Origin of the sequence: Desulfuromusa kysingii (assembly GCF_900107645.1) — a bacterium.
Classification (GTDB): domain Bacteria; phylum Desulfobacterota; class Desulfuromonadia; order Desulfuromonadales; family Geopsychrobacteraceae; genus Desulfuromusa; species Desulfuromusa kysingii.
Window position 1 is genome coordinate 1 of the sequence record NZ_FNQN01000002.1, and the last position, 57,671, is coordinate 57,671.

At 47.5% G+C, this 57,671-nt stretch carries 52 protein-coding genes (1 of these 52 running past the window's edge); 16 read left to right on the plus strand and 36 right to left on the minus strand.

What is annotated here, in order from left to right:
* Window positions 1–535: 535 nt before the first annotated feature.
* The 9 genes from tyrS to smc form a co-directional block, all read right to left on the minus strand.
* A complete protein-coding gene (gene tyrS / locus BLU87_RS03130; protein ID WP_092344648.1) occupies window positions 536–1,828 on the minus strand; it encodes a tyrosine--tRNA ligase in 1,293 nt (430 codons plus the stop codon).
* Between the two features lie 81 nt (window positions 1,829–1,909).
* Window positions 1,910–2,689: a TIGR00282 family metallophosphoesterase gene (locus BLU87_RS03135; protein WP_092344650.1), complete on the minus strand. Its 780-nt coding sequence runs from the start codon at window positions 2,687–2,689 to the stop codon at window positions 1,910–1,912.
* A gap of 99 nt (window positions 2,690–2,788) precedes the next feature.
* On the minus strand, window positions 2,789–4,354 hold the full coding sequence (gene rny / locus BLU87_RS03140; protein ID WP_092344652.1) for a ribonuclease Y: 1,566 nt from the start codon (window positions 4,352–4,354) through the stop codon (window positions 2,789–2,791).
* A gap of 42 nt (window positions 4,355–4,396) precedes the next feature.
* Window positions 4,397–4,957: a 5-formyltetrahydrofolate cyclo-ligase gene (locus BLU87_RS03145; protein ID WP_092344654.1), complete on the minus strand. Its 561-nt coding sequence runs from the start codon at window positions 4,955–4,957 to the stop codon at window positions 4,397–4,399.
* Window positions 4,958–5,306: 349 nt separating this feature from the next.
* Window positions 5,307–5,600 carry a cell division protein ZapA gene (locus BLU87_RS03150; protein WP_092344656.1) on the minus strand — a complete coding sequence of 98 codons (294 nt, stop codon included), beginning with the start codon at window positions 5,598–5,600 and terminating at the stop codon, window positions 5,307–5,309.
* Window positions 5,597–5,782, minus strand: coding sequence for a hypothetical protein (locus tag BLU87_RS03155; RefSeq protein ID WP_092344658.1), 186 nt, complete (start codon window positions 5,780–5,782; stop codon window positions 5,597–5,599). The genes BLU87_RS03150 and BLU87_RS03155 overlap by 4 nt, the downstream gene beginning before the upstream one ends.
* Before the next feature lie 30 nt (window positions 5,783–5,812).
* The gene (gene ftsY / locus BLU87_RS03160; protein ID WP_092345437.1) at window positions 5,813–7,039 is read right to left on the minus strand and encodes a signal recognition particle-docking protein FtsY; all 1,227 of its coding nucleotides are present in this window, start codon (window positions 7,037–7,039) and stop codon (window positions 5,813–5,815) included.
* Between the two features lie 152 nt (window positions 7,040–7,191).
* Window positions 7,192–7,557: a roadblock/LC7 domain-containing protein gene (locus tag BLU87_RS03165; RefSeq protein ID WP_092344660.1), complete on the minus strand. Its 366-nt coding sequence runs from the start codon at window positions 7,555–7,557 to the stop codon at window positions 7,192–7,194.
* Between the two features lie 32 nt (window positions 7,558–7,589).
* The gene (gene smc / locus BLU87_RS03170; protein WP_175498251.1) at window positions 7,590–11,132 is read right to left on the minus strand and encodes a chromosome segregation protein SMC; all 3,543 of its coding nucleotides are present in this window, start codon (window positions 11,130–11,132) and stop codon (window positions 7,590–7,592) included.
* Between the two features lie 225 nt (window positions 11,133–11,357).
* Between smc and BLU87_RS03175 the strand changes: the two genes are divergently transcribed.
* Window positions 11,358–14,474, plus strand: coding sequence for a YhdP family protein (locus tag BLU87_RS03175; protein ID WP_092344664.1), 3,117 nt, complete (start codon window positions 11,358–11,360; stop codon window positions 14,472–14,474).
* Between the two features lie 20 nt (window positions 14,475–14,494).
* On the opposite strand, the gene ubiE is transcribed toward BLU87_RS03175, so the two are convergent.
* Window positions 14,495–15,205, minus strand: a complete 711-nt coding sequence (gene ubiE, locus BLU87_RS03180; protein ID WP_092344666.1) for a bifunctional demethylmenaquinone methyltransferase/2-methoxy-6-polyprenyl-1,4-benzoquinol methylase UbiE — start codon at window positions 15,203–15,205, stop codon at window positions 14,495–14,497.
* A 148-nt stretch (window positions 15,206–15,353) separates the two neighbouring features.
* Here ubiE and BLU87_RS03185 point away from each other — a divergent pair, with 148 nt between their 5' ends.
* The 10 genes from BLU87_RS03185 (at window position 15,354) to BLU87_RS03230 (ending at window position 29,025) form a co-directional block, all read left to right on the plus strand.
* Window positions 15,354–15,770, plus strand: coding sequence for a (deoxy)nucleoside triphosphate pyrophosphohydrolase (locus tag BLU87_RS03185; protein ID WP_092344668.1), 417 nt, complete (start codon window positions 15,354–15,356; stop codon window positions 15,768–15,770).
* Window positions 15,771–15,792: 22 nt separating this feature from the next.
* Window positions 15,793–16,632 carry an MBL fold metallo-hydrolase gene (locus BLU87_RS03190; RefSeq protein WP_175498252.1) on the plus strand — a complete coding sequence of 280 codons (840 nt, stop codon included), beginning with the start codon at window positions 15,793–15,795 and terminating at the stop codon, window positions 16,630–16,632.
* Between the two features lie 334 nt (window positions 16,633–16,966).
* A complete protein-coding gene (locus tag BLU87_RS03195) occupies window positions 16,967–19,279 on the plus strand; it encodes a heavy metal translocating P-type ATPase (RefSeq protein ID WP_092344672.1) in 2,313 nt (770 codons plus the stop codon).
* 94 nt (window positions 19,280–19,373) lie between these two features.
* Window positions 19,374–19,808 (plus strand): heavy metal-responsive transcriptional regulator, encoded by a 435-nt coding sequence (locus tag BLU87_RS03200; protein WP_092344674.1) that lies wholly within the window; start codon window positions 19,374–19,376, stop codon window positions 19,806–19,808.
* 89 nt (window positions 19,809–19,897) lie between these two features.
* Entirely contained in the window at window positions 19,898–20,992 is a 1,095-nt protein-coding gene (locus BLU87_RS03205) for a sensor histidine kinase (RefSeq protein WP_092344676.1), read from the plus strand.
* Window positions 20,985–22,349 (plus strand): sigma-54-dependent transcriptional regulator, encoded by a 1,365-nt coding sequence (locus BLU87_RS03210; protein ID WP_092344678.1) that lies wholly within the window; start codon window positions 20,985–20,987, stop codon window positions 22,347–22,349. Before BLU87_RS03205 ends, BLU87_RS03210 begins: the two co-directional genes overlap by 8 nt.
* Window positions 22,350–22,572: 223 nt before the next feature.
* Entirely contained in the window at window positions 22,573–23,883 is a 1,311-nt protein-coding gene (locus BLU87_RS03215) for a TolC family protein (RefSeq protein WP_092344680.1), read from the plus strand.
* A complete protein-coding gene (locus BLU87_RS03220; RefSeq protein WP_092344682.1) occupies window positions 23,876–25,228 on the plus strand; it encodes an efflux RND transporter periplasmic adaptor subunit in 1,353 nt (450 codons plus the stop codon). Before BLU87_RS03215 ends, BLU87_RS03220 begins: the two co-directional genes overlap by 8 nt.
* 29 nt (window positions 25,229–25,257) lie before the next feature.
* The gene (locus tag BLU87_RS03225; protein WP_092344684.1) at window positions 25,258–28,533 is read left to right on the plus strand and encodes an efflux RND transporter permease subunit; all 3,276 of its coding nucleotides are present in this window, start codon (window positions 25,258–25,260) and stop codon (window positions 28,531–28,533) included.
* Between the two features lie 72 nt (window positions 28,534–28,605).
* Entirely contained in the window at window positions 28,606–29,025 is a 420-nt protein-coding gene (locus BLU87_RS03230) for a hypothetical protein (protein ID WP_092344686.1), read from the plus strand.
* A 131-nt stretch (window positions 29,026–29,156) separates the two neighbouring features.
* Here BLU87_RS03230 and BLU87_RS03235 read toward each other — a convergent pair whose 3' ends face one another.
* From BLU87_RS03235 to crcB, 6 genes are read right to left on the minus strand one after another with little or no spacing between them, the layout of a single operon-like run.
* Window positions 29,157–29,747, minus strand: a complete 591-nt coding sequence (locus BLU87_RS03235; protein WP_092344688.1) for an MlaC/ttg2D family ABC transporter substrate-binding protein — start codon at window positions 29,745–29,747, stop codon at window positions 29,157–29,159.
* 2 nt (window positions 29,748–29,749) lie between these two features.
* Window positions 29,750–30,559, minus strand: a complete 810-nt coding sequence (locus BLU87_RS03240; protein WP_092344690.1) for an MlaA family lipoprotein — start codon at window positions 30,557–30,559, stop codon at window positions 29,750–29,752.
* Between the two features lie 22 nt (window positions 30,560–30,581).
* On the minus strand, window positions 30,582–31,190 hold the full coding sequence (gene mnmM / locus BLU87_RS03245; protein ID WP_092344692.1) for a tRNA 5-(aminomethyl)-2-thiouridylate-methyltransferase MnmM: 609 nt from the start codon (window positions 31,188–31,190) through the stop codon (window positions 30,582–30,584).
* On the minus strand, window positions 31,187–31,630 hold the full coding sequence (locus tag BLU87_RS03250) for a tellurite resistance TerB family protein (protein ID WP_092344694.1): 444 nt from the start codon (window positions 31,628–31,630) through the stop codon (window positions 31,187–31,189). Before BLU87_RS03250 ends, mnmM begins: the two co-directional genes overlap by 4 nt.
* 11 nt (window positions 31,631–31,641) lie before the next feature.
* Window positions 31,642–31,974: a DUF190 domain-containing protein gene (locus tag BLU87_RS03255; protein ID WP_092344696.1), complete on the minus strand. Its 333-nt coding sequence runs from the start codon at window positions 31,972–31,974 to the stop codon at window positions 31,642–31,644.
* 33 nt (window positions 31,975–32,007) lie between these two features.
* A complete protein-coding gene (gene crcB, locus BLU87_RS03260; RefSeq protein ID WP_092344698.1) occupies window positions 32,008–32,382 on the minus strand; it encodes a fluoride efflux transporter CrcB in 375 nt (124 codons plus the stop codon).
* A 189-nt stretch (window positions 32,383–32,571) separates the two neighbouring features.
* Here crcB and BLU87_RS03270 point away from each other — a divergent pair, with 189 nt between their 5' ends.
* Together BLU87_RS03270 and scpC are read left to right on the plus strand one after the other, a co-directional pair.
* A complete protein-coding gene (locus tag BLU87_RS03270; protein ID WP_175498253.1) occupies window positions 32,572–33,315 on the plus strand; it encodes an outer membrane protein assembly factor BamD in 744 nt (247 codons plus the stop codon).
* Between the two features lie 341 nt (window positions 33,316–33,656).
* Complete coding sequence (scpC, locus tag BLU87_RS03275) at window positions 33,657–35,243, plus strand: succinyl-CoA:acetate CoA-transferase ScpC (RefSeq protein ID WP_092344704.1); 1,587 nt, start codon at window positions 33,657–33,659, stop codon at window positions 35,241–35,243.
* Between the two features lie 184 nt (window positions 35,244–35,427).
* Here the strand turns inward: scpC and BLU87_RS03280 are convergent, their stop codons facing one another.
* The 18 genes from BLU87_RS03280 to xerA form a co-directional block, all read right to left on the minus strand.
* Entirely contained in the window at window positions 35,428–39,084 is a 3,657-nt protein-coding gene (locus BLU87_RS03280) for a DUF6701 domain-containing protein (RefSeq protein WP_092344706.1), read from the minus strand.
* The gene (locus tag BLU87_RS03285; RefSeq protein ID WP_092344708.1) at window positions 39,081–39,479 is read right to left on the minus strand and encodes a pilus assembly protein MshP; all 399 of its coding nucleotides are present in this window, start codon (window positions 39,477–39,479) and stop codon (window positions 39,081–39,083) included. Before BLU87_RS03285 ends, BLU87_RS03280 begins: the two co-directional genes overlap by 4 nt.
* Window positions 39,476–40,288 (minus strand): type II secretion system protein, encoded by an 813-nt coding sequence (locus BLU87_RS03290; RefSeq protein ID WP_092345439.1) that lies wholly within the window; start codon window positions 40,286–40,288, stop codon window positions 39,476–39,478. Before BLU87_RS03290 ends, BLU87_RS03285 begins: the two co-directional genes overlap by 4 nt.
* A 7-nt stretch (window positions 40,289–40,295) precedes the next feature.
* The gene (locus BLU87_RS03295) at window positions 40,296–40,760 is read right to left on the minus strand and encodes a type IV pilus modification PilV family protein (protein WP_092344710.1); all 465 of its coding nucleotides are present in this window, start codon (window positions 40,758–40,760) and stop codon (window positions 40,296–40,298) included.
* Window positions 40,757–41,218 (minus strand): GspH/FimT family pseudopilin, encoded by a 462-nt coding sequence (locus tag BLU87_RS03300; RefSeq protein ID WP_092344712.1) that lies wholly within the window; start codon window positions 41,216–41,218, stop codon window positions 40,757–40,759. The genes BLU87_RS03295 and BLU87_RS03300 overlap by 4 nt, the downstream gene beginning before the upstream one ends.
* Before the next feature lie 114 nt (window positions 41,219–41,332).
* The gene (locus BLU87_RS17755) at window positions 41,333–41,788 is read right to left on the minus strand and encodes a pilus assembly FimT family protein (RefSeq protein ID WP_092344714.1); all 456 of its coding nucleotides are present in this window, start codon (window positions 41,786–41,788) and stop codon (window positions 41,333–41,335) included.
* A 70-nt stretch (window positions 41,789–41,858) separates the two neighbouring features.
* On the minus strand, window positions 41,859–42,407 hold the full coding sequence (locus tag BLU87_RS03310; RefSeq protein WP_092344716.1) for a type II secretion system protein: 549 nt from the start codon (window positions 42,405–42,407) through the stop codon (window positions 41,859–41,861).
* 79 nt (window positions 42,408–42,486) lie between these two features.
* On the minus strand, window positions 42,487–43,710 hold the full coding sequence (locus BLU87_RS03315; protein WP_092344718.1) for a type II secretion system F family protein: 1,224 nt from the start codon (window positions 43,708–43,710) through the stop codon (window positions 42,487–42,489).
* Between the two features lie 11 nt (window positions 43,711–43,721).
* Window positions 43,722–45,521: a GspE/PulE family protein gene (locus BLU87_RS03320; RefSeq protein WP_092344720.1), complete on the minus strand. Its 1,800-nt coding sequence runs from the start codon at window positions 45,519–45,521 to the stop codon at window positions 43,722–43,724.
* A gap of 22 nt (window positions 45,522–45,543) precedes the next feature.
* On the minus strand, window positions 45,544–46,923 hold the full coding sequence (locus BLU87_RS03325) for a tetratricopeptide repeat protein (RefSeq protein WP_092344722.1): 1,380 nt from the start codon (window positions 46,921–46,923) through the stop codon (window positions 45,544–45,546).
* Entirely contained in the window at window positions 46,920–47,831 is a 912-nt protein-coding gene (locus BLU87_RS03330) for an ExeA family protein (RefSeq protein WP_092344724.1), read from the minus strand. The genes BLU87_RS03325 and BLU87_RS03330 overlap by 4 nt, the downstream gene beginning before the upstream one ends.
* A gap of 17 nt (window positions 47,832–47,848) precedes the next feature.
* On the minus strand, window positions 47,849–49,555 hold the full coding sequence (gene mshL, locus BLU87_RS03335; RefSeq protein ID WP_092344726.1) for a pilus (MSHA type) biogenesis protein MshL: 1,707 nt from the start codon (window positions 49,553–49,555) through the stop codon (window positions 47,849–47,851).
* Window positions 49,556–49,557: 2 nt separating this feature from the next.
* The gene (locus BLU87_RS03340) at window positions 49,558–49,944 is read right to left on the minus strand and encodes a hypothetical protein (RefSeq protein WP_092344728.1); all 387 of its coding nucleotides are present in this window, start codon (window positions 49,942–49,944) and stop codon (window positions 49,558–49,560) included.
* A gap of 1 nt (window position 49,945) precedes the next feature.
* Window positions 49,946–50,608 carry a type II secretion system protein GspM gene (gene gspM / locus BLU87_RS03345; protein ID WP_092344730.1) on the minus strand — a complete coding sequence of 221 codons (663 nt, stop codon included), beginning with the start codon at window positions 50,606–50,608 and terminating at the stop codon, window positions 49,946–49,948.
* Window positions 50,605–51,210: a PilN domain-containing protein gene (locus BLU87_RS03350; RefSeq protein ID WP_092344732.1), complete on the minus strand. Its 606-nt coding sequence runs from the start codon at window positions 51,208–51,210 to the stop codon at window positions 50,605–50,607. Before BLU87_RS03350 ends, gspM begins: the two co-directional genes overlap by 4 nt.
* Entirely contained in the window at window positions 51,210–52,040 is an 831-nt protein-coding gene (locus BLU87_RS03355; protein ID WP_092344734.1) for a type IV pilus biogenesis protein PilM, read from the minus strand. The genes BLU87_RS03350 and BLU87_RS03355 overlap by 1 nt, the downstream gene beginning before the upstream one ends.
* 271 nt (window positions 52,041–52,311) lie before the next feature.
* Window positions 52,312–52,914 carry a peroxiredoxin gene (locus tag BLU87_RS03360; protein ID WP_092344736.1) on the minus strand — a complete coding sequence of 201 codons (603 nt, stop codon included), beginning with the start codon at window positions 52,912–52,914 and terminating at the stop codon, window positions 52,312–52,314.
* Window positions 52,915–53,007: 93 nt separating this feature from the next.
* Entirely contained in the window at window positions 53,008–53,964 is a 957-nt protein-coding gene (gene xerA / locus BLU87_RS03365) for a site-specific tyrosine recombinase/integron integrase (RefSeq protein ID WP_342743646.1), read from the minus strand.
* A gap of 97 nt (window positions 53,965–54,061) precedes the next feature.
* On the opposite strand from xerA, the gene BLU87_RS03370 reads away from it, so the two are divergent.
* From BLU87_RS03370 to BLU87_RS03380, 3 genes are read left to right on the plus strand one after another with little or no spacing between them, the layout of a single operon-like run.
* Complete coding sequence (locus BLU87_RS03370) at window positions 54,062–54,919, plus strand: esterase/lipase family protein (RefSeq protein ID WP_092344740.1); 858 nt, start codon at window positions 54,062–54,064, stop codon at window positions 54,917–54,919.
* 24 nt (window positions 54,920–54,943) lie between these two features.
* Window positions 54,944–56,110, plus strand: coding sequence for a DUF362 domain-containing protein (locus BLU87_RS03375; RefSeq protein ID WP_245706357.1), 1,167 nt, complete (start codon window positions 54,944–54,946; stop codon window positions 56,108–56,110).
* A gap of 19 nt (window positions 56,111–56,129) precedes the next feature.
* Window positions 56,130–56,648 carry a YcxB family protein gene (locus BLU87_RS03380; protein ID WP_092344742.1) on the plus strand — a complete coding sequence of 173 codons (519 nt, stop codon included), beginning with the start codon at window positions 56,130–56,132 and terminating at the stop codon, window positions 56,646–56,648.
* 75 nt (window positions 56,649–56,723) lie between these two features.
* Here the strand turns inward: BLU87_RS03380 and BLU87_RS03385 are convergent, their stop codons facing one another.
* Window positions 56,724–56,948 (minus strand): NifU family protein, encoded by a 225-nt coding sequence (locus BLU87_RS03385; protein ID WP_092344744.1) that lies wholly within the window; start codon window positions 56,946–56,948, stop codon window positions 56,724–56,726.
* A gap of 84 nt (window positions 56,949–57,032) precedes the next feature.
* A protein-coding gene (locus tag BLU87_RS03390) for a class I SAM-dependent methyltransferase (RefSeq protein WP_245706358.1) crosses the window boundary here: on the minus strand, window positions 57,033–57,671 show its 3' portion. Its footprint extends 534 nt past the window's final position; 639 of the gene's 1,173 nt are visible here — the last part of the coding sequence; the start codon falls outside the window, past its right edge; its stop codon occupies window positions 57,033–57,035.

A 57,671-nucleotide genomic window follows, 5' to 3' on the forward strand; every position in this document is an offset into this window, starting at 1 on the left:
TTGCATGTGTTAGGCATACCGCCAGCGTTCGTTCTGAGCCAGGATCAAACTCTCCAGTTATATTTCTGAAGTTTTGTATCCATTGTTTGTTCAATTAACTTGAACCCTTACAATCTCTTTTAATCATCTGCTATTTAGTTTTCAAAGACCAGGTTTTCTGCCCCGCCGAAGCGAAGCGACAAGCAAGGAGTCTATCCAAACAACTCCTCTTCGTCAATCTTTTTCTTTTCTTTTTTAGCTTTTTTCGTCGCCCTCTTCTCCGAATTTTATCCGGTGTCCGCGGCAACGGAGCGAAGTTATATCGAATTGTTGGCTATCGCGTCAACTGTTTTTTCAAGTTTTTTACTGTTCTTTTTTATGTACGGACTAAACCCCTAATCTGGCGTTGTTATTTTCTCCACCATTAGAACAAATAATTAATGGGGTATCGACTTATATGGGTTCCACCTCGGATACAATCATTTGAGCACAAAAATATAAAATCTCAAACAACAACGAAGCACCTCAAAATCAGCTATCGAAGCATATGAACAAATTATATCGCCTCAATAATAGTATAATTTTTTTTCCCCTTCTGGATCAACAGATATGCCTCATTGATCAGATCCGCTTCAGTCACCAAATAATCCTGCTCATTCACTTTAGTCTTGTTCAGACTAAGACCATTTCCCTTTATCGTGCGACGCAATTCCCCTTTTGAGGGAAAAGCCGCCGTTTCTGCTGCCAGTAACTCTATGATGGGAACACCAGCAATAAGCTTAGCCCTGTCAATCTCGTAGGTTGGAACCCCCTCAAACACTGATAAAAATGTCTCCCTATCCAGCTTCTCCAAGCTTTCAGTCGTCGCCTTTCCAAAAAGAATCTGCGAGGCCTCTACGGCTTTATCATATTCGTCCTCGCCATGAACCATACTCGTGATCTCTTTAGCCAGACGGTTCTGCAATGGTCGCAGGTGTGGGGCAGCCTCTTGTTCCCTAATGAGCGTTGCCACCTCTTCACTGGTTAAAAGGGTGAATATTTTAATATACTTCTCAGCGTCAATGTCAGAAACATTGAGCCAGAACTGGTAGAACTTATACGGAGTTGTCAATTTTGGATCAAGCCAGACATTACCGCTTTCAGTCTTGCCGAACTTCCCCCCATCAGCTTTGGTGATAAGTGGACAGGTTAACGCGAAAGCATCACCGCTTTCCTTACGGCGGATAAGTTCCGTCCCTGTGGTTATATTGCCCCATTGATCCGAGCCACCCATCTGTAATTTGCAATTTTTATGACGGTACAAGTGTAAAAAATCGGTCCCCTGAACCAACTGATAGGTAAATTCAGTAAAAGATAATCCCGTTTTTGCCTCATCGCTCAGGCGCTTTTTAACGCTGTCTTTGGCCATCATATAATTGACCGTAATATGCTTACCAATATCGCGGATAAATTCCAGAAAACCGAAATCTTTCATCCAGTCGTAATTATTGACGAGTTCAGCAGCATTGGCAGCTGTCGATTCAAAGTCAAGGAACTTAGCCAACTGTTTTTTCAAACAGGCTTCGTTATGACGAAGAGTCTCCTCATCGAGAAGATTACGTTCTGCTGATTTCCCCGATGGATCGCCAATCATCCCGGTCGCTCCACCGACAAGGGCTATCGGCTTGTGACCAGCAATCTGAAAATGCTTGAGCATCATCACACTGACCAAATGTCCGATGTGAAGTGAATCAGCCGTGGGATCAATCCCAACATAGGCTGAAGTCATCTCTTTTTGCAGTTGCTCTTCCGTTCCTGGCGTAATGTCGTGGATCATGCCACGCCATGTTAATTCTTCAATAAAGTTCATCTCAGTATTCTTCTCTTTAATGTTTTATAATCATTTTATTATTATTTCGTGTTGGATTGTTCGGGGACGGACAACCTCCCGTTAAGATCCTTGTTGAATACGTTCAATCGCTTCACAGCGACCGGACTGATCATTAATCGTCAGCAACACGCCACAAAGGAACGGATCCTTCTTGGCAACCTCAAGCCTGACCGGCAATTGTGTCAGAAAACGATCCATAGCGCCTTCTTTCTGGTTGCCGATAATAGCGTCCTGGCTGCCAGTCATCCCAACATCAGTTAAATATCCGGTACCAGCGGACAAAATTCGGTCATCTGCTGTTTGTACATGGGTATGAGTTCCCACAACTGCCGAGACTCGGCCATCTAGATAAAAACCAAGGGCTTGTTTTTCACTGGTGGCCTCGGCATGAAAATCGACAAAAATGATGGGCGTTACCGCCCTCAACTCTGCCACGAGATCGTCAGCTGCACGAAAAGGGCAATCGAGATTCTTCATAAATACCCGCCCTTCGAGATTCAGCACCCCAACCTGAGTGCCAGCAGCAGTTTCATAAACACCACTGCCGCTACCGGGAAGATCTGGTGGATAATTTGCTGGACGCAACAAGCGGGGCTCTTTTTCAAGGATCGGCATAATCTCTTTTTTGTCCCAGATATGGTTTCCAGACGTCACCACATCAGCGCCGGCATCAAATAGCTCACGCAACACGGACGCCGTCAAGCCATATCCGGCGGCAGCATTTTCACCATTAACAACAACCAGATCAACAAAATGTCGATCAATTAAGTGGTCGAGATGGTCGGACAATGCTTTTCTTCCAGCACGCCCAACAATATCGCCAACAAATAACAGCTTCACCAAAAGACTCCTTATATATAATCAGGACCCGAACCACACCCACCCAAAGGGTGAAAACGCGATAAGAGTCCTGCCTTATCCAGTTGACAAAAGTTGCGGTTATTTAGCGTATTCCACCGCTCTGGTTTCACGAATGACATTAACTCGGATTTGCCCAGGATAGGTCATCTCCTGTTCAATCTTATTCGCAATATCTTTTGCCAGAACATGAGAGTAATCATCAGAGACTTGATCGCTGGACACCATAACTCGGATCTCACGACCTGCTTGGATGGCGAAGCAGCCGGTTACACCTTCGAAGGATGTGCCAATCTGCTCGAGCTCACGCAGGCGCTTGACATAGGTTTCTAGAGTCTCTCGACGCGCTCCAGGGCGAGCTCCTGAGAGAGCATCTGAAGCCTGGGTCAAGATAGCCAACACGGTTTCCGGCTTTTCATCTTCATGGTGCGCAGAAATAGCGTGGACGATTTTCGGAGATTCACCGTATTTGCGTGCAAGGTCTCCACCGTTGACAGCATGCGAACCTTCCATCTCGTGACTGACCGCTTTGCCAATATCGTGGAGCAAACCAGCTCTTTTTGCCTGCTTGACATTCACTCCAAGCTCAGCAGCCATCATCCCACAGAGGAAGGCAACCTCGATCGAATGAACCAAGACGTTTTGTCCATACGAGGTCCGATATTTGAGCATGCCAAGCAATTTAATGATTTCGGGATGGATACCATGGACCCCGACATCAAAGGTCGCCTGCTCACCAGCTTGACGAATCTCTTCATCAACCTCCTCTTGAGCTTTTTCGACTAATTCTTCAATCCTCGCCGGATGGATCCGACCGTCCGCAATAAGTCGCTCTAAAGAGATCCGTGCGACCTCTCTGCGGACAGGGTTGAAACCAGAGATCACAACGGCTTCAGGGGTGTCATCGATAATCAAATCGATTCCGGTCGCCGCTTCAATGGCGCGGATATTCCGTCCCTCTCGTCCGATAATTCGCCCCTTCATCTCATCCGATGGTAGCGGAACGACGCTGACAGTCTTTTCTGCGACGAAATCTCCAGCATAACGCTGAATGGCCAACGCCATGATTTTCTGGGCTTTTTTATCAGCGACTTCACGTGCTTCGTCCTCGATCTTCTTAATCCCTTTAGCAGCATCGTGGCGCGCCTCACTCAGCATGGAATCCATCAGCTTCTGCTTCGCCTGCTCACCGCTCATACCGGAAATGTCTTCCAGCTTTTTGCGCTGCTCCGTGTAGATCTGCTCTATTTCGCTGCTTTTCTTTTGTAACTGTTCACTTAGCTTACGATATTGATTTTCTCGTTGGTTTAAATCTTCACCTTTTTTCTCAATGTGATCCTGTTTCCGATCAAGATTTTCTTCTTTTTGCTGAAGGCGGTTCTCTTGAGATTGTATCTCCCGGCGCAATTGCCTCGCCTCTTGTTCCCAATCCGTCTTGGCTTGAAGAATAACATCTTTAGCCTGAATAGAGGCCTCCTTGCGGAGTGTATCAACTTCTTTCTTCGCATCGCTGACCAGCTTCTCAGCTTCAACTTGAGCGTTATTAACTGCTGATTCTGACAATTTCCGCCGCAAAACCATGCCCAGAAAAACTCCCAAGGCCAAAGCAGCGAAAACAAATATAATTGTTAAAATTTCAGTCTGCACGTTTCGTATCCTCTCTTTACAGAGTTATAATGAACCTGCCAGCTAACTTGGGCAGGGAATGAACCTTGTTTCTGTTGCAATAAAATCTAGGGTCTGATCGTGATCCTCCGTTGGCAACAACGTAGCGAGTTGAAGATCAAAGCTTAAACCAACTGAAATCGTTGCCTTGTTTTGTTGTGCTAACTGTCGGTCATAAAAACCGCGCCCATAACCTAACCGATTGCCCCTTAAATCAAATGCGACCCCTGGAACAACAATCAGGTCAAACTGAGAGGCCGAAGCCTTTGCTCCAACGGCTGGTTCAGCGATACCAAAATATCCAGGCAACAACTCGGCAGGGGAAAACACTTCATAAAAGTCAAGATCATCACCATTGACTCGTGGGTAATATGTCCGCTTGCCCTGTTTCCGAGCTTCTGAAAAAATTTGTCCGGTCGCCACTTCATTATTAATAGCACTATAAAGAGCGATTGTGGTTGCCCGGTCAAAACATTCAGAATTCAGCAATTGACTCTGAGCCTGCTGACTTAAACGCAAATAAGTCGGCAAATCAAGCTGCTTGCGCCGTTTTATAAGGTCTTGGCGAATACCTGTTTTACCCATAATAAGTAACCGAAAAAGTGGTCTTTTTACGCAGAAAATACCGATAGAGAGGGGCACAAAAGAAAGAGAGAATAGACAACAACAGGCAATCCAGTTTTGGTGTACCAATAGAACAATTTTTATTCCCGAAGCCTCCACCCGGCTAAACACAACCAAGAAAAATACAACAAGAACAAAAGGTTACAGAAGGATTACAATTCTCCGCTGAAAGCGGGGAGTTAAACACCTGGGTCAGAGGTGTGTGTCTATCTCGTCTATTTTGTGCCGAACCTATATATCTATAAATCCTGACAACTGAAGCAACTTAATTATGCCCCTGATCGTTGACAATACATTGATTTTATCAACTTTAGCAACCAGAATTATCAGCTACGGCATGCTCCAAAACTTCAATGAGTTGGTGCAATCGTTTTTCTTTTTGTTCCCTGTCCTGAATCTCTTGATCAACCAACTGAAGATATTGACCCGCCAGATTAAGCAGAGTCAATACGGTTAAGTCTCGCGTATCAACAGATCGCCCCGAAGCTGTCTCAGCTAGCTTGTCTTCAATAAAAGTAACGACACGCTGGATTTGGGCTTCTGACTCCTGACTGCGTAGCTTATATTCCCGCCCCAGAATAGTGACCTTCACATTAGGACTCACGGCTCCTCCAACTGAATATCGTCAAGACGGGTCAGTATCCGATCAATTTCTTTAAGCATATGGAGACGTTCTTTTTGCCACGTCATTTTTTCAGTTTGGAGCACCCTATTTTCAGACTTAAGATGACAATTCTGTTCCAGCAATGCTTCAACTGCATTCTCTAGCCGCTCTAAGGTTTCCATTTTTGATTTTCCCCAACCATGGCTGCAAAACTATCGATCAAATAGCACCGAGACAAACATTTCAGCATCAAACGGACGCAAATCATCAAGTTGCTCACCAATCCCCACGAATCGCACTGGCACTTGCAGCTCCGCAGCAATAGCGACAACAATGCCACCCTTTGCCGTTCCATCAAGCTTCGTCAAAACAATCCCATCTAGATCCACCGCTTCGTTAAATAATTTTGCCTGAGTTAATGCATTCTGACCGGTTGTAGCGTCAAGAACGAGAAGAACTTCGTGAGGAGCTCCAGGAATCTCCCGGTCAAGAACCCGACGCATCTTCTTCAGCTCTGCCATCAAATTCACCTTGGTGTGTAACCGTCCGGCAGTATCAAGGAGAAGGATGTCAGCTTTTCTGGCAACAGCCGCTTTAGCAGCATCAAAAGCCACCGCGCTTGGGTCTGCCCCCTCAGTATGGCTGATCACCTCAACATCAGCCCGTTCTCCCCAAACTTGCAACTGTTCTGCGGCGGCGGCACGAAAAGTGTCTCCAGCGCCAAGAATTACTTTTTTCCCTTGTAGGGCGAACTGATTAGCCAGCTTACCAATTGTCGTCGTTTTACCAACACCATTGACACCGATAACCATGATAACAAACGGAGAGGCACTGGTCACATCCAGAGGCTTACTGTCAAAACTCAGGATTTTAGTTAACTCTTCCATCAACAACTGACGAACCTGCTCTGAAGAAGCAAGTTCCCCCTTCGTCCGACTTGACTCCAAAGAGTCTATCAGTTGCTGGGTTGTCTGCATCCCCAAATCGGCAGTAATCAATATTTCTTCAAGTTCCTCGATAAGATCAGCATCGATAGCGGTGCGCCCACGCAACAAGCTATCAACGCGTCCAACTAATGTTGATTGCGTCTTGGAGAGACCGGCCTTAAAGCGCTCAAATAGCCCCAAAGTCGGTTCAGGAGTTGGTTCAGATTCTCGCGTTGGTGCAATTTCGGCTTCGGGTTGCGTCTCGATAACCTCTGTGGATTCAACTGCCTCAGCGGAAACCTCAGCAACATCGGCCTCAACGACGACGTCATCCTTCGGGGGCTTTCTTCCAACTCCGAATATTTTCAAAAGGATAAAAACAAACAACAGGACAACAACTGTCGCCCCCAGATACAAAAAGCCAAAGGCAACAATAGATCTATATTCTTCAGGGACACCGGCTGACGCCAACAACGGCGACAGCCAGGTAACAAAAGCATTGAGCCAGTGCATGATCGTGTCCCAATTCAAGAGCTTAAACCATTCCATAATTTTTCAGACCTTTAACAAACGGAGTGAAAAGCAAACTATCCACTCTAATTTAAATACAGAGAAACTCCCACAATAATCATCACAGTCAATGATATTATCGAAACCAACCAGCATCAATCAAAGACAAATTCATCACGCAATGCATCAACACAGAGATGCATTTTATATGCAGCACGAGCCGCTATAGCCGCCTGCCCCAATTCCAGAATCAACAGATATTCTTCTGTTAACGGTGAGATTAAAATTTTTTTCTCTCCCGCACGGATAACAACCTGTTCGAGCTCTCCACTATCGATTCTTGACAGCGTATCCTTAAGTTGACTGAGGATAATGCCGCCATGAGCCCCCAGCACCTTAATATCATAGTCATCGACACGAGTGACATGATCAACGGATTCCCCCTCCCAATCAACAATAATAGCACCGAGAGCGCCGGGAATATCTTCCAATAACCGTTTTAATAATGACTTAAATGGCATAATAACCCTCACTATGAAAGGAGAGAAAGATGTCAACCGGTAAGAGTTGCACCTTCCTGCAACTGAAAATTATTCATCCGTACAGAAACCAGTTTCGAAACTCCAGGTTCTTGCATTGTCACCCCATACAGCGTATCGACGATGCTCATTGTCCGCTTACTATGGGTAATCACAATAAATTGTGACTGGCCTGTCATTTCCTGAACAATGTCCGCAAAGCGGTCAATGTTGGCGTCATCCAAGGGGGCGTCGACTTCATCAAGGATACAGAAAGGGGTCGGTTTAATCAAAAACAGTGAAAAAATCAATGCGACAGCAGTCAAAGCCTTTTCTCCTCCAGACAAGAGATTGACACTTTGCAACCGTTTTCCCGGGGGTTGGGCGACAACATCAACCCCGGTCTCAAGCAGATCAGACTCATCGGTTAATCGCAGTTCAGCCTGCCCGCCAATAAAGAGGCGCGGAAAAACCTGCTTGAATTTTTCGTTAACCAAATCAAACGTTTCCTTAAACCGCCTCCGGGTGGTGCGATTAATCTGGCTGATCGCTTTTTGCAAGTCATCCAGCGATTGATTGAGATCATCACGCTGTTGTAACAGAAAATCGTAACGTTTTTCTTGCTCGTTATATTCATCAATAGCCATCAAATTAACTTCACCCAGCGCATCAATCCGTTGCTGCAATCGTTGCAACTGTTGTTGTTGACGTTGTAACTCATCTTCAGTCGCTTCGGGGACTTGATGTTCAGACAAGTCAACTTGATAACGTTCCTGAGCCCCTTGGCGAACATGATCCAAGTCAACCTGCAATTCGTGTTGCCGCAGTTGCAACTGGGAGACAGCCTTCCGCAGTTCTTCAGCTTCTGAACGCACACGCCGCAACTGGTCACGAAACTCATCCAACTGCTGACGCTGTTCCTCATAGCGCGCACGAACTACTTCATTATCCTTCTGCTGCCCCTCCCGTCGATTCAACAACAAATCTAACTCTACCTTGAGGCGCTGATCCTTTTCAACGATTTGCTGTTGCGAAGTAATCCCTGCATCTCGACGTTGGCTCAACTGCACAGTCCGCAGCTTCAGATCCTGCTGTTGCTTTTTGATTCGCGTGAGGGTTTCATGTAAAGCATGCTGCTGCTGCTGTAAAGAAGCCAGTTCAACCCGCTGCCCAGTTAATCCTTCTCGAGACGCATCAAGAGTCGTTCGGAGCGCAGTAATCTCTTCCTGGAGTTGCCGGGATAATTCTTCCAACTGCTGTTGTCGCGCCTCGCTCTCCTGACCTCCCTGAGCCAATTGGTCTTTTTCCTGCTGCAGCGCCTCCTGCCCTTCATCAATCTGTTCCAGATCAAAAACCAACAACGCCAGACGCTTGTTCAGAGAATCATACTCAGCTTGCAAACTTTGTCTGTCCTTCGCAAACTCCAACGCCTGTAATTCCAAACGATGTGCCTCTGAAGTTGTGGCCAACAGAGCTTCTTCCGTTTGCAGCACATCCTCTTGTGCCTGCTCTTGTTCTCGTTGCCCGATCGCAACCTGGTTCTGTAGTTGTTCAATCTCCAGGGTTATTTCATCGAGTTGTCGTTGTCGACGTAGAATGCCTGTATCACTAGTGGTTGTCGCTCCACCAGTCAAAACACCATGCCAATCAAAACAAGATCCTTGCCGATCAACGAGAAGCGTTCCAGCAGGAAGAATTTGATCAAGGTGATTGGAGATCGCATCGACCAAAAACACCCCTGCAAAAAGTTGTTGGACCAGATCGCTGGCCTCAGCAGCGCATGTGATCAGATCAACCAGCGGTACACCTTTGGGATAAGTGACCACGTCATTACGGTCCAGGGAAACCAGCAATGATGCCCGAGCCTGTTGTTCGACCAGAAATGACAACATCGACTGGACGTCGGCAAGGTTTTCTACGGGAACAGCTTGCAGTCTGGCCCCTAAGACCATCTCAACCGCAACTTCATACTCTGAAGAGACTTTTAAGAATTCCGCGAAAATGTGTTGCTGACCGACAACCTCTCGCAAGAGCAATTGAGTCCCATCGCCATAGCCTTCAAAATTATGCTGCAAGGTTTCCAAGGACTCCCTGACGGAGTATTTTTTTTCCAATTGTCGCTTTAACTCATTCAGAGCGGCGTCCTTACGGCGAAATAACTCTTTTAATTGCTCAAGCTGCTCATTCAACCCTTCGGCCCGCTCTTTTAAATTTTCCTGCTGCGAATGCACTTGCTGCAACTGTTCGACAACCCGTTCCCGTCGCTCCTCTAGGTGTTCTTGTTGTTCCTGAATCTGTTTTGCAGCCTCTTGCGATTGTTGACGACGCTCTGCTTCCGCGATAATCCGCCGGTCAATTTCATCCCGCCGATTAGCCAGACGATTAGTCTGCGCAAACAGTTCCATCAACTCACTACGGCACTCTTCAGACTGAGTATTCAGCTGTTTCTCCCGAACTAAGCTATCTTGTAACCCGGCCTCCAGACTTGCGACCTCACTCTGTAACGATTGCAGGTTTTGTGACGCAGTCTCTTCCTGAATCTGTAACTGCTGCTGCTCGCTTGCAAGACCCGCTAACCTGCTAGCATAATCTTTCAGCTCAGCCTGAATTTCTAGCTCCTGAGTCGCGAAAAGTTCCTTCTGGCTGACCAACAACAACCGTTCATTCTCAACCCGCTGCACCTCGGAACCAAGCTGATAAACTTTTTCCTGTGCTTGACGATGTTCAGCTTCAACGGCAGAGAGCTTGAGTTGCTGCTCCTCAAGTTGCAGGTCACCCTCTTCCAGCCGCGCATCCAGACGGGCGAGTATCGTCGCTTGCTCCTCCTCTTGCCGCGAAACGGTGTCAAGATCCCCTTTGAGGGTCTGATAGCGATTGCCAGCCAAACTCAGCTCAATCTGTTTGGTTTCCCCGCGATACTGGCGAAACTTCTCAGCTTTTTGTGCTTGGCGCTTGAGGCTGCCGATCTGCCGCCTGACCTCACTGATAATATCACCAAGACGAATCAGGTTCTGCTTGGTTGCCTCCATTTTTCTCAAAGCGGTTTTCTTGCGCGACTTGAACTTTGTAACTCCAGCAGCCTCTTCAATTAAGACGCGCCGTTCTTCTGGCTTGGCGCTCACCAACATACCAACTTTACCCTGCTCAATAATTGAATAAGCTCGGGCACCAACGCCGGTATCCATGAATAATTCGGTGATATCAAGCAGACGACAGGGGGTGTTATTTATCAGGTACTCACTCTCACCACTGCGATAGAGGCGACGCGTAATCATGATTTCAGCGTAATCTTTATAGATTGCCGGGCAGAGACCGGCCCGATTGTCGAAGGTAATCGAGACTTGAGCCAAGCCATGGGGCTTGCGGGATTCACTGCCACCGAAAATGACATCTTCCATCATTCGACCGCGCAGATGGCGCGCATTCTGCTCTCCCATGACCCAGCGAATAGCATCCACAACATTACTCTTGCCGCAGCCGTTAGGACCGACAACACCGGTAATCCCCTGTTCAAAATCAAGGGAAACTTTGTCTACAAAGGATTTGAAACCCAGAATGTCAAGGCGTTTAATCTTCATACCAGATTGCGGAAGCGTCCTTAAAATATTGAACCATCCACACTTACAGGCGACAGTTCTTTCGCTTATAGTCTGAGCAGGCTTACTCGGGGCCGCCATACTATCAGGGGGGTGAAACCATGTAAAGAATAGAAGTCTATCTCGTATTGTCCTTGCTGGCCGGAATGAGAACAGTTATGATAATGGGATCTTATCCATTGCAAACATTTATCACAGGAACAACCAATGAACCAATCGTCAGCACGGGTTTTTGTCAGGTTTGCCTGTTATACGCTGATCGCTCTCGCCTCCCTCGTTGCTCTCCTTATTGTTTACCTTAGTCAGCTGGATTTGAACGATTACCGCCTTTCGCTCGAACAGACAATGAGTTCTGCTTTAAAGCAACCGGTACAAATAGGACACAGCTCCCTGACGTTCAATCGTGGACTCGCCCTTGCACTGGACAACCTGAAGATCGGCGACTCTCACTCTCCTTTAGCCGTAGTCCCAAGAGTCACCGCGACATTGAAACTTGCGCCATTGCTCAAGGGAGAGCTGATCCTTGACCTCGTCCAGATCGACTATCCTCAGGTTAAAATCACACTACCCTTTCCGGAGCGCCCCAGCAAAGGAACGTCCCAACAACTCCTCAGCGCTCTGGGAATCCGCATCCTCAGTATTCATAACGCCACGATAGAGGTAGATCAAATTCAGGGAGATAAAGCCGTCCAACGACTCAAGCTGTCGCAAATAAATGCTCTGTTGCGGGGATGGAAGCCTGAGAAAACCGGCCAACTGACAGTCAGTGGACAATTGCAAAAAAAGGGGGGGCAGTTTCTACTCGAAGCCCAGTTGCCATCTAGTCGCAATCCCGAGATATGGCGCAATGAAGAACAACAAGGACAACTTAAAATTACCAATATTTCCACCCAAGAAATCCCTGGCCTCCCCTCAAAGATCCTCCCTGAACTTATGGAGATGACCTTAAACTTCCGCGGGATGCCAGCAACAGGAGCGATTTTCAAGGTCGATTTTTACCGCCCGGACAACAACGATCAGATCTTTTCTCTTTCAGGCCGCTGGACATCTGCTGCAGAGCAAGAAGCCGTCACTAAACTCAAAGGAAAGTTACTGAAAGTTCCCCTCAGTGGAGAGTTCTATTTTATCAAACAAATTGAGCAACACTTCCTGGCGGGGAAAATTGGCGCAGACAATGTCGCATTGACCCCAGAAATGTTAACCCTCTGGCAAGTCGCAAAAGCTGATAATTTTCTCCGTGGTCAACTGGACAAAATGACCTTCACAGTCAATGAGAGCTGGCCCGCGACTGAACTTCTACCCAGCTTCCCTCGGATTAACGCAGAGATAGCCATATCCCAGCTTCATTGGGACCGTCCTGAGTTCAAATATCTTCAAAGTCTGGCCGTCAACCTGACCTTAAAAGACGAAACCCTCGAGGCTCGAGAGGGGACTTTCACCTACAATGATCAAGCTGTTGCTTTTGCAGGGAAGATAAACAGCTTATTTCTACAGCCAGAAATAGACGCTCAATTCAGCTTTGATGCCGATATCAGAAACGCCCTGTCTCAGTTCACACTTCCTGAAGAATTGAACATCTCTGGCAAAGCACTTGGATCTCTTGAATTAACTGGCTTGCTTGGTGAACCAGATTTTCTCCTTCAGGTCGACTTAACCGCACTGAATTTTGACTACGGAACCGTCTTTAACAAAGGTCAGACAACCCAAAGTCAATTCACCCTTAAAGGACACTTCAAGAAACAGGACGTGCAATTCGCGCAAGCTTTACTCACCCTTAATGACGCCACGATTGCAGGTCAAGGCTATTGGCATCAACTCAAACAAAAACATGAATTCAGCTTCGCAGCAGAACCTATCAACCTCGATAAGTTCAGGGTTTTCTTGCCAGTGCTCGAAAAGTTTCAAGTTCAGGGGACGATCCAGCCGAGCCTTGCCCAGAAAGACATGGAACTACAGGGAACCTTAAAGCTAGAGAATGTCAGTGCACACTTAACATCTGTTGTTGCCGATCTCAATAGAACCACAGGTGAAATGTACTTCAACAAGCACGGATTCACCTTTAACAACTTGCTCACCTCGCTGGGGAAGTCAGATTTCAAAGCCTCTGGAGTCTTCAGCAACTGGGACAATCCGACACTGCAACTGGAGATTAGTGGAGAAAAAATCCGCGCCCATGATCTCATCTTTTCAAACGAAGAACTCACCCTTTATGATTTGAGTGGGCACATTGAGATCGATGCTGAGGGGCTCAGTTTCTCTCCGGTAGAAGTGCGTCTGGAGGATGATACACTGGCAATCGTCACTGGCAACGTTAGTGACTTCAGCAATCCTAAAACGGTCCTGGATATTCACTCTGAACAAGTGGATGTTCTCGATATTATTGATTTGTTTGCCAGCTCCAAGGGGAAAGAAACACCTCAAAATGAATCGCAGCAAAGACCACACAGAGGGCCAGATCTACTCATTAAAGCTTACGCAAAACAGGGGACTTTGGGAGGACTGCTATTTCAAAACGCACAAGCAACTATCAGATCGGATCACAGTCGTCTCACCATCTACCCGCTTAAGTTTAATAATGGTGAAGGCTGGTGTGACACCCGGGTTGAATTTGATTACAATGATGAGGTGGCCCCATTAAGGGTGTCAGGACATGTTAAAAATGTAGATGCATCCGTTTTACATAAAGATATGTTCAATAGACCGGGGCTCGTCAGCGGCCGACTTAAGGGGGATTTTTATCTGGAAGGAAACCCGCAAGGCGACCAATTCTGGCAAGGGGCTAGAGGTGGCATACATGCACAAATCAGCGATGGAACATTACGTAAATTCCATGGGTTGGCAAAAGTTTTTTCCCTCCTCAATATTTCACAGATTTTTGCTGGCAAGTTACCAGATATGGATACAGAAGGGATGCCATTTTCGCTCTTAGAAGGGAGTGTCCAGATTGGTGCCGGTCTTTTAGCAACAGAAGACCTGAAAATTACCAGCGAAGCCATGAATCTTTCTGCTGTGGGTACGCATGCGCTAAAGGATGATGCTTTGGACTTCACCTTGGGAATTATGCCCCTGCGCACCGTGGATAAAGTTATCACCTCAATCCCAATAGCGGGTTGGGTTCTAGCCGGGACGGACAAAGCCTTAATCACTGCTTACTTTAAAATCACAGGGTCCAGTGAAGAACCGACGGTCACGGCAATCCCGATTGATTCGGTCTCAACAACAGTCTTCGGTATCTTTAAAAGAACCTTCGGATTACCAGCAAAGTTGATGAAAGATATTGGCTCTATCTTTGAAAAAGATCCGCCTAAAAAACAGGACCCATAACACGCTGCAACACAGCGAACCTAGCGTTTATCACCCACATAAACAGTTGCAATTCCAAAGGTCTGATCAACATATTGTAGCCGTTGGAAGCCAGCAGCCCCCATCATGGCCGAAAACTCTTCCTGACAGGGAAATTCAATAACCGAATCAGGGAGGTATTGATAGGCACTGCGCTTTGAGAGCAGCCCTCCGAGGGTGGGAAGAATTTTTTGAAAATAGAAGTAGTAAAGCTTACGGAACAATTGACTCCGCGGATTGGAAAACTCCAGAATAACCACACGGCCACCTGGCTTTAACACCCGATACATCTCGTTCAGACCTGCTTGCCGATCGACGACATTGCGGATACCAAATGCAATTGTAATCCCATCGAAACATTCATCAGGATGAGGAATTTCTTCACAGGGAGCATTGACCAGCATAATCCGCGTCCCATATGATGAGTTCTTGAGCTTCGATTGCCCTTGGACTAACATCCCTTGGGTAAAATCTTCACCGATAATGGTCACTGATGGGTCCGTTTGTTTTGCAACTTCCAGCGCGATATCACAAGTTCCTGTTGCGATATCAAGAACCCGACCATTTTTGGGGATACTCAACTGACTCACTGCAAAACGTCGCCAGCGTCGATCAATGCCAAAGGAGAGCAATCGATTGAGAAGATCATAACGGTAGGCAATATCATCAAACATCTGTCGGACACCGCGTCCTTTGTCAGATAGCTGAAACATGGGGATAACTCCTGGTAGGTATAGACCTTAAGTCAATCGGTTATAAATAGATCGATAAGAGAACTGTTTCTAGCACAGAGTGCGGTTGTCGCCAACAAAAATTCGCAAATCGTCCTGAGAGCTGAGACGTTAATACACAGGAGCTACAATGGCTGATAATTCTAACATGAAACAACCCGTTCACGTCTGTGCAGCTGTTATCCGGCATCAACAGAAAATCCTTTTGACCTTGCGGCCAGAAGACAAAAAACTGGGGGGTTTTTGGGAGTTCCCAGGCGGCAAGATTGAAGCGGGAGAATCACCTCAATATGCTCTTCAGAGGGAGCTGAGGGAAGAACTGGATATTGAGGTGACCGTCGGTGCGTTGCTGGAAACCGTCTATCATAGTTACGCTTGGGGGGATGTGAAAATCCTGGCATATCTTTGTTCATGGAAAAGTGGCGTTATCAAACACCTGGAGGTCTCTGATCATAGTTGGGTTGCACCTGAAAACCTTCTCGACTATGATATTCTGGTTGCTGATCAACCCATTATCAGAAAGCTTCAAGAAACATACGCCAACTAAACAGAATCAGAGGAGGGATATTGTGAGCATTCGCCTAACAATTCTATGTGAGAACAGTGTTGATAGTGTCAGCCCCTATGGGTTGTTGGGTGAACATGGCTTCTCGTGTCATATCGAAACGGCTGATGGAAATTTTTTGTTTGATACCGGCGGCGGCATGACCATTATCAACAATGCCAAGCTGAAAGAGATCGATTTTACAAAATTGCAAGGAATCATGTTCAGCCATGGCCATATTGATCATACTGGCGGTTTGAAGCAGGTTCTGCAAGCAACCGGCAAGGTTCCCATTTATGCCCACCCGGATCTGTTTTCAGATCATTACAGCAAGAACAGTGGCAAGACCCACAATATTGGCATTCCGTGGTCGCAAGCAGAGCTGGAAAAACTGGGAGCTAATTTCATCTTCTCATCCACCCCTTATCAAGTCACAGAAAATCTCCTGTTATCAGGAGAGGTCCCACGCAACTCCACAGTTGAAACCGGAGACCCCAATTTGTTGGCCCTGTCAGCCTCTGGAGAAGAGGTTGCTGATCCACTCCGCGATGATCTCTCATTATTCATCAATTCTGAAAAAGGGTTGGTCATCCTGCTGGGCTGTGCTCATGCCGGTCTGCTGAATATTATTGATCATGCGATTGCGGTCACCGGGCAGAAAAAAATCCATATGGTGGTCGGAGGCACCCATTTAAAGTTCTGTAGTGACGAGCAGATGGCTGCGACCTTAAACCGCTTAGATGATCTTGATGTAGACCTGATCGGGGCGTCACACTGCACTGGGCTTAGAGGGGCACAAATACTGTCTGAACACTTTGGCAAGCGCTTCTTCTCTGCTTCTGTCGGGAGAGAAATTAACCTCTGAGGGATTGCAGCTAAACGCAAGTCTTTTTTCCTCAGTTGTCACAACCTGCACTCTGATGTTCTCTGTACCAATTACGCCCCCTTTTGCTGAAACTTGGGGGACTTGGAGCGGTAGATTCCAGACGTTCCATAAAAACCTTCACATCAACATCCCCTTCCCTTCCCAACAGTCACAATATTGACGTTTTAACTGAAAGAAAGCACTGACGACAAAGAGGGAGAAATTCGTCCCCACCCCCTTGACTCTGTAGTCTGGTACAAGGTTTAGAATTGGATTAAAGAAGAAGGCTAGAGGTCTGTTGCTTCATGATAGACGCAATGAAAGGGGAGGAACCATGGCACACAATCTTGCATCCGTACCAGCAACCAAAGTCAAACCGGATAACGGCAGCAAAACCATAAAAGATAGCTTTTCAATCTCCGGGATGGGTTGTTCAAGTTGTGTTGCCAAGATCGAAAAAACCCTCAAAAAGACTTCAGGGGTGGTCCACGCACAAGTGAACTTTGCCAGTGAAACTGCAACCGTCGAGTTTTCCCAAGGACAAACCGACCGCCAAAATCTTATCCAGACAATTGAGGCCCTTGGGTATAAAGTCGCTGATCAGCAATCTGACGATCCGGTCGCAGAAGAAAAACACGGCCGAGATTCAGAATTGAAAAAGTTACAACTCAAGTTTCTTCTCGGACTGGCTCTTGTGATCCCCCTGTTTATCCTCATGCATTGGGACAATATGGGACTTACGACCATTTTTCCCCTCACCAAACAGAACAATTTCCTGCTGCAATTCATCCTGCAAACGCCGATCCAGTTCTGGGTCGGTTGGCAATTTTATCGGGGAGCATGGAATGCGCTGAAAAACAGAACCAGCGATATGAACACTTTGATTGCGACAGGAACCAGCGCAGCATACATTTACAGCGTTTTAGTAACCTTTATCCCTTCTCTTTTTACGGCGGCTGGGATCGCTGCAGAAGTCTATTTTGACACCGCTGGGATGATTATTGTTTTGATTCTCCTCGGTCGTTTCCTGGAAGCCAGAGCCAAGGGGCAAACGTCTGAAGCAATCAAGAAACTCATCGGACTGCAAGCTAAGACCGCACGGGTCATCAGAGCAGGAGAGGAGATTGAAATCCCGATTGCAGAAGTGGTCATCGGCGATACCGTTATCGTTCGTCCCGGAGAAAAGATTCCCGTCGACGGGGTCATTATTATGGGAACATCTGCGGTTGATGAATCGATGATCACTGGCGAGTCAATCCCGGTCGAAAAACAGATCGGAGATGAAGTGATTGGGGTAACGATCAATAAGACTGGGAGCTTCCACTTTAAGGCAACCAAGATTGGTAAGGACACCATGCTTGCCCAGATCATTCGCATGGTTCAGGACGCCCAAGGGTCTAAACCACCAATCGCCCGGATGGCGGATATTATCGCGGCCTACTTTGTCCCCGCAGTCATCGTGATTGCGCTGCTCACCTTTATCGTCTGGCTCTCTTTTGGTCCAGATCCAGCCTTGACCTATGCGTTACTCAATTTTATTGCGGTGATGATCATCGCCTGTCCATGTGCCCTCGGGTTGGCAACCCCGACGGCGATCATGGTTGGAACTGGCCGTGGCGCCGAATTAGGAATCCTGATCCGCAGTGGTGAGGCGTTAGAGACAACCCACAAGTTGGGTACCATTGTCCTGGATAAAACCGGAACGATCACCAAAGGGGAACCTGCCGTAACCGATCTGCTGGTTCTTGATGGATTCGACAAAACTGAACTTTTACGTTTAGCAGCATCCGCAGAAAAAGGCTCAGAGCATCCCCTGGGTGAAGCAATCGTTCGCAGGGCGAAAAGAGAAAATCTTGTTCTTGCACCCGTGGCTGAATTTAGCGCGATTCCGGGTCAAGGGATCAAAGCACAAATTAATGGATGTAACCTACTGCTGGGAAATATTCATTTACTCAATGACAATCAAGTTTCCCTGGGAGAGCTCGAAGGACAAATTACAAACTTGGCCAAGGAGGGTAAAACCCCGATGCTGGTCGCCGTCGATGGCAAAGCTGTGGGTGTCATCGCGGTTGCAGATACGGTTAAAGAAACCTCTACCCGAGCCATCAAGGCCTTACATCAACTTGGGCTGGAAGTTATCATGCTCACCGGAGACAATCGCAACACCGCTGAAGCCATCGGTCGTACTGTGGGTGTCGATAGGGTTCTGGCTGAGGTCTTGCCAGATCAGAAAGCGGCCGAAATTGAAAGACTTCAAGCCGAAGGTAGGCAGGTCGGCATGGTCGGTGATGGCATCAACGATGCGCCGGCCCTGGTTCAGGCGGATGTCGGGATGGCCATTGGGACCGGAACAGATATCGCGATCGAAGCCGCTGACATCACCTTGATCAGTGGCGACCTCACTGGAGTTGTCAACGCGATCGCTTTAAGCAAAGCCACCATCCGCAACATCAAGCAGAACCTGTTCTGGGCCTTTGCTTATAACGCTTTGCTGATCCCTGTTGCAGCAGGAGTTCTGTTTCCTTTCTTCGGGATACTTCTCAATCCAATGTTCGCCGCAGCCGCAATGGGGGTGTCATCGTTAACCGTGGTCAGTAATGCGGTAAGGCTGAGACGGTTTAAAGCTCCCGTCATTCAGCCGGGATAAGGCCACATGATTTTTCCCATCTAAAACTAACCCTGGAGTATACTTTATAGAACAGGAAACCGATCAGTTTAAGGCAAGAGAAAAGGGAGAAGACATGGACGGGTTGACAATAGGCAAGGTTGCAAAAGCAGCAGGTCTCGGGATTGAAACAGTCCGTTTTTATGAGCGGGAAGGATTGATTAAACCCCTTGCCAGGAGTGCCTCTAATTATCGACTCTATACCGATGAGGGGATTGTCCGGTTGCGTTTTATCAAGCGGGCCAAGGCTTTGGGATTTACCTTGCGTGAAATCAAGGAATTACTCTTTCTGCGTGCTGATCCTGATGCAACAAAGGGGGACGTCAAAACGCAGATTGAAGAAAAGATTCTTGATATTAATGCTCGCATCAAAGACTTACAGAAAATTCAACAAACACTCAAAACTCTTGATTCCTGCTGTGATGGTCATGGCTCTACGGCTGATTGCCCCATTCTTGCCGCACTGGAAGGGACAGGAGAGTTAGATAAAGCACCGCGTCAAAAAACATAGGGAATTCAACTCAAAGGGGTGTCATATCTGCTTTCTTGAGGTGCCCGGGGTGTAAAGACAGCACAAGTCAGTTTCCATTCAGGAGGCATATGAAACCTCATTACCGGATTTTCACGATCGCCCTGTTCATTGCCGTCATCTCGTGGTTACACTATTCGACAACTATTCATGCTGATCATTACCACGACATCTACCGACGGCTTTACTATATCCCCATCGTCCTTGCCGGTCTCTGGTTCCGCTTGCGAGGAGGCATTGGAGTGGCTCTGGTGGTGTCATTGATTTATATGCCTCACATCTTGCTGCAATGGGGGCAGCAAAGAAACCTCCCTCTGGAACAATATCTGGAACTGCTCCTCTACAATGTCATTGGCGCCCTCACCGGATATCTTGCACAGAAAGAGTGGTTGCAGAAGACTCGTTATCAAGAAACCGCCCGCAACTTAGAAGAAAGTTATGGTCAATTGCGGGAACAGACAGACATGCTCATCCGCAGCGAACAACAACTTGAAAAAGCAACGCGCCTTTCTGCTCTGGGGGAGCTGTCCGCAAGCCTTGCCCATGAAATCCGCAACCCATTGGCCTCAATCCGACTGTCCTCCGACAATCTTCGCGATTCGGCAGCAAACCATCCAGACAAGATTGAATATTTGGATATTCTCAGCACCGAAGTGCAACGACTCAATCAGGTGGTCGAACAATATCTTTCTCTGGCCCGTAATGGAAAAGCTCAACAGCAGCAAGTTGATCTCAACCAGACACTCGAAGAGGTGCTGCAGTTGGTTCGCCAACAAGCGACTGGCCAAAACGTCGAGTTAATCTTTGAGGAGACAGAACAACCACCTCTGAATGGTGAACAGGTTCAACTCAAGCAAGCATTTCTCAATCTCGCCCTGAATGCTCTGCAAGCAATGCCAGACGGTGGTACCCTGCGTATCAGCAATCGCTTCGATAAAGACCTCCTGACAATCATTTTCGCAGATACCGGTCACGGCGTTGCGCCAGACAAACTGGAAGAGATATTTGCCCCCTTTTATTCGACCTATAACAGCGGTACTGGTCTCGGTCTGGCCATCACCAGACGGATCATCGAATCACACGGTGGCAAAATTAACGCCAAAAACAACGGCACCGGAATGCTTTTCTGCATCAATCTGCCAGCAGCTGGGAGCGAACATGACTAAGAGAGAGACAGTTCTAGTTATTGACGACGATGACTCTCTGCGTCGGGTTATCGAACTCACGCTTAGAAACTCAGGCTATCAGGTCGCTACAGCGGTCAGTGGCGAAACAGGTCTACAACTATTTGAACAACGACATCCGACTGTCGTCATCACCGACGTACAGATGCCAGATCTGTCAGGATATGAAGTTCTTGCCCGTATCAAAGACCGCAATCCTGCCACCATCGTCATCGTCATTACCGCCTTCGGCACTATTGAAAAAGCGGTTCGGGCCATGCGTGAAGGAGCCCACGACTATATCACCAAACCGTTCAGCCGTGACGAGCTTAAGCAGGTTATTGCCCGTGCCCTGAAATATAGGGATAGCTGCCTCTCAAGCCCTGTCACAATTGAAAACACAACCACTGATACATCACAAATACTGGGCCACAGTCCTGCTATCGAAAAACTGCGCACCATGCTCGATCAAGTCGCAAAGAGCAACTCGACAGTGTTGCTAGAGGGGGAAAGTGGCGTCGGCAAGGAAGTCTTCGCTCATGAAATTCACCGCCTCAGCGTTTTGGCTGATGGCCCTTTTATCCCCGTTAACTGCGCAGCAATCCCTGCGGAATTACTGGAAAGCGAGTTATTCGGCCATGTTAAGGGCTCCTTTACCGGGGCATTGCAGAACCGTACCGGTAAGTTTGCGCAAGCCGAAAACGGGACTCTGTTTCTCGACGAGATCGGTGAACTCCCGTTGGCGCTCCAACCTAAGTTGCTCCGTGTCCTTCAAGAGCGCGTCATTGAACCGGTTGGAGGAACGGCAAAAGCGATCACGGTCCGTGTTATTGCTGCGACTAACCGTAATCTGGAACAGGCACTTGCCGAGCAAAGCTTCCGGGAGGATCTTTACTACCGTCTGGCAGTGATCACTCTCGATCTGCCACCTCTTCGTGAGCGCGGTGACGATATCAACCTTTTTATTCGCCATTTCATGAACCAGAAGGGGGGAGAACACGTCACCATCGACGAAGCCGCCATGAATATGCTTTGCAGTTACAACTGGCCTGGCAATATCCGCGAGCTGGGTAATTGCATCGAACGGATGCTGGTTCTACGCATTGACGACCGGTTGACATCTCTCAACCTGCCTGCAAAAATTCGCAAACACAGTCAGGCCATTGTCACTCCCGACAATCTGCACCTTCCTGAACAGGGGATGGCCTTAGCAGATCTGGAAAAACAGGCCATTATTAATGCCCTCGACAAAAACAACTGGAACCAGTCGAAAGCAGCGTCATTTTTACAAGTTCCCCGCCACACGTTAATTTACCGCATGGAGAAATACCAGATTCCCAAAAAACGTCAGGCAGATTGAATCGTCGATGCCAGCAAACCTTATTTTTGGAGACTATTCTACAGGTCACTGTAGAATAGTCTCCAAAACCCATCTCTTAACATCCTCGGTAAAAATGTCTAACTGTCTGATATGCCAAATTTAACCTTATTGGCATAGTTTATGTTAGTGGTTCTTCTCTGAAGCAGTTTTTGGTGACGACAATCGACCTCACCGGTTTTAACCCCTGCAGGAGAACACCCCCATGAAATTTATATCTGTTTTTGCTGCACTGGTCAGTCTCTGTTTTACCGTGTCAGCAATGGCCGAACAGCCAACCGATCCGCCATTGCTGGCAGAGTTACTGACTAGTGCGGAGCAGAACAACCCGACTTTACATGCAGCCCAAGAACAAGTTGGGATTGCCGCAGCGCGGATCGATCAGGTCTCAGCGCTTCCTGACCCACAACTGTCGATCAGCTTGTTGAACTATCCGACCAACAATCTGAGAAACGACACATCGCCGATGACCGGCAACGATTTTAAGCTCTCCCAGATGCTTCCCTTTCCTGGAAAGCTAGCAACCAGAGGAAATTTGGCCCAGCAGCAGAAACTCTGGACTCAAGCAAAATATGCTGATCTGGTTCTCCAAATTCGTCAACAGGTGCGGGATCACTGGTACCAGTTAAGCTTTCAAAAACAGGCAATCATTTTGACTCAAGCCAATATCGCTCTGCTTGACGACGTGATTCGCCTCACGGAAACTCGTTATCAAGTCGGCAAGGGGCTGCAGCAAAATGTCTTAAAAGCGCAAGTTGAAAGATCGCTTCTTTACGATCGCCTCCTTGGCTTACAAGCCGACGCTGAAATCAGTCAAGCGCAGCTCGTCAGTTTGACAGGGGGGTCCCCTGAACTGGTTCAAAAGAAGATTCCGGTGGCGGCTAAAATCGCCGTTATTCCGACCCTGAACAATCTGATGCAGCAAGCGCGTGACAACCGTCCACTTTTTGCTGCTTTTGATGCGCTGATTACCCAAGAGAAGCAGAGGATCAAACTTGCCAAACTCGATTATCGACCCGACATTAACCTCTGGGCCAGTTATCGTTTCCGCAGTGATACTCTGGCCGACGGTGGAGATGATTCCATTAGTGCCGGCTTCAGTATTAATCTCCCTTTTCCCGTAGCTAAACGGCGTGCAGCGCTGAGTGAAGCCGAGTCAGCCTTGCGCCTTGCCTACCGTCAACGTGATGAGTTTTCTCGTCAGGTAGATTTTGAACTCCATCGCAACTTGGCCCGACTGCAACAAGCACAGAAGCTGATCAATCTCTACAGTAATGGGGTCATTCCCCAGGCCGAGCAGACTTATCACGCGACTATGGCTGCTTATCGGGTCGATAAAGTCGATTTTCTAGCTCTGACTGATTCCCTCATGACCCTCTATCGCTATCGTATCGATCAAACACGTGCTCAGTCCGATGCACACCGCAGTCTTGCTCGTCTTCGGGCAACCGCCGGACTTGACCAGTCTACTTCCGCAAAATTTCAACAACTCAAAAAGGACGGCCCCCATGCGTAAGCTACTTTTACCCCTTTTGACCCTGCCGTTGGCATTCACAATGATCGCCGGGCTCTGCTGGTTGGTCGTCTCTCTATCTGAATATCATTTACGTCACTTTGATTTTACCCGTAGTTCATTTGCTGCAGAAAAAAAAATCAAGTACTGGGCAGCACCAATGGACCCGACCTATATCCGCAACAAACCAGGCAAATCACCTATGGGTATGGACTTAATCCCCGTTTACGAAGATGACGTCCAGAACGGTTCTACCATCAGGATTGATTCGGTGACCACTCAGAACATGGGGGTGCGGACGACGCCGGTCATCAGGGGAGATATCGCGCAGCGGGTTAGGACTGTCGGTCTGATTGACTACGAGGAGTCAAAACAGTATTCGGTCAATGCCAAGATTTCTGGCTGGGTTGAAAAGCTCTACATCAACGAAACAGGTCAACAGGTCAAAAAAGGAGATCCTCTGCTTGCCATCTACAGCCCTGATCTCGTCGCGGCCCAACAAGAGTTGATTCTGGCAAAGGAAAACGCCGACGCTCTCTCAAACAGTAACCTTCCAGACATTTCCAGTGGCGCACAACGACTGCTTGAAGCTTCACGTCAACGCTTAAAGCTCTGGGACATTTCTGACACGCAAATTGCCAAGATTGAACAAAGTGGGCAGACACAAAAACGCATGACCCTCTACTCCTCTTACTCTGGAATCATCTCGCTAAAAAAGGTCAATGAAGGGATGTATATCAAATCGGGAATGGCACTATTTGAAATTTCCGATATCTCGCGTATCTGGATTTATGCCGATATTTATGAGAGCGATCTGCCTTTCGTCAAGATCGGTCAGAAAGCGAGTGTTTTACTTCCGTATGCCGGAGAGAAACTGCGGCCAGCCATGGTCAGTTATCTCTATCCTTATGTCGAAGCCAAGACCCGCACGGTCAAAGCACGTCTGGAATTTGCCAATCCAGACATGAGCCTGCGCCCAGAGATGTATGTCAATGTCGAGATTCAAACCCAGCCACAACGTGATGTGCTCCTCATTCCGGCTGAAGCGGTGTTGAATTCGGGGGACAAACAGCGGGTTTTTATCGCCCTCGGTGAGGGGAAATTCTCCCCTCGCGACGTCGAGACAGGAATCCAGGGGGACAACGATATGATCGAAATCAAATCAGGAGTGGATCTCGGCGATCAGGTTGTAGTTTCAGCCCAGTTCATGTTCGATTCCGAAAGTCGCTTGCGTGAAGCCATCAATAAAATGCTGGAACCGAAAAACGAGAAACCTGTTGAGAGTGACAAAATTGAGGATTTATTTGCGGAACCTATGACCCAGCAAACGATCAATGACCTCTTTTAACCTGTCGTCTTGGCGTTAAGGATATCAAAATGTTGGAAAAGATTATCACCCTCTCGATTCGCAATAAATTTCTTGTCATCCTGGCGACAGTCTTTCTGGTCATCGGTGGTCTCTATGCCATCATAAATACGCCGCTCGATGCGATCCCAGACCTCTCTGATGTTCAGGTTATCGTCTTCACCGAATATCCGGGTCAGGCACCACAGGTGGTCGAGGACCAAGTCACCTATCCGCTGACCACACAGATGTTGGCGGTTCCCTATGCCAAAACCGTACGCGGGTATTCTTTTTTTGGTCTCTCCTTTGTCTATATCATCTTTGAAGACGGCACCGATATGTACTGGGCACGCTCTCGGGTACTCGAATACTTGAATTACGCTGCGGGCAAGTTGCCCACAGGAGTTACTCCGAGCCTCGGACCTGATGCTACGGGGGTTGGCTGGGTCTACGAATACGTGTTGGAGAGCGAAAATCACGACCTACAGCAACTGCGTTCCATTCAGGACTGGTATCTACGTTATGAGTTGACATCTGTTGATGGTGTCTCTGAAGTTGCGAGCATTGGTGGACATGTCAAACAATATCAGGTCAAGGTTGACCCGAACCGCTTGGCAGCATATGCCATCTCACTTTCACAACTCCGTACAGCGATTAAACGCAGCAACAATGACGTCGGTGGCCGTCTGATCGAAATGGCTGAAACCGAATTCATGGTGCGCGGACTGGGCTACATCAAATCGGCAGCCGACCTCGAAGAAGCTGTGGTTGCAACCGACAAGCGTGGCACGCCAATTCTGGTCAAGGACGTCGCTAACGTCGAGATTGGTCCCGAACTGCGCCGTGGGCTCGCCGAACTCGATGGCGAGGGAGAAACCGTCGGTGGCGTCATCATCATGCGTTACGGCGAAAACGCCCTGAAGACAATCGAAAATGTCAAACTGAAGCTCAAACAACTCCAGGCCGGACTCCCGGAAGGCGTCACAATCAAGTCGGTCTATGACCGCAGCGGTCTGATCACGCGCGCAGTTGATACTCTCAAAGAAAAATTACTTGAAGAGAGCATCGTCGTTGCAATCGTCACCCTACTGTTCCTTTTTCACATGCGCAGCGCCTTGGTGGCGATCTTCACCCTGCCGGTCGCAATTCTGGTTGCCTTCATGATCATGTACGCCCAAGGAATCAACGCCAATATCATGAGTCTTGGTGGCATTGCTATCGCGATCGGCGCAATGATTGACGCTGCCATCATCATGATTGAAAACGCACATAAGCACTTAGAACACAAAAGTCCTGACGAAGCACACTGGGATGTTATCCTCAAAGCCTCTAAAGAGGTCGGGCCATCACTCTTCTATTCGCTATTAATCATCACCGTCTCTTTTGTTCCGGTCTTCACCCTGACCGGGCAATCAGGGCGCATGTTCAAACCGCTTGCCTATACCAAGACCTACGCCATGGGAGCTGCGGCCCTTCTCGCGATCACTCTGGTTCCAGTGTTGATGGGGTGGTTAATCCGTGGTCGCATTCCTTCTGAAACAGCCAATCCGATCAATCGAATGCTGATCCGAATCTACCATCCGGTGGTGGATTTTGTTCTCAAGTGGCGCAAGTTGGTCCTGATTTCAGCGGTACTATTGACTGTCTCAATTGCCATACCATTGCATCAGATCGGCTCGGAATTCATGCCACCACTCTACGAAGGTGATCTGCTCTACATGCCAACGACACTTCCGGGGGTATCGATTAGTAAAGCACGTGAGATTCTGCAGCAAACAGATCGAATTATCAAAAGTTTTCCTGAGGTCGAACATGTCTTCGGCAAAGTCGGCCGCGCCGAAACCGCGACCGACCCAGCCCCTTTATCCATGCTCGAAACAACCATTATGCTCAAGCCCGAGAAAAGTTGGCGTAAAGTCAAGGTTGAGCGCTTCTATTCGACATGGAGTGAACCTTTTGACTGGTTGAAGAACCCGTTGCGTCTGGTCTGGCCTGAGGAGACAACGATCAGTGTCGAAGGTCTAAAAGCTGAACTGGACAAAGCAATCCATTTTCCAGGCCTGACGAATGCCTGGACCATGCCGATCAAAACCAGGATTGATATGCTCTCGACTGGGATCAAAACACCCGTTGGTATCAAAATCATGGGGGATGATCTGGAGATCTTAAACCGTCTGGGTGAAGAGGTTGAAGCGGTGATGCGCAAAGTTCCGGGAACCCTTTCAGCGTTTTCCGAGCGGGTCGTCGGCGGCAACTATCTCGATTACGAGATCGATCGATTGGCCGCTGCACGCTACGGCTTAACGGTTGGCGATATCCAGGACGTCATCCAGACCGCGATCGGGGGGATGAACGTCACCCAAACCGTTGAAGGGTTAAAGCGCTACCCGGTAAATCTCCGCTATGCACGCGACTACCGCAACAACCTGTCAGAGCTCAAGCGTATTCTGATTACCACCCCACAAGGGGCTCGTATCCCAATCGGGCAGGTTGCAAAAATAAGCATAAAAAAAGGCCCACCAGGGATAAAAAGTGAAAATGCACGCCGAACAGCATGGGTATACGTCGACATGACTAGCAGCGATATCGGCCGCTTTGTCAGGAGCGCGCAGGAGTCAGTTGCAGCGCAGGTCAAGATGCCACCGGGCTACAATCTGGTGTGGAGTGGAGAGTACGAATATATGCAAGAGGCGAATCAGCGACTGCAGTTGGTGATTCCACTCACGATCATGGTGATTTTTGTCATCCTTTATTTGAGTACCAAGTCCCTGATCAAAACCGGCATCATCTTTATTGCCGTACCGCTATCTCTGGTCGGTTGTTTCTGGTTCCTCTGGTTCCTCGGCTATAACAGTTCGATTGCAGTCTGGGTCGGTGTCATCGCTTTAGCCGGGATCTCAGCAGAAACAGGTGTCGTCATGCTGCTGTATCTCGACCTGGCTTATAAGCTGTGGAGTGATAGAGGACGAATGGAGACGCGTGGCGATTTGGTTCAGGCGATTCATCATGGCGCGGTTAAGCGCATCCGACCAAAAGTCATGACCATCGCAGTGATCATCGCTGGACTTGTACCGATTATGTGGAGCCACGGGGCCGGGGCCGACGTTATGAAGCGCATTGCGGCACCAATGATCGGTGGCGTTGTGACTTCGGGAATGATGGAATTACTGGTCTTCCCGGTTATCTACTTTCTCTGGCGTGGAATCAAGCTGAACAAAGACATGAATCCAACTTCAACCGAAGGAATAGAAGAGATTGATACTTATATTGACCGGCCAATACGCAAGGAGCCCAATCAGGTGGCATGAAGCAACCGTAAACAATATTGAACGCTTAGAACATAAATGGGTTAAAGGCCCACAACCAACAAGGAGATACAAATGAAAAAAATGATTATTCTAGCACTACTGGCCCTGTCCGTTTCTCTAAACGCCATGGCAATGAAAAGCATGGATCATAGCAGCATGGACATGGGGGGAGTCATTATGTTGCAAGATGATGAGGTCGAAGGTGTAAAGGCCGCAGCTCATCTCATGGATATGAAGGACGGCATGGGACGGATGTTGATGGTCATGTTCACAGATGTTAAAAGCGGTGCGCTGATAAACGAAGGGCAATGTGCAGTCAAAGTCGAGTCCCCAGACCAGAAAATCAGCAACCCACAAATGATGATGATGAGCGACAACATGTTCAATTCTGGAGTCAAATTAGAGCAGAAAGGGAACTACAAGTTCACCATTGGTACAAAACTATCTGACGGTCAAAAACGCAGCTTTAATTTCAATTACGTTAATCAATAGACCTTTAAAATTGCTATCCCCCGGAGTGAGGGCAGTGAATACTCTGCTCCGGGGTCAATTAGCCTTGGCACAAGGCCATAGACTCAAGCAACGGGAACCATCATCTCATCATCACTAAGTAAACCACATCTTCACATGGATGATTCCATGGCCTGGACTTTTTCAACCATGAGAGCCAGCAACCCTTCATATCCTTCCTGACGGATAATTTCACCGTAACTGGAACGATAATTTTTAACCAGACTCACCCCTTCTATGACCAGATCAAAAACCTGCCAAACATTGTCGACATAAATCATTTTGTACTGAACGGGAATTTCCAGTTCTTTTGCAACGATCACGGTATCAATAATAGCTTTATCATCCTTAACTCTTTGCTTCAGGTACTGAACCGTCCCAGTGGAATAGTCATCAATGCGACTCAGATAGGTGCCTTCAAGAATCTTGACAAACAAATCTGAAAAACGTTGCTGTTGCTCTGCGCTTGCACCATCCCAATAGGAACCGAGAGTCCGCCGAGCCATGGATGCGATATTCAGGTACTCCTGCACCTGGCCACTGATCTGAGCCCTTTTTTCTGTTGCACTCAGGTCCGGCTGCTGTAACACATTGAGAACCGTATCGACCATTTGCTTCACCCGAGCCTGTGGCTGCGGCAAAGCAAAACATGAAGCAGAACAAAGGAGAATCAACAAACCACAGAATAGTATTATTTTTTTCATCACTAAAATCCAATCCAATCAAAGGGATTTAAAAGATCACTGTCAAACAACGGTCCTTTAAAGATATTGACATTATACGTATCTTCTCCCACCTGCGCCAGACGGCGCTGCGCATAGGCAGCACGGATAAACAGGTAGGGGTCTAGAGAATCGTGAACAATCCCCTCATAGGTTTCCCGGTCAAGGGATAACCGATTCTCGGCATCTAACATCTTGAATCCCATCTGTTCAGACGTCTTCAAGTGAGAATACCTGAGGGGGTCAGCATAAGAATCGACAAAGACTCCGGTGGCATCACGCAAGCTGGATGGCCCGACAATCGGCAATACCAGATAAAACCCATGTCCGACACCATAGAAACCCAACGTCTGGCCAAAGTCTTCAACCGTTTTTTTCACACCCCCGACAGATTCTGCCGGATCAAACAATCCGAGGATGCCAAAGGTTGAGTTGATAACAAAGCGGTAGGTTTCGGTTCCAAAATCCCGAAACTTGAATTGTAGCAGCGCATTTCCTGCCCGAATAGGTGTCGCTAGATTTGCAAAAAAGTTTCCAACTGAGACCCTGGCTGGTCTTGGTGTGACCTGACGATATCCTCTGGCGATGGGTTTAAACAGGTAGAAATAGAGCTTATCATTGACCCAGAACGTGCCGCGATTTAAAGGCTGCAAAGGATCGGCAATCAACCTTTCGGTCACAACTGGAGCATCAGAGAACTCATCACCGAATGCGGCATCAAAGTCGTCGGCCCCAACGATGCTCACACCAAAAAGGCTGACAAAAAAACAGAGAATAAAGAGACGTTTCAACATTAAAGAATTCCCCCGATCAAGGCTAAATCCGCTTTTCCACGATAAACAAAAATGGTGCCTGGAGTCGATTACTCACTTTCATCTGTAAAACATGAAAGATAGAATCATCCAATTCAGCTAAAAATGTATCCACTGCTGCCCCTTCCTCCGCACCACCGGGATAGCCTGGGTAAACAGCCAAAGCAAGGCGGCCACCAACAGCGAGCAAGAAACACGATTGCTGCAGGGCAAGAAGCGTTGATTCAGGACGAGTGACCAGTTCCTTTTTGCCGCCAGGAAAGTAGCCCAAATTGGCGATAATTCCTTTTGGAGATTTCGGAAGCGCTTTGGAGATTTCGACATGGCTTATCTGCAGCAGATCCACTCCCGGCTCACATGGTAAGGGACAATTATCCTGCTGTTGAAACCGGACTCGAGCGCCAGCGGCAGTCAGTCGCTCACCGGTGACCGCTATCGCCTGAGGTTGAATATCAAAAGCAATAACCTGCCCCGCAGATCCAACCATTTTATACAACGCCAAGGTGTCCTGACCAGTCCCAGCGGTCAAATCGACCGCAAGATCTCCCGCCTGAACAACTTCAGAGAGAAGCTCGTGAGTCCAATCGACCATCCGGACTAAAGCACGCTTCAACTTCTTGTAACTCTCAACTTGGCTTCGATCAGTTGTCGGTGAGATAAACCAATCAATGAACCTAATTGCCTCATGAGAGCGTCTTCGTAGCAATCTAAACGCCCGTCAACATAAACCAATTGCCACAGAGCTTCGATGATGCGTTCTTTTTCCACCTGGGTAAATCCTTTGTTAATTTCACGCGTAAATTGATGTAAATCACGGCTGGAGTGACGCGTTTCTTCAGCTAATTTCAATAGCCCATCGAGTGATTCTTGCGATACCGCAAAGTGTTCTTTTAATAGCTCTCCCAGCAACGCTTGTTCGTCTGGATGAAATTCACCATCCGTATTTGCAACTTCAAGCAGCAGCACCGCTGCTGCCAACGGAATACGCTCTGCTGCTGGAGATTCGACCTGATTTGTTGGTGTCGCAAAAGCTTGTATAAGTCTCTTTAACATCTAACTTCCATTCATTTTTTGTAATAAATGACACGCGCTTTTTCAAGGGTAATCATCCCCCCCTGTAACATGTCATTCAAATGGGGAATAATACTCTCTATTTTCTCTTCGCTGTCAACGACTTCGATGACCAGCGGTAGGTCTTGAGATAGGCAGAGCAGTCGGTCGGTATGTAGAACTGAATTCGCGCCAAACCCTGCGATACCTCTTAAAACCGTGGCACCAGCAAACCCTTCTGTTTGCAAGAACTCCAATAGGACTTCATATAGGGGCTTATTCTGATGCCGATCCGCTTCACCAATAAAGATTCGCATCAGGGTTTGTTCACCATCTAAACTCTGCATAATTTGACCTCTAATAATTCTAAAAAATGAGAATCAAGTCAATTGACGAGCGACAAAAACACCCAAAAGTGCAAACAGTAAACAGACAACGATATTCAATGAAATATTCACCCCTGCCTGCCAGAAACTGCCATCTTCTAACAATCGGAGGGTTTCATAAGAAAAAGTTGAAAAAGTTGTAAATCCACCCATGAAGCCAACCGTCAAACCAACCCGTATTTCTGGAGAAAAAAAAGCGCTGCGCAGACCGAAGGTCATCAACAGAGCAAGGAGGAACGAGCCGACAACATTAACGAATAATGTCCCATATGGCAAACTGCGGCCACAGAGTTGATATGTCCAGCTCGAAGCCAGATAGCGTGCCATGCAGCCCAACCCGCCGAAGATACCGATGTAAAACAACTGCATATAAAGTCCCAGTCAACAAGATGCCGATAAAACCTGAACATTATCGGGTAGTAAATAACCAATGTCAATCAACATATGAGCTCCTGTGTGCAGATCTCCAACCAGCATAATTACGTAAGATAGATTGACAAATGCGACCATATTCCGTAGCTTCTTCGCATCAACGACTACCTCAGAGGAATGTTCATCATGAAACAAGTATATAAATGGCTAATCCCGTTCCTGATCTGCCTACTCTTGGCTGCATGTGGGGGCTCTAAAGCTAAACCCGAAAACTCAGCGGAAAAATATTTTCGGGAAGGCGAAAAGAACTTTGAAAGCAACCTGATTGATGATGCGATAGCTTCTTGGGAAAAAGTTCGGGACACTTTCTACTCCCCTGAGCTTAGCATGCTCGCAGAATTAAAGATTGCCGAAGCCTACTACGTGTCAGAACGGTATGAAGAAGCAGCACTTGCTTATCAAGATTTTTTAAAACAACATCCCAGTGATTTTCGCTCTGCAATGATTCACTATCGGATGGGGCTTAGCTATTATCAGCAAATCCTCTCTCCGGACCGGGATCAAACCAGCACCAAAAATGCCATGAAAAGTTTTCAAAAGTTGATAACACAATTTCCCAACGATCCCCATGCTCAAGAAGCTCGAAATCTCATCCAACGTTGTCGCACCCGCTTGGCGGAGCATGAAGTTTATGTTGGACAGTTTTATTTAAAACGCAAACAATACCAACCTGCGATTAAGCGCCTCGAAGGAATCCTGGAGACCTTCCCTGACTATTATTATCGTGATGAAGCTTATTTCTACCTGCTCAAAGCCTATCTCATCACGGAACAACGGGATAAGGCACAGATAATATACGATAAACTGCTTACGGAATTTTCAGGGAGTGATTTTGTCGAGGATGCGCAAGAGTTATTCGCTGAGAAATAACCGAAACCCAAATTATAAGCCATTTTAAAATGCCACCGGAATCAATTTCTATTTCATTGATTCCGGTTTTTTTGTGCCAATCTCAGACATACCAGAAATGATAATTAAATCCTTGTATTCATATTTCCACTTGACTTGATAGAGCTCAGCGTATATAAGAAACGCTGTTCTCTTTTTGGTGAAAGCAACATCATCATAAAAGCGAGAGTGGAAAGCATATCACGATACTTTTTCTTTATTTATCAACTAACTAGATACAAAGTTTAACAACATAGCGCTGTTTTAGCAGCATTTTCAACCGGTGCTTAAGCATCATTGTCCTTTTTATAGGAGGAGAGAGAATGTCCGAGTTCGGAACCCTTGAAGATCGCGTTCGCCGTAAGTCATTGCTCAGCAAAACCATGTCAGCAACTGACTGCATCAAGTTCTTTAAAACTGGTCAAAATCTACTCTGGTCTGGCTTTACCCCTGCTGGGTATCCAAAGGCAATCCCAATTGCTTTGGCAGATCACGTCGAAGCCAATAACCTTCAAGGAAAATTGAAGTTTAATCTCTTTGCCGGTGCCTCTGTTGGTGCCGAAACAGAGGATCGGTGGGCAACCCTCGACATGATTGATCGTCGTTGGCCTTACCAAACAGGTAAAAACATTGCCAAAGGGATCAATACTGGCCGTATCCGGATGGGCGACAAGCATCTGGGTCTCTTTGCTCAGGATATCAGTTATGGTTTCTATACCGAAAATGGTCGTTATGATATCGGCATCATCGAAGTTTCAGCCATCACTGAAGATTGTGGGCTGGCGTTGACATCCTCCTGCGGTATCGTTGCAGAAGCCATCAACCTGTGCGACAAGATTATAATCGAAGTCAACACCGGGCAACCATCCTTCGAAGGCCTGCATGATATTCACATGCAACAGAAGCCACCACATCGGGCACCGTTCCTGATTACCGAAGCTCACACCCGCATCGGCACCCCGTATGTCCCATGCGATCCAGACAAGATCATCGCTGTTGTGGATTCAAAGTATCGTGATAAAGGGCGTGCGTTTGCCGGCCAGGATGATACTTCTGACGCTATCGCCGGGCACCTTATGGAGTTCTTCGCCCATGAAGTCAAGAAAGGTCGCTTGCCAGAGAATCTTCTGCCTCTCCAATCAGGGGTTGGTTCTATCGCCAATGCTGTTGTTGGTGGACTTGCCAATGGTCCCTTCACGAACCTGAGCGTTTACACCGAGGTGCTACAAGATACTATGCTCGACTTCTTTGATTCGGGCAAATTGAACTTTGCTTCAGCCTGCTCACTCTCTTTGTCAGAAGACCCCGGCTTCCCACGTTTCTTCGATAATTGGGATAAGTATTTTGGCAAATGTGTACTGCGTCCACTGTCAATCTCTAATGCCCCTGAGCCGATCCGTCGTCTCGGTTGTATCGCCATGAACACTCCAGTAGAGTTTGATATTTATGCCCATGCCAACTCAACTCTTGTTGGTGGTACCCGGATGATTAACGGTCTGGGTGGTTCCGGTGACTTCCTGCGGAACGGCTACTTGAAGATTATGCACAGCCCTTCAACTCGCCCAAGCAAGACCGACCCACATGGCATCACCTGTGTCGTGCCAAAAGCGCCACACATTGACCATACTGAGCATGATCTTGATGTTCTGGTCACTGAGCAAGGTCTGGCTGACTTGCGTGGCGTCGCACCTAAAGAGCGCGCTAAACTGATCATCGAAAAATGCGGCCATCCAGAATACAAGCCGATCCTTAATGACTATCTGCAGATGTCTTCTAAACATTGCCTGGAACGCGGCGTAGGTCACGAACCACAAATGTTTGACCGTGCCTTCAAAATGCAGCAGAATCTTGCTGAAAACGGCACCATGCGGATCAAAAACTGGGATATAAAAGTCGATCTTTGCGAATAGTCGAGTCTCGATAATGTTCATCAAAAAGCCCCGCCGGATTTTCCGGCGGGGCTTTTTTTAATCGAAGAAACATCAGTGCAAAAGAGAAGAGAAGCAGAGAAAGAGTCCGAATCCCTTTTGCAGTTTTCAACAACAAAATTGTTCTAAAGCTACTCGGCAATCTCAGCAGTCCTCCATCAAAAATTTACCAGACAGACTCCCGCATGTAGATTAAGTGTGAATTTCCTTTGAAGATGCCAAATGTCACTTCCGCAGTTGGATTGTCACTACCAATTTTGAGCCATTCCAGACCGGCAGCATCTAAGTCATATTCCAGATCAATACTGCCACCATTACCATCACCTGGGGCGCTCAAGCTCAATCCGCTGCCACTGCCAAAAACCAAAGTACCACCTCCGGTAGCCGATGTTTCACCAGCGCCAATAGAGATTGGAGATACAGGTAACAGCATGGTTGCATGATAAGGGGTACAGCTATCCGCAGTGTTTAGAACAAAACTGCTACCATCAAAGTATTCGGTCACAACGGGAACTGCTAGCGGGAGAGTTTCCGGCCCATAAGCGTTCTGTAAGCGCATTTGTCCATAGCGCTGTTCTCCCCCAAGAATTGCCCCAAGAGTATAGCTATGACAAACACCGTCATTATCGGGTTCATAGCAGACACCATCAGCATCCTGCAGATCACTAGAGAGTAAGCTAAGGTCTACCCGTGTAGTAAATGGCTCTACAGCCGCAATAGGCTTGCTATACGTCAATTGATCGCCACTTATTTGTACGGTGCCACTGCCGTCGTAATCTGTTGTGCCCGACAAACTGCTTGTTCCCGTCGTTGAAAGGTTGACAGTAAATAGTTCAGTACCAGAATGGCTATAGTCACGGCTGCTCAACAAAGCCGAATAGCGCCAGAAGTCCCCTCCATAGTTCAATAGAGTCCCGCCATTTATTCCAAGGGCGGTAACTGTCAGGACAGGGTCAACCAGAAAACCAAATTCTTGCCCCAAATACGTATAATTGCCCGCGTTGCAACCATGCCCTAACTGGGGGATATTGGCTGAAACAGCAAAGCGATCCGGGATAAAGCGGCCAATAAAGCCAGAAAGAGAACCGGAAGTATTTCCGCTGCCGAGATAACTGCCATCTGCCACAGACGGTAATACCGTTATAATCCCGGCCTCATTCCAACTGAATTTCCCACAAACATAACCGTGCGCAATCTCTCCCTCGCAATTGGTTCCGAACAGATCGAAGCTTCCCACCAAAGGAGGGTTATGCTGTCCATCCGGGGCCTCTAGATTCTGGGCCAACTGTACCGATTCAGCAACAGCTTCTTGTCCATAGTTCGGGGTCACATTACCGCTGGCATTTCGCGCTGAGACTTCGACAGAGAAAATTTCTCCAGCTGTGGTAAAGATTCCACCGACAGCTGACGTCGCGCCTGGATTACCCGGCACCGTCACCTGAAAATGATCTGGCCGGGTGATAAAAGAGTCTACTCCGGTCATCACCAGGCCGGCATCATCACCACTGCCCAGATAATATGCGTTTAAACTCATCTCTCCAACATCGGCATAAGAAACTTCGATCTCGGCTACTCCGTTACTGTCAAAGAACAGGCTATAACTAGTCCCTGGTGAAGGTAAAGTCATAGGGATATTATTTATTTCTATTTGGTAACTACCACTCTCTGGGTTCAAGTATTCCGACCAGAAGGATACATTTTTGCTCACGTCTTGAAAACCAGGGACACATTGTTCAGAAGTGAGATCTTTACGCACAGCTGAAAGAGTGACCGTTTGCGTTATATCTGCGATATGGTCCGGGACATCAAAAATAAATCCTGAGTCATGAAATTCCAAAGAACAGTCAGATTGTTCCGTTGCCCCGACAAAACATCGCGGCAAGTTTTCAGCCAGAAATTCTGCTCTGTCGCCAACAATTCCTAACGTGGCAGTTTCTGCAGAAGTGTGCCAGAGCTGTAAAATGTCACCACTGAGGAATGTCTGTGCATTGCCACCAACCCATTCTGATGGAGACAACGTGGCCTGAACATTACCGGCAAACTCAACAGTACAGTCGGCATCCAGGCAAGCCCTCACCCGTATATTTTCGGGCGAACAGGTCAGCGCTGAGCCATCATGATAGAAGCGGTAATGGTGGATACTGTTGTATGGCAGCATGGAAGTTGCACACACTTGGAGGTTGTCAATCTCATGGATGTTACGCGAACCACCGGTCGAACCCGTCATGGAGATCAACCAGTTTTCGGGGACCGCAGCCTGCCCTGCTTGAACCAATGCATCATAGACCGGGATAATCGTTTCATAACCTGAGCCAACATCTCTCTCGACCGAAACATAGGCATGGAGATTATCTTCATGATCGATTGTCACCCGATAATGATGACCATATTCCGGGGTCGAACTACCAGAGTCATCAATCGGAGGGGTAAGCGCCCCGCTCTCACCATGCAACAAATATCCAGTCTGCCCGGATCCAGATCCACGGACAGCGACCGAATCAAGCACTCGAGCGGAGGGAGAACCACCGTCGCCGCGACATTCACCATCGTTGCGAAAATTCCCGAATTCATCAATACCGAGCCCTAACCATCCCCCCGCAAAACCGCTGATTCCACATCGTTGTGCATAGCCGAGAGAGCCGCCATAGCCCCCTGGGATTGGAGTAATCGCTGCATCTGAGAACACCACCGCCATACCATCAGCGCCACTCCCGCCGTAAGCGTAATGGTCAAACTCATAGACCATTTTATTTCCAGCCCCAGGAAACAAACGCAGTAAAGATGCAGCGGTTGACACACTATTGGAGGAATCGGTCATTCGTAACCGGCCATTGACGATCCGGGGATTACCAAAAGATCCGAGGCTATTTGAAACAGCCCAATTACTCTCAAGGTCTGTCCGGTTAAAATCATCGTTAAAACATTGCAATTCAGGTTCGGCCTCACAAAAAGAACCACCATCAAGATTATCGACACCTGATGGAGAGTAGGAAACAACAGAATTGCTAGACAATAATACGATATCGTTGTCAGCAGCAATGGCACCATTGAAGTGGGAGTTATTCGTTAAACTGACATTCCCGGCACTGTACAACAGAAATTGAGTATCAACATTTTGAATCTCATACTGCACATCGTTATAGGCGACGATCAATAAATTCTCGACACTTCCGCCAGTATTAATTGACATATTCCACGGAAAAGTTACAGCAGATTGAATATACAAACGCGCTGTTCCACTGCCCTCAACACGAATCTCCACTTGAGTTGCCGAAGAAAGCGATCCAACCCAATAACTGCTTCCGCCCCTCAAAACCAAGCTATCCTGATAATCGAGAATCAACTCATCGATATAGTAGGTTGTGTGGTCTCCAGCATCGGTTATCGTTGTCCCATTACCATTCGATCTGAGGACCCCATAAGACTGAGCTGACAAGGTATAAGCACCAGTGCCCGCAGCATAAGGAATGTTAACATCCACCTTGGGTTCGGTTGCAGTTAAAAAGGAGGGAAGCGTAACCGCATCAGCAGGAACTCCGGTTTCAATACAATCAACATCTCCGCAGGTTTCAAGACCATAAGAGTTATATGTAATTGCGTATGCGCTCTCCAACCGGTTATCCGGATCATTCAAGACCTGCCCATTCCATCCGATGACAATATGACCACTGTTGGAAGTATTTTGTAACGCACTACCAAAAATAGTTGAACAGCTCAGCCCGGCAGAGTCTGATACCATATAGAGATGGAACAACACCACCAGAAGCAATATTCCCCCATACTTCAACCTTTTTAGTTTGACGGCTATTGAAAAATAGCTCATGGAAAACCAACCTTCATCTGCACCCTACGCGAAATAAAATCAGGCGAACCATAACTGCCAAATGTTGCCGTCGCATTGATATGATACACATCATATGGACCGATAGAACCTTCGGTAAAGGGTTGACTGGAACAAAGAACATTGACATTAAAACTATCCAAATCCAGCGTCCCATTACATGATTCACCAGCTTTGGCTCGCGCTGCCCCCCATTCCAGCCCACTGCGCGCAGCCTGATAGGCTCTGGCTCCTTGCAGGGCAAAGACACTGGTAGAACTTTGTACCCCGATCATCCGCACCATCACCAGCCCCAGCAGCGATAAAACCACAAGGATAAAAATGGCTTGCACCAGAGTAAATCCAGATTGTTTTTTTGAAAATGATAAATTCTTCATGGCACATTCACTACATGAACCTGATGCAGCAGAGTTATGGTTTCACCGACCTCTGATAACGACAATTGCAAAGTTACCAACCCTGCTCTCTGGCTGGCACCGGGATCATAACTGAACTGACATCCGGCAATATTCCGCGCCACAAGGTCCGCGTCACTGCTGGGCGGTGTTGCTTGCACTGTCGCAATCGGATAACCATCGTAGCGGTTCAAGACGCCCCCTTCACAAGCATAGGTGACCGGTTGATCAACAATAAAAAAACGCTGATAGGGGGATGAATTGGCAAAATTATAGTTGGGGATCATGTTGATATGTGTCGCTGTGCTTCCTGCGCCAACCACAGTCCGGTTGGCAGAGAGAGGATCATAGGCGTTGCCAACGATCCCCGTAGAAGAGACATTGTAGACAACCAAACTGTCATTGGCTACAGGAGTCAGACTTAAGCTCCCCAACACATCAAAACCAGCATCAGCCGCAGTAAAATCTAAGATATCGCCCCCAGTTACCGGATCGGGATAACGACGGTAACGTCCACCAGCCACGCTATTCAACATCTCCAGATACTGTCCGGTTCCATCGATACGGATACTGTTCGGTAACGCATGGCGAATATCGCGTTGCATCCTGCGCAAAGACATCTCCGCCTGATCCACCAAACGGGTTCTCCGGGCAAGATCCATATATCCGCTGACGGGTGCAACAATAAACCGCCCACCGAGAGCCGCAAGAATCCCAACGATGACCATAACAACGATCAATTCTATCAGGGTAAATCCAGTCGCAGAGGTTATTCGATGGGGTGACTGCATACCGCCCTCAGTAATCTGCACGATAGCCAGTCAGGAGCAAACTCTCTCCTGCTGGATCCGTGACCGTAATATCAATCCTTAGCCCTGGGACTTCTAAACCTGCTGGTCCATAGTTTTGTGGTTGAACACTCACGTGAACTAAATAGCGATCAAGTCCGACGATTGGGTGACCATTTTGATCAACCGCTCCGTCATCAGCTAAGCCATCGTAATCATCGACATCATCGTAGAGGAGACGGCTCCCTTCACCATCAGTGTCCGGGTCGTTAAAATTCTGCAGACTAATCTCTTCCATATAGGCTTCAGCAATGGCGATTGCCTGGTGCCTCAGCACTGGATCAGCGGAATGGAGGGTGGTGTAATTCATCACCGACATCACCCCGACCAAGGCAACAGAGATCACCACCATGGCAACAATCAACTCAATCAGGGTGAATCCCTGATCTTTTTTACTACCTTCTAAATTTTTCATGGGGCATCCACATAGCCGGTTTCAGCCACCACATTAAAGCTGTAACTGCCACCGTTGATTACAACCGATACATCACTATCACTACGTCCCATCGCATCGAAAATAAAGCGGCCAGGGGTGGCAAGAAGATTGACATTTTTAATAACATTACTGGTGAAGGGATGGCTGGTAATTGTTGCGAATGCCCCAGTGGTGCAATTGGTTGCATGTTGTTGTAGGGCATAACTGTTAGCAGAGATATCCACCTGAACGTCACAGCCACTGGCCACCGCTAGTTTTTGCGCATAGCGCACAGCGTCTACCAGTTCATCGTAGGCAGCTCGATCTTGATAGCCACTCAGGTTGAAAAACTTAGGCAACGCAACTGCTGACAAAATTCCCAGAAGGAGAAGGATGACAACAAGCTCAACTAAGGTAAAGCCTTTATTGTACCATTGTGCAAAATAACTTTTATTCATCACTTACTATTGGCATACAACAACCACCTGAACAAAAATGGGGCCTAAAGGCCCCATTTAGATTGAAAAGAAGCCAAACAACTGGCGACACAACAAAATTCTTTCTAATAGTCATTATTCACAATCAGTTATATCTATAGTTACAGTTGCGGCGGTTGTGTCTGTGGCTTCAACATAGGTCACATCACATCCAGTTGCACCATCAGGCGCATCATCCAGTGTAAAAGTACCAGCGTCATAAGAGAATCCACTTAACGCAACAGCAGATTCAATACTACCTGCAGTTCCTGCTGCAGCAGCGGCAGGGTAGCCGTAAACAAGAGCGATTGAAGTCCCTTCCATATCGACAGTTTGACCTGACGCAGCAGTCACATCAGCCCCCTTAACCAACGCTTGTGCATGTGCCAGCGCCGTGGCAGATTGTATAGCACCTCCGAGTCCAGCTACAGCTGATTCCCGAGCATCAACCTGCATATCTACAAACTTAGGCACCGCAACCGCTGCCAAAATTCCCAAAATAACAATAACAACGACCAGTTCGATCAAGGTAAAACCATTTTGATTTTTCATTTTAAAGCTCCTTTTGGTTTGGTGATTTCTATTACCGTGAAATCGTTAAATTATATTGCTGTACTTTTAATCATCCCCAAGGCTTAAGCCAACGATAGGGCTCTTCCTCTTTCAGGGTTAATCCAGAGATATACTTTGTTTCTCCACCCTTTAGCCTATCGGAATAAACCGGATAAATCTTAAATCTTGCCCGTGCTGGTTCGCTTAACTCGGTGACAAAATAGAGTTGATTTCTTACCATATAAATCAACGCTTGCTCTTTGCTGTCGTAGAACCAACTCCCCTTTTCGATGTCTTCAATCCTGTAATGGCTGATCACACCAAGGTAGTTATTCGGTTTTTCAGATAATAGTTCCATCGGGTTACTGTCGACCAGTTTTTTTAACCCGGTCATATTACCAGCGACATAATGTCCAGCAACTTGCATGCTGATGGCACTGCGCATAACGCCGAGATCATGTTCCATGGATGTCCGTTCGACATCGACAAGGAGCTGATAATAACGGTTGAGGGCGACAAACCCAAGAACACTGATCACGGTTATAACAATAACCAGTTCTAAAAAAGTGAAACCACGCTGCTTCACCTTGGCATTATTCGAACAAGCATTAATGTTCACTTATAAAGTATTCCCTAGTTTCATTAATTAATCAAGCCTTAATATTCTCGCAGGTCTGCAAATTACAACGACTTAACTCCTAACGAGCGATACTGGCCAGATTCCACATCGGCAAGAAGACACCCAACGCCAATACCAAGACCATTCCACCGATGACCACAATCATGATGGGTTCGATGGCGCTGGAAAGATTTTTCAGATCATAATCCACTTCACGTTCATAAAATTCCGCCACATCTTCCAACATCACATCGACAGAGCCTGACTCTTCACCGACCGCCAGCATCTGCAAAACCAACGAGGTAAACATACCGGTTTGGGTGGCACTGCGGGTTAAAGTATCACCACGCTCTACGCCATTACGGATAGCTTCAATCTTCTCCCCGACATAAGCATTGTCGACCGCCCGAGCAGTAAAACCCAGAGCCTGTGACAACGGTATTCCAGCGGTATAGCTCATATTGAAGCTCCGCGAAAAACGGACCAAGGTCGAACGCAGGATAATATCGCCAACCAATGGGATTTTCAGCTTATAGCGGTCCCAGAGATAACGCCCCTTTTCGGTCTTCAATCCTTGCTTAACAGCGATAAGTAGAAGGATGAAAAGGGCAAGCAGCAAATACCAGTAGTTTTGCATAAAAGCTGAAATTCCCATCAGTATCCTCGTCGGTAATGGTAATTCGGCTCCAGCGCTAGCAAAAACTTTTTCGAATGCCGGTATCACAAACAGGCTGATAAAGACGATCGCGATAGCAATAGCGGTCAACACAAACGAGGGGTATCGAAGCGCGGATTTAACTTTATTGATGGTATCTTTTTCACGCTCAAAATATACAGCGAGCTGGATGAAAACCTCATCGAGCTTCCCCGTCACTTCTCCAACCTGAACCATCCGACATAAGAGGGCCGGAAAAACATCCGAATGACGGCTAAACGCGCCAGAGAGTTCCATCCCCGATTCTAAATCATCCACGACCGTACCGAGGGCCTCTCCCAGAGTTGGATTGCGCGATGTCTCAACCAGCCCACGCAAAGCTCTGATCAACGGCACTCCCGATGAATTTAGAGTGTACATTTGCCGACAAAAAAGGATGAGGTCATCCAAGCGTACTTTGGTTTTTCGCCGAAAGGGTAGATAACCACTGAGATCGAATGTTTCTTTTTGATCAATGGAAATGATGCTGATTGGGACAATCATACTTGCTTGAAACTGACTGGCGAGACTCTCAGCAGAGGAGGCTTCCGTCTGCCCTTCCAACAAGTTCCCTTCAGCATCTCTGGCTTTATACTGAAACAATGGCATTATTTATTCCATCAGCTTCTATCGGGTTTAGGCGTTTGTTCGACAGACTGCGGCGATGTTGGCTCTGGCGCCAAAATCAAACTCTCATCAATCTGACCGGAGACACGTAACACTTCATCCATACTTGTGATCCCCTCCAAAGCCAACAATAAGGCGCTGTCCGACAGGCTGACAAAACTTGGTAATTGGTTTGCCAAAGTCGCAAATGCAGCGCTATCATTTCGCCGTAGAGCATCGGCTAGATCAAAGTTGATTTCCAGAAGTTCAAAAATTCCGATCCGGCCGCTGTAACCGGTATTGTTACAAGCAGGGCAACCTCTCCCCTTCTTGAAATCGGCCCCTTCAAGGGGGCGATTAATCCGCCCCTTGTAGCTACGGAGCCAACTTTTTGTATTGGTCTCAAGAGGATCAGCGCAATGGCAGTTATCACAAATTTTGCGCACCAGTCGTTGAGCAAGAACCGCCCGGAGTGAACTGGCCACGACATAGCCTTCGGCCCCCATCTCAATCAAACGCAATGCGGTACTGACAGCATCATTGGTATGCAATGTCGAAAGGACAAGATGGCCTGTCATTGCTGCCCGCAAGGCGATATCACTGGTCTCCTTGTCGCGCATCTCACCGACCATGACAATATCTGGATCCTGTCGCAACCCGGCACGCAGTACCCGTGCAAAATCGAGCCCTATCTTCGGATACACCTGCACCTGATTAATCCGGGGCAAGCGATATTCAACCGGATCTTCGACAGTAATAATCTTCTTTTCGTCACTATTAAGTTCGTTCAACGCACCATACAAGGTCGTGGTTTTACCGCTACCAGTCGGTCCTGTCACCAGAACCAGACCGTGGGGACGATGCAGTTGCCGACGAAAACATTTAAGGAGTGCTGGTGGCATGCCGACATGTTCGAGTTGGAGTATTCCGCTGGATTGATCGAGCAGACGCATAACCACTGACTCACCATACTGCAGAGGCATGGTGGAGAGGCGAATATCAACGCTACGACCTTTCACCCGGACATTAAAACGGCCATCCTGAGGCAATCTCCGTTCCGAGATATCTAACCCACACACCAGTTTCAAGCGTGAAACCAAAGCTGCTGCGATCCGTTTTTCCTTCATTATTTGTTCATGTAAAACACCATCAACCCGCTGCCGGATTCGTAATACTTTTTCATCAGGTTCAATGTGGATATCAGAAGCGCCAATCTGAACCGCATCTTCAAACAAGGATTTCAACAGCCGGACAACCGGAGCATCCTCAACATCTGTTTCAGCAAGCAACTGCTCCAGATTTGAATCGCCCTGAGAGAGTTCCTCTCCAAGCTCTTCGGCAATGGTGACAATTTCCTGAGTCCGGCGATAAACAGTATCCAGAGCTTTCAGAAGTTCAGACTCATAGACAACAGCTAAATTCATCGGCCGCTTGAGTTTTTTGGCCAGTTCATCATAGGCATAAATATCGGTCGGATCAGCAACTCCGACCAACAAACGATCTTCATCTTCCCCAAGCACCATCGCCCGAAATCGACGGGCAGCTGTTTCCGGCAATAACCTGACCACTTCAGGTTTATAGTTATAATGTTTGAGGTCAATAAACGGCAGCCCCATCTGGTTAGCCAGAAATTCATGGAACTGGTGTGAGGTCACAAGCCCTAACTCAATCAACGTGTTTCCAAGCTTTCCCCCGGTTTTTTTCTGCGTTGCCAGGGCGCTCATCAACTGCTCGTTAGTAATAATCCCATTTTTGACCAATAGATCCCCGATGCGGATTTTTTGCCGGGGGGCTCTCACTTGTTCAGTGGCCATTATTGCTCCTCATCTTCACGTCCTATAAAGCCTGCAAGCGGCTTTGAATATAATTTTCTAATTCTGGTCGTAAGCCAGGTAAACTCAAGGCTCGTTGATACGCACTGCGGGCTTGCGTCATTTGCCCCAACTGCTCCTCAGAAATGGCCAATCCCATCCACCAGAGCGCTGCTTGCGGGCGGACTTGCAATAACTGACGATAGAGCTGACGGGCGGCAAAAAACTGTTTTGTCTCCTGCAACAGCGCTGCCAATAACGCATGATATTCCAAATCTTGATCGATCAGCGGCGCAGGCTTTGACTGGAGCAGAGTGATCGCTTCAGAATAGCGTTGACCATTCATCAATAAGCGGGCGTATAACTTGCGTAAAGCTGGATTCTCCGGGGTCAGCTGAAGCCCTTGCTGCAAAACTTCCTCGGCCTCGTCCAACTGTTGGCGCTGCTGCAACACCCCAACAAGGCGAAGGCGAGCATCCAACAACGCCGGATTAAGACTGAGAGCCTGGTTAAAGTAACCCACGGCCGACGTCCACTCCTGATTTCCCAGCTTTTCTAGACCGAGGGTGTAAGCCTGCTGATCCGGGCTGAGAATATTCTTGTTTTTACTGACTTTCGATTTTGCTGCTAACGTGCTGTGGTTCGGCACGCTTTCGACGGCTGGTTCTACTGGTGGCGCTGGGGTCTGTATTTGTGGCTTTTCAGCGATCTCGCGAGGCCCAATAATATCAATCAGCAAGAGATATCCCTGGGTTAAATCATTCACCAATTGCACACTTTGAACCTGAGCACCGGAGTTCAAATCAACCAAAAGCTGCCAGACCTCTTTTTGCGGCAGCAAGCTGATACGTTGCAGGATCGTCCCGGTCAATGGTGGAATTTCAAAATCTGCACCAATCTGAAGGTTATTAAAACTCAGAACCAGTTGCGCCACCCCCAAACCATTCTGCAATAAACGATATTCTGGAAGCTTGCCAAAATAGAGATTCAATTGCACGGCACCATCAGCCTCGACGACGTCAAGGCCAAGAAGCTCTGTCTCTGGGTCTACAACAATCCCCGAACCGTTATCAACAGCAATAGTTGTAGCTAACAGCTGTTGTTGGTCTATTTCAGCCTCAAGAGTCGAGGGAACAGTTCTCTTTTCAGAAATCACCGCTGGGACAACTGGAGACGGGATCAACTCCTGCTGAGAAACAGGAGCCCTGGGTACAATAGCAGAGAGAGAGGTCACTGCTATCCAGATCAGCACACCTAAAAATAACGCCCCGCTGCAAACCAGTCGCGGTTTCAGGGAGAAAAGCTTCTCACTCACCGTCACTGGATCTTGATGAGGAGTTTGAGCCTGTTTCTCCTGCTGCTTACGCCGGTCTAAATCGCGCAGCATCTCATTAATCAAACTCATTGCAACGCCCTCCAGGCAAGCAGGGTTACAGCAACGACCACCATAATCAGATTGATCTCCCAAGAATAAGGTCTGAATATCCTCCAAGGAGAGGATTTCAATTCCCGGGTTGTATCCTTGACTGCACGGAGGACAATCTTGCGGTCAATCCTCCTGACCCCTTTTCCATAACCAGCTAACATCGACTTATGGGCGAGCAGATTAATCATTCGAGGGACACCATAACTGGCTCGATGCAACAATCTGACAGCTCCGGGAGTGAATAAACTTTGACCATCAAACCCGGCAATCTGAAGGCGATGATCAAGGTAAGCTGATAATTCCTGCGGATGCAAAGTTGTCAAAGTGTAGGAAAATGTGATCCGTTGTCTGAGTTGACGCAAGTTATCTTCAGCGAGTCGCTGTTCAAATTCAGGCTGTGCAAAGAAGAAGATATGCAATAATTTTTCTTTTTCTGTCTCTAAATTGCTTAACAGACGTAACGCTTCTAAACTTCGATGTGGCATCGCCTGTGCTTCGTCAATGAGAACCACCAACGGCCGCTGCATTTTTCTCAATCGCACCAACTCGGCAAAAATCCCCTGACAGAGTTGCTGTAAAGAGGCCTCTTCAGGAAGATCAAGTTGAAGATCATGAGTGATGGCCTGGTAGAGTTCCAATGGGGTCAATAACGGATTCGGCAGATAAGCGATAGCGCAATCTTCTTGTAACAACTTCAACAACTGACGACAAAGGAGGGTCTTCCCGGTACCAACCTCGCCGCTGACATGGACAAACCCTTCACCGTTACGTAGGGCTATCAACAACACATTCAATGCTTCTTGATGACCGCTATAACGGTAAAAGTATTCCGTATCCGGCGTCAGAGAAAAAGGTTTCTCTTTGAGACCATAGAACTGTTCATACATACAGTTGTCCTGTTGGACTAAAATTGCCGCCAGTTCTGCTGAAACTTAGGAGAGATCTGGTTAACCCTTTGCCTTGATACATCCAAACTGCGTTGCCAGTCATCGGGACTGACGATTACCTGAGGACGAAGCAGAATCACCAACTCGCTTTTACGTGAAACCGACTTGGTATGGCGAAAGAGTGCTCCAACTCCCGGAATATCGCTCAACAGAGGAACCCCAGATTCCTCCTTTTCAGTGTTGTCCTTCATTAAGCCACCAATGACAACTAATTGGCCGCTGTTTGCATAAACGACACTGTCGGATTCACGGATAGTACTGTAGGCCACAGGAATGCTTTGATTCACCCCAAATGCATTAATTTGCTTGTTTTGATCGACAACTTCACTGACAGTTGGGTGGATGTGCAGGGTAATCCTGCCTTGGGCATCAATCTGCGGGGTCACATCAAGGGCAATCCCAGAAAAAAACGGGGTCAAAGTGATATCATTGGAACTGGTTGTTGTCGTCCCGGTGTTGGTGTCACTGGAGATATCGGTGACAAAATATTCATCAGAACCAACCTTAATCACTGCTTTCTGATTATTGATGGTTGAAATCCGCGGGCTGGATAAAACCTGAACATCCCCCTGGCTCTCCAACATCTCGACAAAACCCTGAAAATCATTAAAATTTAAAGCAAGGCTGAAAACACCACCAAAGGAAAGTGAGTCCAATCCATCCTGCAACACATCCCCCGGAGTTAGATTGCCACTATTCCCTTCGCTTTCAGAATAACCACTATCAAACACACTACCACCACCGGTTTGTCCCGCAAGGATACTCTTGCCGCTACCAGGTTCTCCGAGTACGGCCCAATTGATGCCACTCTGAAAACCGTCGGAGAGACTTACTTCTATAACTTTAGCTTCAATAACAACCTGGCGTTGCAGATTGTTCTGGATCGTCTTGAGATATTCTCCAACCAAGCGCAATTCATCAGGCATGGCAACAACAGCGACAACACTTGCTTGAGGTTGGACGACAACCTTTCGGCCATCTTCACTGCCGACCAAGTTCTGAATTGCACCGCGCAGTTCCGTCCAGAAATCGGCCGTTGATTCAGTGTCAATCTGGCTGCCAGAAGTCGATCCATTATTGCTGTTGTTATTATTGTCATCCGTATCAGAGTCATTGGATTGAGTCACCTGCCCGGAACTTACACGGGTCTGTGACATCCCAGAACGGACCAGATTGAGATAGTTAACTTGAAACGTTTGCGTCTGCAATCCTGCCGGCATCACCTGATAAATATTACCGGTCTGAAAATAGGGATAACCATAGACGTTATGAATGACCTGAAGAACTTCCTCAATCGTTGTATTTTTCAGATCGACACTTATCTCACCAGCAACATCGGGATGAACAACCATATTGATCGGACTGCCTTCAACCAAACTCATAAAGAAATCACGAGCGGCCACCTGACTTGCGGCAATATCAAAACGTACGGCATCCTGCATAGCGTTAGGCATCAGCATTTGCCCGTCGGGAATCAAAGCTGAGCTGATTTCAGGAGGGAGGGGGGGGACTTCTGGCTTGGCCTCCAGCGTCCCAGGCTCTTCCAACGTCTGATTGATCGCCTCTATTGGCAATCCCCCCCGTGGAGAAGGTGCACAGCCGGCAAAAACCAGCAAACAAAACATGGCGGCAATCGTTATCCGACATCGGTGGAATGAAAACATTTTCACAGTTTGCTCCCTTTTCCGGTCCCCTTGTTGATTAACACCTTCTTCAAACCTGTTCCAGCCCGGCGCAGCACAAGTTGTCCCTGCTTATTTTTTAAAGTCACCCGATCCGCATGAATCTGCACTAGTTCATAACCCTCTAGCCGTTCACCGACTTGCAGTGATTCCCCGTTGATCACTGCAATTGCACGGTCTTGAGAGGTCAGCACCGCGGTCAATTGCCAGTCTCGCGTCTGCGCTTGAACCGCCCCCTTGGTGGCGGGAAGTTTACTGGCCTGCACCTCATAGTCGACGGGTCGCATCGGGTCAACAAACTGGTCTGCCAATACGGTAAAACTGCCGCCGGAAAAACTTAACAGGACTAGTATCAACAGGACTCTATTCACTCTAGCCACCAATCCAGCCCTCCGTTAAACTCAGAGTATAAACTTGCAAGCGGACTGTGGCTTGTGGATAGTCTTCTGATATGACTTCCACCTCTTCCCAGACCATAGAGCGCGGCAATTCTTCAAGCTGGTGTAAATATTTCAACAGAGTTAAATAATCACCAGAAAATTCAAGCTGCAATCGGTGCCGGTAGAGGGTTGGCGTTTCGACAGCTTCAGCCCCCTGCTCGTTCAGTTCCAATAATTCTGGAGCCAGATTTTCCAAACTCAACAGTTGTAATTTTTTCTGCTGGGTCAGCAGATCTTTTAATAATCCCGGCATTTCTTGCGGTGCAACAAGATTGACAATATTATTTTTAAGTTGTTGCTGAAGCCTTGTGGCTTCCTGCTCCAGAACATCGAGTCGGAGCAAATTTTGTTGGTCTGGGTCATGATCGACCCGCCCCAGAATTTCACCTTTACGGTTTTTCAGCTCGGCCAAATCCATGGTCAATTTATTCTGGATCCGCTGTGCCGCTTCTTTCTGCTGCGAAAATGGCGACAATATTAACAGATTGAATAGAAACATGAGGAGGACAACAGCAGCGACCAACAAAGCAACACGCTCCCGTTGGGGGCGGTGGTCATACCACTGCAATAAAGAAAAAGAGGTCTGTGTTGTCATCGCGCCCTCCCCTTCACAGAATCAAGCTCAAAGTCGATCAGATGCCCCCGATCTTGTATCCTCTTCAGTTGCAGATGAGAGAACACCTGTCCAGCAAAAATATTTTTTTCCCCGAGAAGATGGAGATACTCTGGCACTTTTTCAGCCGTCAATGCACTCCCTGAGAGTTGCACCTCCCGCCCCGCCTGCAACAGGCTGACCCGGCGCAACCAAAGACCTTTTTGGGGATAACGGGCTAATCCTTCGAGCGAGGCAAGAATATTTTTATTTTGCTGCTGATCCTGCTCTGAAAAATAAGCCAAGGCTTGCCGTTGACCGAGAATTGATCCCTCAACGCTCCTAATTTTTGCAGCGAGGAGAACATCCGGCTTCCGCACAGGGTATTGTTCTTCCAGTTCTGCGACCTGTTGAGCAAGGTCTTGTTGCTGCTGCCGCAAACCATCAATGCGCTCATCGAGTTGATTCACCTGCCAATAACAATACAGCCCAATTAATCCCAGACAGACAACAAAGAGAATCAACAGGACACTGACCTGACGGCTGCGAAAGGGCTCCGGTCGATCAATCAAGATATCCTGATAGAGGTTAATCTGCTGCCGCATTAATTATTCTCCTGCCGCAAAGCGCCACCAATTGCGAAAAGGCATCGATTAAGTTCGATCTGTTGGCTACCTTCAGGAACCTCCAAGATATTTTCGAAGCTGAAAGCCTCAACATTTACACTCAAATATTCATTCAGAGAGTGGACAACTTCGGGGATCTCGTTCTGCGTTTGCGCGACCAGTAGACGGGACACCAACGGCAGGTGAAAATTACTCTCGCAATAATCGAAAGAGCGCTGAATCTCCAAAACAATGGAGTCTATCTGCTCTGCCAATGCTTCATCATCCTGCTTCGAAACGGCCAATAAATCATCCATACCAATGCTGAGCCAACGCACTAAATAAAGGGTGCCGTCACGGACAATCACCAATACGCCGTTATGCTTCAACAACAATAGAACTGCCAAACCACGCTCATCCTCAGTAAATAATTCACAGATATTCCGCAAAGAAAACTCAGGGATGTCGATCGCAGAAATGGCCAACCCGCTCTGTTTGGATATTGCAAGCCATTGACGTAATATTTGTTGCTGTGCCGATACAGCATAGAGGGCAGGTTTCTTTTCACTACTGAAGGGTTCAACCTCAAACAGATCGATAACAGCATCTGCCGCTGGATAATCAAGGCGCTCACTTATTTTCCAGCGTACAGCATCGCGCTGTTCAGCTTTGGGGATTTCAGCGACATCGACTTGCATAAGTTGGTAGGAATCGGCAGGGAGGATGATAACAGCGGGAGATTTTTTCAGGTCTGTTTCGCGAACTTGCTGCTCCAAATAATGCTGACGATCTGCAGAAACAGAGGAGGAATAAAAACTGGCCTGCTGCAAAGTCGCTCGCCCGGCCTTATCTCTCTTAACACTGGCAAAGGAGAGGCCGTCGGACTCTGAAGAGACACAAACACAGACATCAGTCTTTCGCTTTTTCCCTTTAAAAAGTCCCAGAGTGAAGCCTCCTTAAAATGATTTTTTTGTAATTACTAATGTTTTGGCAAATTAAACATCATTATCAAACAATTATCAACAAAAAAAAGACAGCCAAAGCTGTCTTTTTTCTAAAACAATAGTTATAACTACTTGGTAACTGTAGTTTTTTATTTCTTTAAAGCTTGCTCGCCTGTTCTGCCAGATAAGAAGAGACACCATCACCGTCTGCAACCATCCCTTTATCGCCTTTGTTCCACCCTGCGGGACAGACCTCGCCGTACTGTTCATGGAATTGTACCGCATCAACCATCCGCAGCATTTCATCAATATTCCGCCCCAGTGGCAGGTCATTGACCACTTGATGGCGGACGATCCCCTCTTTATCAATCAGGAAAGAACCACGCAAAGCAACTCCATCAGGCTCAAACTCCACATCATAATCACGACAGATCTGATGCTTCACATCGGCAACCAACGGATATTTGACAGCACCAATGCCACCATCGTCAATCGGGGTGTTACGCCATGCAGCATGAGTAAACTGAGAATCGATGGAACAACCGACAACCTGAACATTCCGCGCCTCAAATTCTGCAATCCGGTGACTAAAAGCGATAAGTTCAGTTGGACACACAAAGGTGAAATCAAGGGGGTAAAAAAACAGAACAATATATTTCCCTTGATAATCAGACAGACTAAAATTGTCATTCATAGTGCCATCAGCCATCACTGCAGGGGCATTGACTTGCGGGGCTTCTTTTCCAACCAGTACACTCATTCTCGAACTCCTTTAATTTTTATTGTTTAAAAGTTGTTGCGTGGGTATTTTAGCAACTAAAGATAACCTGTCAAGTAATTATTACTACTTTAGTTATTTCTTGCGGCTACGGGGATGACACTGATCATAAACATCACTCAGATGGGTAAAACTGACTTTGGTGTATTTTTGCGTGGTTGACAAAGAGACGTGCCCCAACAACTCCTGAATGACTCGCAGATCTGCGCCCGCATCAAGCAAATGAGTAGCAAATGAATGGCGTAACGCATGGGGAGTCACATCCGTCGGCAAACCAAACTGCCGCAGACGTTTCTTTAAATTACGCTGAACGCTGCGAGGCGTGAGACGCCCTCCGCGGTGGTTAAGAAACAGAGGAGCATCTGGATTGATACGTCCCCGTTCGTTAAAATAATGTTGTAACGCCATAAGAGCCTGCCGGCCAATGGGCAAAATTCGTTCCTTTCCCCCTTTGCCGAGGACCCGAACTTGATGATTATCAAGGTCAACAGAGTCATAATCAAGGGCAGTCAACTCTCCAACCCGCAGACCACAAGAATAGGTGAGTTCCAAAATCGCCAAATCTCGTAACACCAATAGGCGTTGCCCGTCTGGAGAAACGTCAAGCAGCTGACCGACCTGCTCAGCACTCAACACTTTTGGCAGGTACTGTTGCCGTTTTGGAGACGACAAGGAATCAACGGCAGACTCAGCCAGCACTCCCTCGCGCTTGAGATAGCGAAAAAACACTTTGATTGCTGACAATTTTCGGGCAAGACTGGTTCGAACACAGGTCTTTTGCAGATGGGCAAGGTATTGTCGCATCAACAAGCGATCCACCCGCTCCAAACAGCCTAATGGATTCTGTGGATCTTCAGATTTCTGCAGAAAGCTCTGGAATTGACCGAGATCACGCATATACGCCTCCACTGTTCTTGAGGCGAGGTTACGTTCAACAATCAGGTGTTGTTTAAATTTCTTTAAATGCTCTTCCACACATAAATCCCACTTCGCTACGAAAACCTGAAATGCACTAGCAATTGACGACACCACATCAGCATGACATACTTAAAGCCGCAATGCGAGTCAGGCAAGGAGTGAGCCTTCTTGGACGCTGACATAAATTTTGTCCCTCTGGAGAAGTCATCATATGATCACATCCCTGCTATTTTCTCTATTCATTATAGCAATTTTGGGATTATTAATATTTGACCTGTTCACTGTTCTTCTCACCTACTGTATCTATTGGTATGAAGTTTCCAATAGCAACACCGGTTTGGCAAAAAAACGATTTAGCTGGAGGAACCTGCAACGCGTCATCAGACTGATCATCCCCGAAGTTTTTTTCGATTTTATCACCATTGCAGCAATCCCTGTGGGTTTATTCCGGAACAAAAACCAAACCCTGCACCGAGGTCAAACTCCAGTGTTGTTACTGCATGGATTATTTGTCAATCAATCCTGCTGGTTATGGTTCAGATGGCAGCTAAGACAACAAGGCATTCAGAATGTTACCACGATGAACCTGTCCTCGTGGCACAGTGAAGAAGCCCTGACCGAACTCTTAGCAAAAAGGGTGGATGAACTAAGACATCAGCTGGGCGTCAATAAAATCCATCTGGTTGGCCACTCCATGGGGGGGATCATTGCCCGTAATTATGTGCAACTTCGCGGCGGTCAAGACAAAGTCGAAAAACTGATTTGCCTCGGATCGCCACATTATGGCTCCAAACTGGCGACATTTTCACTCGACCCGCTCGGCAAGCTGCTGATCCCGGATTCCGACTTTTTACAGCGACTCAACAATGCACCAAAGCCGGAGAAGACCAAGGTTACCAACATCTATACCAATAAAGACAACATGGTTCTCCCCAACGCAAACAACCATCTCCCCTGGGGGGAACCTGTAGAACTTAAGAATATGGGACACACCTCGTTGATTTACCGTAAAGCCCCTATAACTGCCACCATAGCTGCCCTCAAAAGAGATATCGAACCCGCCACCTAAATTGACTGCAAAGGATTCACCCTCTTGACGCAAACGGCCCCCAATGACGCCAGAGTCTCTTTAAAGCAACTCAGTTCCTATAATCCGGATGAGACTCTCGCGGCAATGGAAGCCCTGTTACAACCACTGGGAGGGATGTCTGCTTTTGTGAAGCCTGGGGATAAGGTCCTCATCAAACCCAACCTGCTATCGGGAAAGTCTCCAGACAAAGCGGTCACAACCCACCCTGAAATTGTCCGTGCCGTCATCAACTTAGCCCAAAAAGCGGGTGGCGATGTAGCTCTGGGAGATTCTCCCGGCATCGGCAGCCCCGAAAGTGTAGCGCGAAAGAGTGGGATCCTTGCCGTGGTAAAAGAATCAGGGTGTCGCTTTACACCCTTTGAAACCTCGGTCACAATTCATCCGACGGGTGGAACTTTTCAGCAATTTGAAGTCGCTCAAGAGATTCTCGATGCGGATGTCATCATCAACGTGCCAAAACTGAAAACGCACCAGATGATGGGACTAACCTGCGGAGTCAAAAATATGTTTGGCGCTGTGGTTGGCCTGCGTAAACCCCGCCTCCACCTCCAGGCAGGGACGGACAAGGCTTTCTTTGCCCTGATGATATTAGAACTCTGCGAAGCGTTGGCTCCGACACTCACGATTGTTGATGCTGTTGTCGGGATGGAAGGGGCAGGTCCTGGCAGTGGCGACCCGGTTAATATTGGAGCGTTGCTGGCAGGCAGCCACCCCCAGGCGGTGGACACAACGGCAACCGAACTGGTTGGCATGCAAGCGCATCAGGTCTGGACTCAACAACAGGCGATCGAAACCGGACGACCCTACACAGACATACACCAGTTAGAACTCTGTGGGGACGCCATACAAGAGCTTAGGGTGCACCACTTTCACCCGGCAAAAATGACAGATGTTAATTTTGGCCTTAAAGGGGGATTGGAACATTATCTCAAAAAGACCCTGACTGCGCGCCCGGTTGCGGACCATAATCTTTGCAGACTCTGTAATGATTGTGTGACTCACTGCCCGGCAGACGCGATGAAAATAGAGCATAATCAATTACAAATTGACTACGACTTGTGTATCCGTTGTTTCTGTTGTCAGGAACTCTGCCCCCATGGGGCACTGAAAACAAAGCAGGGGATGTTGTTACGGCTACTCAACATGATCAACAGGAAAAAGCACCACTAACAACCAAGGATCTTTGCCAATGAGTCAGAAAATCAATGTCCACTATGAACTCAACGAAGCCCTATGGCGCAAGTTTTATGATGTGTATTATGCCGCTGATAAAAAGTTTAAATTGCGCTTCATCTATGGAACCTGCAGTTGGATTCTTGGTGTCTGCGGCTTGCTGGGATTTTTTGAGAACAACATCTTGGCGTTGGGGATGATAGCCTTTGGTCTGTACTGTGTCTTTGCCAAACGCTACCTGGTCAACAGGGCAGTGAAGAAGGCGGTGAAGAAAGGGCATAACAACCCGCAAACCTCCGGAGAAGTTGACTATACAATCGATACAGAGAAAATAACCGGTGTTGAACAAGGTTTGGACTTTGAGTTTCGCTGGGACAGCTTTTATGGCTATCGTGATGCAGCGCCGGGATTGTTACTTTACTTGAAAAAAGCGACTGTCCTCTTCATCCCCGACGAAACTATCTCAGTGACGGAAAAACACGAGATCGTCAACATTCTCACGCAGAACAAAGTACAGAACTTAGCGACAAAATAAGCCTGTCCTCAGAAACCAGAAGGGCTCACCAAACTTTTGTGAGCCCTTCTGTCAGACTATCGCATGCAAACAGATTTAACGTACCTGAACGACTTCTTTTACTTCAGGTATCTGCTCCATCAAGTTGCGCTCAATTCCCATTTTCAGGGTCATGGTTGACATTGGACAAGAGCCACAAGCGCCTGTTAGGCGGACACTGACAGTCCCTTCGTCTGAAACATCAATCAGCTCAACGTCGCCCCCGTCAGCTTGCAATGCTGGGCGAATCAGGTCCAAAACTTCTATCACACGTTCTTTCATCAGATTTTCCTCCGTTAATCACGAGTTTATTGGTTAAGTATAGCGGCTATTTTAACTATTTTGCAAGGGCTGTTATTGCACCTTTCAAAATGGTCGGGATGGCATTGTGATATCTTGAATGCGCCGTGCACAGAGAAGCTCTGGAGCGGCGACATCCTTCCCCTGGATAAGCACCTTGAAGGTTTCACCCATCCCCCCTTCTGGAAGAATGAGGGTTTTTAAATTCATCCGTAACGCCAGAGCTTTCTGAGGATCTGTCTCGCGACTCTCCATCTCCATGAGCATCTCCAAAAAACCCAGCCCCAGCAAAAATTGATATTGTTGACCAAAATAGAGAACGTCCAAGCCACATTGACGACCGATAGACTGCAAAGTGGTAAAGTCGACATGAGCGGTGATATCTTGAAACCCAACGCGCTGATAGGGGTTTTCATTGGTTTGATGCTGATAATAACAAAGAAGGGTTCCAGCGTGTCGATATGGCGCATAAAGCTCTTCGGCAAGGTAACCATAATCAATTGTTAAGACAAATCCTCGTCCAAGAGTCGTCGCGACACGGCGCATCCAGTCAGCGGCCGCCAAATTAACTTCACAACGGTTTCCGAGCGCAGGTTCGATCCCAATTTGCTGAAAATATTGAGCAATCAGATGACTAGAAACAGGCCGCAGCTCTTCGGTAAAGCCATTTTCACCATTGACGACATAAACTTCCCGCAATCCCTC

Coding starts and splice junctions, on each gene's coding strand:
- tyrS (WP_092344648.1), bottom strand. CDS start 1,828: ATGAACTTTATTGAAGAATTAACATGGCGTGGCATGATCCACGACATT.
- BLU87_RS03145 (WP_092344654.1), bottom strand. CDS start 4,957: ATGGGTAAAACAGGTATTCGCCAAGACCTTATAAAACGGCGCAAGCAG.
- BLU87_RS03155 (WP_092344658.1), bottom strand. CDS start 5,782: ATGGAAACCTTAGAGCGGCTAGAGAATGCAGTTGAAGCATTGCTGGAA.
- ftsY (WP_092345437.1), bottom strand. CDS start 7,039: ATGCACTGGCTCAATGCTTTTGTTACCTGGCTGTCGCCGTTGTTGGCG.
- BLU87_RS03165 (WP_092344660.1), bottom strand. CDS start 7,557: ATGCCATTTAAGTCATTATTAAAACGGTTATTGGAAGATATTCCCGGC.
- smc (WP_175498251.1), bottom strand. CDS start 11,132: ATGAAGATTAAACGCCTTGACATTCTGGGTTTCAAATCCTTTGTAGAC.
- BLU87_RS03175 (WP_092344664.1), top strand. CDS start 11,358: ATGAACCAATCGTCAGCACGGGTTTTTGTCAGGTTTGCCTGTTATACG.
- ubiE (WP_092344666.1), bottom strand. CDS start 15,205: ATGTTTCAGCTATCTGACAAAGGACGCGGTGTCCGACAGATGTTTGAT.
- BLU87_RS03185 (WP_092344668.1), top strand. CDS start 15,354: ATGGCTGATAATTCTAACATGAAACAACCCGTTCACGTCTGTGCAGCT.
- BLU87_RS03195 (WP_092344672.1), top strand. CDS start 16,967: ATGGCACACAATCTTGCATCCGTACCAGCAACCAAAGTCAAACCGGAT.
- BLU87_RS03200 (WP_092344674.1), top strand. CDS start 19,374: ATGGACGGGTTGACAATAGGCAAGGTTGCAAAAGCAGCAGGTCTCGGG.
- BLU87_RS03205 (WP_092344676.1), top strand. CDS start 19,898: ATGAAACCTCATTACCGGATTTTCACGATCGCCCTGTTCATTGCCGTC.
- BLU87_RS03210 (WP_092344678.1), top strand. CDS start 20,985: ATGACTAAGAGAGAGACAGTTCTAGTTATTGACGACGATGACTCTCTG.
- BLU87_RS03215 (WP_092344680.1), top strand. CDS start 22,573: ATGAAATTTATATCTGTTTTTGCTGCACTGGTCAGTCTCTGTTTTACC.
- BLU87_RS03220 (WP_092344682.1), top strand. CDS start 23,876: ATGCGTAAGCTACTTTTACCCCTTTTGACCCTGCCGTTGGCATTCACA.
- BLU87_RS03225 (WP_092344684.1), top strand. CDS start 25,258: ATGTTGGAAAAGATTATCACCCTCTCGATTCGCAATAAATTTCTTGTC.
- BLU87_RS03230 (WP_092344686.1), top strand. CDS start 28,606: ATGAAAAAAATGATTATTCTAGCACTACTGGCCCTGTCCGTTTCTCTA.
- BLU87_RS03235 (WP_092344688.1), bottom strand. CDS start 29,747: ATGAAAAAAATAATACTATTCTGTGGTTTGTTGATTCTCCTTTGTTCT.
- BLU87_RS03240 (WP_092344690.1), bottom strand. CDS start 30,559: ATGTTGAAACGTCTCTTTATTCTCTGTTTTTTTGTCAGCCTTTTTGGT.
- BLU87_RS03250 (WP_092344694.1), bottom strand. CDS start 31,630: ATGTTAAAGAGACTTATACAAGCTTTTGCGACACCAACAAATCAGGTC.
- BLU87_RS03255 (WP_092344696.1), bottom strand. CDS start 31,974: ATGCAGAGTTTAGATGGTGAACAAACCCTGATGCGAATCTTTATTGGT.
- crcB (WP_092344698.1), bottom strand. CDS start 32,382: ATGCAGTTGTTTTACATCGGTATCTTCGGCGGGTTGGGCTGCATGGCA.
- BLU87_RS03270 (WP_175498253.1), top strand. CDS start 32,572: ATGAAACAAGTATATAAATGGCTAATCCCGTTCCTGATCTGCCTACTC.
- scpC (WP_092344704.1), top strand. CDS start 33,657: ATGTCCGAGTTCGGAACCCTTGAAGATCGCGTTCGCCGTAAGTCATTG.
- BLU87_RS03280 (WP_092344706.1), bottom strand. CDS start 39,084: ATGAGCTATTTTTCAATAGCCGTCAAACTAAAAAGGTTGAAGTATGGG.
- BLU87_RS03285 (WP_092344708.1), bottom strand. CDS start 39,479: ATGAAGAATTTATCATTTTCAAAAAAACAATCTGGATTTACTCTGGTG.
- BLU87_RS03290 (WP_092345439.1), bottom strand. CDS start 40,288: ATGCAGTCACCCCATCGAATAACCTCTGCGACTGGATTTACCCTGATA.
- BLU87_RS03295 (WP_092344710.1), bottom strand. CDS start 40,760: ATGAAAAATTTAGAAGGTAGTAAAAAAGATCAGGGATTCACCCTGATT.
- BLU87_RS03300 (WP_092344712.1), bottom strand. CDS start 41,218: ATGAATAAAAGTTATTTTGCACAATGGTACAATAAAGGCTTTACCTTA.
- BLU87_RS17755 (WP_092344714.1), bottom strand. CDS start 41,788: ATGAAAAATCAAAATGGTTTTACCTTGATCGAACTGGTCGTTGTTATT.
- BLU87_RS03315 (WP_092344718.1), bottom strand. CDS start 43,710: ATGCCATTGTTTCAGTATAAAGCCAGAGATGCTGAAGGGAACTTGTTG.
- BLU87_RS03320 (WP_092344720.1), bottom strand. CDS start 45,521: ATGGCCACTGAACAAGTGAGAGCCCCCCGGCAAAAAATCCGCATCGGG.
- BLU87_RS03325 (WP_092344722.1), bottom strand. CDS start 46,923: ATGAGTTTGATTAATGAGATGCTGCGCGATTTAGACCGGCGTAAGCAG.
- BLU87_RS03330 (WP_092344724.1), bottom strand. CDS start 47,831: ATGTATGAACAGTTCTATGGTCTCAAAGAGAAACCTTTTTCTCTGACG.
- mshL (WP_092344726.1), bottom strand. CDS start 49,555: ATGTTTTCATTCCACCGATGTCGGATAACGATTGCCGCCATGTTTTGT.
- gspM (WP_092344730.1), bottom strand. CDS start 50,608: ATGACAACACAGACCTCTTTTTCTTTATTGCAGTGGTATGACCACCGC.
- BLU87_RS03350 (WP_092344732.1), bottom strand. CDS start 51,210: ATGCGGCAGCAGATTAACCTCTATCAGGATATCTTGATTGATCGACCG.
- BLU87_RS03360 (WP_092344736.1), bottom strand. CDS start 52,914: ATGAGTGTACTGGTTGGAAAAGAAGCCCCGCAAGTCAATGCCCCTGCA.
- BLU87_RS03370 (WP_092344740.1), top strand. CDS start 54,062: ATGATCACATCCCTGCTATTTTCTCTATTCATTATAGCAATTTTGGGA.
- BLU87_RS03380 (WP_092344742.1), top strand. CDS start 56,130: ATGAGTCAGAAAATCAATGTCCACTATGAACTCAACGAAGCCCTATGG.
- BLU87_RS03385 (WP_092344744.1), bottom strand. CDS start 56,948: ATGAAAGAACGTGTGATAGAAGTTTTGGACCTGATTCGCCCAGCATTG.